Origin of the sequence: Lentilactobacillus parafarraginis DSM 18390 = JCM 14109, assembly GCF_001435895.1 — a bacterium.
Taxonomy (GTDB): Bacteria; Bacillota; Bacilli; order Lactobacillales; family Lactobacillaceae; genus Lentilactobacillus; species Lentilactobacillus parafarraginis.
The window spans coordinates 1-57,671 of the sequence record NZ_AZFZ01000011.1; the positions used below are offsets into that span (position 1 = coordinate 1).

Consider the following 57,671-nt stretch of genomic DNA (forward strand, 5'->3'; position numbering starts at 1 on the left):
CGCTTTTAGAGATCTCAAACAGTTTCTAACAAATTCGCCAACGGCACGCTCACTTTCGCCGCCCTGATAACCATCGGCAGTGTCAAAGAAATTAGCACCGTGGTCGTAAGCAGCTGCAAGGGTGTCCATGGCGTCTTTGTGGTCAAATGGGGTGCCCCATTTACCGCCGAGCTGCCAAGTACCTAACGAAACTTCACTGATTGAAAAATTGGTTTTACCAAGTGTGCGATATTTCATGAATATGATCCTCCTAAACATAGAAATAACTAACTAAATCATACCATCTTTACCAGCCGGTTTCAGATGAATCAAATTTTGGGAATGGGAGTCGTCATTGGAAAGCTCCTGGTTTAAATCCGAACAATTAAAATAATGTTACAAAACACGGCTAGTAAAGGACAAACTATACATAAACAGTTTACTTTATTAGGAATAAATTGACAAATAAAGACATAGTTTTATGACAGATCCGAACGATTGGCATTCGGTATTCTAAAACCATAAAATTACACCGTAAAACCCGAACTATCACGTTGACATTTCAATCAATGTTAAGTATTATTTAGACACTAAATAAATTCAAAGGTGAGTGATAAGGATGGCAGCAATCGTCGGCGTCGTCATGGGATCAATCTCGGATTGGCCAACAATGAAATTGGCGTGTGAACAGCTTGATAATTTAGGGATTTCCTATGAGAAGCACGTCATTTCGGCACATAGAATGCCCGATGAGCTTCAGGCTTATGGCAAATCAGCACGTAATAAAGGGTTGAAAGTTGTCATTGCCGGTGCTGGCGGCGCTGCTCATCTACCAGGGATGATTGCCGCAAATACGACGTTGCCAGTGATTGGGGTTCCGATTAAAACCCGAACATTAAACGGGGTTGATTCGTTACTCTCAATTGTCCAGATGCCATTTGGCGCGCCGGTTGCCACTGTCAGCATTGGTGAATCGGGTGCCAAGAACGCCGCCTTATTAGCCGCTCAGATTTTGGGGACTGACGATAAAGCAATCCAACAAAAACTTTCGGATTTAAAACACGAACAACGAGTGGAGGCCAAAAACAGTGAGCAGCAATTTGATTAAGACAATTTTGCCACCGGCAACCATCGGAATCGTTGGTGGCGGTCAGTTGGGTCAGATGATGGCCCTCATCGCCAAATCGATGGGCTATAAGGTTGGTATTCTTGATCCAACGCCCCATGCACCAGCTGGTCAGGTTGCTGATTTTCAAATCGTTGCCGAGTACGCCGACGTGAAGGCGCTGATGCAGCTAGCCGAAAAAAGTGATGTCTTAACATATGAGTTTGAAAATGTCGATGAGGGATCATTACTCAAGGCAAAGCAGGTGGCCGAGCTGCCCCAGGGAACCAACCTGCTGCACATAACCGGCGAACGCTTAAACGAAAAGAACTTCCTCAATGACGCCGGGATTCCAGTCACTAAATTCGCTGCCGTTAACGATGAGAAAACGATGCGGGCCGCCGTTGAAACCGTTGGCTATCCGGCAATTCTTAAGACGGTTTCCGGTGGTTACGACGGTCACGGCCAGATGGACATTAATAATTCTGCGGACGTTGCCAAAGCCGCCGAGCTATATGACAAGACCCAGTGTATTTTGGAAGCTCGCCAAAAGTTCATTGCCGAAGCCTCGGTGATGGTCACTCGGGATGTCAACGGTAAGGTAGTGACCTTTCCGTTAGTTGAAAACCGTCATAAGAACCACATTCTTCACACCACCATTGCCCCGGGCCAGTTTGCGCCGGCAATTCACCAAAAGGCGCATCAATACGCAGAAATTATTGCGAATAAGTTGAACCTTTACGGCGTCTTAGGAATTGAACTTTTCGTTCTTGATGACTCGCATTTGATGGTCAACGAACTCGCACCACGACCACATAATTCAGGTCACTACACGATTGAAGCATGTAACATCTCCCAATTTGAAGCGCACATTCGAAGTATTTGTGGTTTGCCGATTCCACCGATTGTTCAAGAAAAACCGGCGGTCATGCGGAACTTATTGGGAACTGATTTAACCCTTGCCAGAAACTTATTGAAGGATCATCCGGAATGGCACTTCCACGACTATGGAAAGGCTGAAATCCGGCCGCAACGGAAAATGGGTCACGTCACGGTTTTAGGTGACGATATCGATGAATTGTTGAAATCAACTGCCATGTTAAAGGGAGAAAACTAAAATGACTGAAATTGCCGACATTGAAAAGAAAGATTTATTGTACAAGGGTAAGGCCAAGGAAATGTTCACCACCAATGATCCTGACATTATGTGGGTTCATTACATGGATCAGGTAACCGCCTTTAACGGTAAGAAAAAAGTTCAGATGCAGGGCAAGGGCCAAACTAACTGTGAAATTTCATCACTGATTTTCACGGATTTAGCCAAGCATGGGATTGAAAACCACTTTATCAAGCAGCTTGATTCCAATAATCAGCTGGTAAAGCGCGTTAAGATCATTCCACTGGAAACCGTCGTCCGCAACTTTGCGTCAGGCAGTTTTGAAAAGCGTTACGGCGTCAAGCACCTCATGAAGTTCGAAAAGCCCGTTACCGAGTTCTTCTATAAGAGTGATGAACTTGACGATCCGTTTATCAATGACTTCGATGCCGAAGCCCTCAACATCGCAACGGAAGCCCAAATGCAGAAAATTCGGGAAATCGCATTGAAGGTTAATGATCGATTGAAAGAAATTTTTAACGATATGGACGTCGACCTGGTTGATTTCAAAGTTGAATTTGGGATCACCAATGATGGTCAGCTGCTCTTAGCTGATGAAATTTCACCCGACAGCTGCCGGTTAGTTGATCGCAAGACCAAGAAGTCACTGGATAAGGATGTCTTTAGAAAGGGCCTCGGCGCTTTAGTTCCCGTTTATAAGGAATTGTTAGGCCGCCTGGAAAAAGTGGAGGATGTCAAATAATGGCACTTGTAAAAGTCTACGTTAACTATAAGAAATCAATTTTGAACCCGGAAGCCCAAGCCATTCAAAAAGCCCTCGGTCGATTAGGCTATGACAACATTGACGACCTGAAGCTTGGCAAGTACTTTGAAATCACCGTTAAAGACGGTGTCAGCCGGGCCGACCTGGACAAAGAAATTAACGAAATTTGTGACAAGATGCTCGCCAACTACAACATGGAAAATTACCACTACGAAATTGTTGAAACGGAGGCTGCCCAATGAAATTTGCAATCCTTGCATTTCCCGGATCCAACTGTGAAATGGATCTGTACTATGCGATCCAGGATATTATGAATGAAGATGTCGAACTGGTTTCTTACAAGAATGATTCCCTAGACGGTTTTGATGCCGTCCTGATTCCTGGCGGCTTTTCTTACGGTGATTATCTTCGAAGCGGCGCAATTGCCCGCTTTTCACCAATTATTCCGGCTTTGCAGGCATTCGCCAAGAGCGGCAAGCCGGTTCTGGGAATTTGCAACGGGTTCCAAATTTTAACCGAGGCTGGTCTGCTTCCGGGAAGCCTTCAGAAAAACGTTTCCGCTAAGTTCATCTGTGACACGGAGCCATTGGTGGTTAACAACGCGGATTCAATGTTCAGTTCAGAATTTAAATTAGCCCAAATCATCAACCTGCCAATTGCTCACGGTGATGGCAATTACTATTGCGATCAAGAAACGTTAAATGACCTCATTGCCAACGATCAGATTATTTTTAAATATCGTAATAATCCCAATGGCAGTGTTGCCAACATTGCCGGGATCACCAATAAAGCTGGCAACGTCCTTGGCATGATGCCCCATCCTGAACGCGCAGTTGAAGACATCTTGGGATCCAGCGACGGCATCGGAATTTTTCAATCAATTGTCAACTATGCAAAAAGTCGAGAGGTAGTCACTCATGGATAAGGTAATGAATCAAACAGCTGAACCAACGCCAGAACAAATTCAGGACCAAAAGATGTACCAATCAATGGGCCTCTCGGATCATGAATATCATCTGATTAAGGATGACGTCCTTCACCGACTGCCTAATTACACCGAAGTTGGCTTGTTCTCCGGAATGTGGAGTGAACATTGTTCTTACAAGAACTCAAAGCCGGTCTTAAAAAAGTTTTACACCAAGGGCGAACACGTTGTGAAGGGCCCTGGTGAAGGTGCCGGTATTATTGATATTGGTGATAACCAAGGCGTTGTTTTTAAAGCCGAAAGTCATAATCATCCTTCAGCCGTTGAACCCTTCCAAGGGGCAACAACCGGCGTTGGCGGCATTCTTCGGGACATCTTCTCGATGGGTGCCCGGCCGATTGCCAGCTTGGATAGTCTAAGATTCGCTGAACCCAAGACCGATGAAGATCGATATTTTATTTCTCAGATTGTTGCTGGAATCAGTTCCTATGGTAATTGTATCGGCGTGCCAACCGTTGGTGGGGATACGGTGTTCGACGATGCTTACAAGCACAATCCGTTAGTAAACGTGATGTGTGTTGGCCTGATGGATCTCGATAAAATTGAAGTTGGTGCCGCTGCCGGCGTTGGCAATAGCATTGTCTATGTTGGTGCCAAGACTGGTCGTGATGGCATTAACGGTGCGTCGTTTGCCTCATTCCAATTTGATTCAGAGCACGAAAGTCAACGGTCCGCCGTTCAAGTTGGGGATCCGTTCACCGAAAAACTGGTCATGGAAGCCTGCCTCGACGTCATTAATAATCATGCGGCGGCCCTTGTTGGGATTCAAGACATGGGCGCTGCCGGGTTGGTGTCATCTTCCGCTGAAATGGGCTCAAAGGCCGGCGGTAACGGCATGGTCCTTGACCTTGATCTCGTTCCGCAACGGGAAGCCAACATGACACCGTTTGAATTAATGCTATCTGAATCCCAAGAAAGAATGCTTCTCTGTGTTAAAGCCGGTCATGAAGATGAAGTTCTTCAAGTCTTTGCTGACCATGGCGTTGACGCCGTGGTGATTGGCCACGTCACTGATGGCGATCATTATAAACTTCTTCACCACGGTGAAGTTGTGGCTGACGTGCCGGTTGATTCACTGGCATCACAAGCGCCGGTTTATCACCGCGAATCAGCCGTTCCGGAACATTTGAAGAACGTTGAAAAGACCCAGTACCAACCACATATTAGCAATCCAACGGAAACGTTGAAGCAGATGCTGACCCAGTTGACCATTGCGTCAAAGGAAAGTATTTACAACACATATGATACCCAAGTTCAGACCAACACCGTTGTCGCACCGGGATCTGACGCCGCCGTTGCCCGGGTTCGCCATCACGATAAGGCACTGGCCATCACAACTGATGTAAACGGTCGTTATCTCTATTTGAACCCCCGGGTTGGCGGTCAAATGGCCGTTGCCGAAGCTGCCAGAAACATCGTGGCTTCCGGTGCCGTTCCGCTGGGAATCACCGATTGTCTCAACTTTGGTAATCCGGAAAAGCCTGATCAATTTTACGAGTTGGATCAAGCAGCTATGGGGATGAGTGACGCGTGCGAAAAATTCAACGCCCCGGTTATCTCAGGAAACGTTTCCTTAAATAATGAATATGATAACGTGCCAATTTATCCGACACCGATGGTTGGCATGGTCGGGCTCATTAAGGGCTTGAAACACGTGACCACCCAAGACTTTAAGCAAGCTGGCGACTTGGTATACGTTGTCGGTAAGACGGAAGATGGCTTTAACGGGTCTCAAATCCAAAAGATGCAGACCGGTAATATTTCTGGCCAGTTATTCGACTTTGATTTGGACTACGAAGCCCAAATTCAAAAATTGATCACCGACGCAATCTATCAAGACTTGATTGCCAGCGCCCATGATATTTCAGAAGGTGGCTTAATCACGGCGATTGCCGAAGCCACATTTGGCCATCAACTAGGCGTTAACTTATCAAGTAAATTAACTGTTGATCAGTTCTTCTCAGAAAGCCAGTCCCGGTTCGTTGTCTCGGTGGCACCAGAGAACCAAGCCGCTTTTGAAAAACTTGTTGGGAATCACGCTGAACGACTTGGAAAAGTAACCGACGATAATCATTTGTTCGTATCCGCCACTAACGGGTACTTTGATATTGATGTTGACGAGGCATTTAACCTTTGGAAGGGAGCATTGCCATGCAGTCTGAAGTAAAGAGTTTAAATGAAGAGTGCGGAATTTTTGGCGTTTGGGGAACTCCGGATGCCGCAAAATTAACCTACATTGGGTTATTTGCCCTTCAACACCGTGGCCAGGAAGGCGCCGGAATTACGGTTAATGAAAATGGCCATCTTCAGACAAAACGCGGCTTTGGCTTATTGACCGATGTCTTTGATTCACCAAGTGCCGTGGATGAAATGACCGGGACCGCCGCAATCGGGCATGTTCGTTACTCAACTGCCGGCAGTAATTTGTTGGAAAATATTCAACCACTGCCATTTAACTTCAGTGATACGCAGTTTGCGCTTGCACATAACGGAAATTTGACTAATGCGATTTCGATTCGAAAGAACCTTGAGGACCGGGGTGCCATTTACCATTCAAGTTCGGATACTGAGAACCTGATGCATCTGATTCGGTTAAGTCGAGAAGACAACCTCGATGATCAGATGAAGGAAGCTTTAAATATTATCAAGGGCGGGTTTGCCTACCTGGTTATTACCAAGGATCGGTTGTACGCCGCCCTTGATCCCAACGGTTTTCGGCCATTGGTTGTGGGCCAGCTGCCAAATGGTGCTTACGTTGTCTGCAGCGAAACTTGTGCGCTGGATGCCGTTGGCGCAACGTTTAAATTTGATGTTCAGCCAGGCCAGCTGATTAAGATTGACGACTCGGGAATTGCCGTTGATCAGTACACCAACGATACCCAATTATCGATTTGCTCGATGGAATTCATTTATTTTGCCCGTCCCGATTCCGATATTTACGGGGTCAACGTTCACTCTGCTCGTAAGCGGATGGGCGCTCGCTTGGCAGCGGAACAGCCGGTTGAAAATGCGGACATTGTGACTGGGGTGCCTAATTCCTCGTTATCGGCAGCTATGGGTTATGCCGAGGCATCCGGGCTTCCTTATGAAATGGGACTTGTTAAAAATCAATATTCAGCCCGAACCTTTATCGAACCAACCCAAGAATTACGAGAACAGGGCGTTAACATGAAGCTCTCAGCCGTTAAAGGCGTTGTTCGCGGCAAAAATGTTGTTTTGGTTGATGATTCAATCGTTCGTGGCACGACCAGTCGACGGATTGTCAAACTTTTGAAGGACGCAGGCGCGGCTTCGGTTCATCTTCGGATTGCTTCCCCGCCACTTCGTTACCCATGCTTCTACGGGATTGACATTCAACACGTTCGGGAATTAATTGCCGCTAATAAGACAATTGAACAAATGCGCGAGATCTTCGGGGCTGATTCACTTGGATTCTTGAGTGTGCAGGGAGTGATCGATTCCGTCAACCTAAAGACCGATGCGCCTAACAAAGGCTTGTGTGTCGCTTACTTTGACGGTAAGTATCCTACACCGCTGTACGACTATGAAGAAGAGTACGATCGTGATCAAGCCCAACTACAACAAATGAGATGAGGTAATTTGATGGACGCCTACAAAAAGGCCGGTGTTGACATTGAGGCCGGCTACAAGTTAGTGGATGAAATTAAGAGCTTATCAAAAAATAATGCCTTGGGATCATTTGGGGGCCTCTTCCCATTAGCTTTAGGAAAGTACAAAAATCCGGTTTTGGTTTCCGGAACTGACGGGGTTGGCACCAAGTTATTAATCGCAACCCAATCAGGAATTCACAACACCATTGGGATTGATCTAGTCGCAATGTGTGTGAACGATATATTAGCTCAGGGGGCCAAACCCTTGTTTTTCCTGGATTATTTGGGAATTGGTCATCTTGATCAAGCTCAGGCCAAAGAAATTTTGACGGGAGTTGTTGACGGGGTGGATCAAGCTGATGCCAAATTAGTTGGCGGTGAGACTGCCGAAATGCCCGATATGTATGATCATGGTCACTATGACATGGCTGGCTTTGCGGTCGGAATTGCCGACGCGGACGACTTATTAAAGCCTGAAAGCCTCAAGAAAGGTGATGTGTTGCTGGGACTTGCTTCCAACGGCCTTCATTCCAACGGATTTAGCCTGGTTCGCGACATCCTGTTTAAACAAAACGATTATCAGCTGAGCGATCGTCTGCCGGGCTGTGAGCTGGACATCGCCCATGAGCTGTTGCGGCCAACCAAGATTTACGTTAAGTCAGTGTTGCCGTTGGTTGAGAAAAAGTTGATTCAAGGGATTGCTCACATTACTGGCGGCGGACTGATTGAGAACGTTGCTCGGATTCTCCCGGCTGGCTTATCGGCAGAATTTCACTTAAACAGCTGGCAGATTCCCGCAGTGATGACCGACCTTCAATCAATCGGCCATTTATCCCTTGCGGATATGGAAAACACCTTTAATTTGGGTCTCGGCATGGTATTGGCTGTTCGCCAAGAAGACGCTGCCAAGGTCAAGTCGGCACTGGAGAATGCTGGCGAGACAGTTTATCAAGTTGGCCAGTTAATTGCCGGCGATAAAAAAGTCATCATTCGAGAGGATTAGGTATGAACTCAGACGTTAAGAACATTGCAATATTTGCTTCGGGAGAGGGGACTAATTTTACGGCTCTCTGTGATTCCTTCCGAAAAGAAAAGCTGCCAATCAACGTGAAACTGTTGGTTTGTGATCATCGCAACGCCAATGTGTTAAATCGCGCGAAGAAGGAAGACGTGCCGACATTTGTCATTAACTTTAAGGATTACCCTGACAAAGCCGCCGCGGAGACGGTCATTGCCAAAAAGTTGGCTGAGACCGGCATTGACTTCATTCTGTTGGCTGGCTATATGCGGATCATTGGCCCAACCTTATTGGCTAAGTATGAGGGCAAAATCATCAACATTCATCCGGCTCTCCTACCGAAATTCCCAGGGCGTCACGGGATTGAAGACGCTTATCAGGCGGGTGTCGACGAGACGGGTGTCACCATTCACTGGGTCGATTCAGGCATCGATTCTGGCAAGGTGATTGCCCAGCGAGCCGTTCCGATTTATAAGGATGACAAATTAAGTGAACTTGAAACGCGAATTCATGCGACTGAACACAAATTATATCCAGAAGTCGTGAAGCAATTATTAGAAAGAGGAGAAATGTAATGGCTAGAAGAGCTCTGTTAAGTGTTTCTGATAAAACGAATTTGGTTGAATTTGCAAAACAATTAAAGGATCTGGATTTTGAAATTGTTTCAACTGGCGGAACCAAGAAGGCTTTGGAAGCTGGCGGCGTCGATGTTACCGGTGTTGAAGAAGTCACTGGCTTTCCCGAAATGCTGGATGGTCGGGTTAAGACCCTCCACCCAAAGATCCATGCCGGCCTATTGGCTAAGCGGGATAATCCGGATCATATGAAACAATTGAAAGATGCCGGCATTACCCCCATTGATTTGGTTGCCGTTAATTTGTATCCTTTCAAGCAAACCATTGAGAAACCAGAAACCACAGAGGCCCAAGCAATTGAGCAGATTGATATTGGTGGCCCATCGATGCTGCGGGCAGCCGCTAAGAACTTTGCCGGCGTGCTGACAGTTGTTGACCCGGCTGATTATCAACCAGTGATTGATGCCTTAAAGAACCAGACGGATGACGAGAAGTTTCGCAAGCATTTAGCAGCCAAAGTGTTCAGACACACCGCTGCTTATGATGCGATTATTTCCAATTACTTAACCGAAGAAGAATTTCCAGAAAAATTAACCCTCACATATGAGAAACAACAAAGTCTCCGTTACGGTGAAAATAGCCATCAAAAGGCCGCTTTCTACCGGAAGGCCCTCCCTTCAAAGCTCACCATCATCCCCAACCAGCTTCACGGAAAGGAACTTTCCTACAACAACATTAAGGATGCCAACGCTGCCCTGAATATGGTTGCTGAATTTGATCAACCGACCGTTATTGCCATGAAGCACATGAATCCATGTGGCGTTGGTGTGGCCGATACGATTGAAAAGGCTTGGGATGAAGCCTACGAATCAGATCCAATGTCCATCTTTGGTGGGATCATTGCCGTTAACCGGGAAATTGACGCGGCAACCGCTGAAAAGATGCACAAAATCTTCTTGGAAATCGTGATTGCCCCATCATTCTCTGATGAAGCCTTCGAGATCCTGTCTAAGAAGAAGAACATCCGCTTGCTTAAAGCTGACTTGAGCCATCGTGATCAACCAGACCGCTTTGAAGAAATCACCGTTAGTGGCGGGATGCTCATTCAGGAAAGTGACCATCAAATCGATCAGATTCCTGATTTCAAGGTCGTTACCAAAGTCCAGCCAACTGAACAGCAGCTTAAAGCTCTTCAATTTGGCCAACACGTTGTTAAGCACGTTAAGAGCAACGCCGTTGTTGTCACCACCGATAGTAAGACCTTGGGGGTTGGCATGGGTCAGCCTAACCGAATTGATTCAGCAAAGATTGCCATTCAAAAGGCCATGCCAAAGGATGGGTACGAGAATGCCATTATGGCTTCGGATGCCTTCTTCCCAATGGATGACTGTGTAGAATACGCCGCAAAGCATGACATTAAGGCGATTATCCAACCAGGTGGCAGTATCAAGGACAAGGATTCCATTGCAATGGCTGATAAATTCGGAATTGCGATGGTCATGACCGGTGTTCGTCACTTCAGACATTAAAACAACGAATTAAGCAGAGGAGGAAAATCAAAATGGCAAATGTGCTTGTGATTGGATCAGGTGCCCGGGAACACGCAATTGCGGCGACTTTTACCCGCAGTCCTCAGGTTGAAAACGTGTACTGTGTTCCTGGAAATCCAGGAATGAAAAAGGACGGCATTCAAATCGCCAACATTGGCGAGACCGACTTTAAGAAGCTTGGCGACTTTGCGTTAAGCCGCGAAGTTGACTTAGTTTTTGTGGGCCCGGAAGTCCCGTTGGCAATGGGTGCGGTTGATACGTTAACCAAGCGCGGCCTACGAGTCTTCGGCCCCGGACAGGCATCGGCTTGCCTTGAAAGTGACAAGACATTTGCCAAGCGCTTCATGAAGCGCAATGGGATTCCCACCGCTGCTTTCGGGACGTTCTCCGATTATGATGACGCGGTTGCTTATGCCGATAAAATGGCATTGCCATTGGTTGTTAAAGAAAATGGGTTGGCTGCAGGGAAGGGCGTTACCATCGTCACTGAACGAGCCGATGTAAACCCACTGATTAAGAATGAGCTGGAAAAATCTGGCGAAGTTGTCATTGAAGAATATCTGAAGGGTGAAGAATTCTCCCTAATGTTATTTGTCGGTGGTGACAAACGGGTTATTCTGCCAATTTCTCAAGATCACAAGAAAATTCATGAGGGTGAAACCGGGCCAAACACCGGTGGCATGGGCGCCTACTCACCAGTGCCCCACATTACGGATGCGGTGCTTCAAGAAACCATTAAAACGGTGGTTGATCCAACCATGAAGGGCCTCGCTAATGAAGGCTTGGAGTTTGCCGGGGTCATCTACGTTGGCTGCATGCTGACTGATGATGGCATCAAGGTTATTGAGTACAACGTTCGTTTGGGCGATCCAGAAACTCAGGTTCTGCTGCCACAATTAACCAGTGACTTCTATCAGAATGTTTCTGATTTAATTGACCATAAGCTGCCAAAGATGACTTGGCAGACCGAGGATTACTATCTGGGTGTCGTTATTGCGGCCCCAGGTTACCCGCAGGCGCCACAGCAGGAGATTCCCCTTCCTGACTTACCAGCTAACGTGTTCTACGCCGGGGTCACGAGCGAAAATCAAAAGTTATTTAGTAAGGGCGGTCGGATTTTCACGATTGTCGACCATGCGGCAACCTTACAGGCGGCTCAGGACAAGGTATACGCCGAGTTGGCGCAGATTGATTTATCAGATTTCTATTATCGAAAAGATATCGGCTTCCGCGATTTACAGAAGAGCCGGGTTTAATGATTGTTTGATAATAAAAGACAACTAAACAGGGCGATTACTCCCGATTTTTGGGAATAATTGCCCTGTTTAGTTATATATTGGGGTTCGTTAAGCCACCCCCGTCACCGGTTGATTGGATATGAGTTAACAGAATAACCGAATGGGGTGCGGATAAATTGGAAATGGTAGTTGGCTATTCAGAACCTGATAACTGACATTAAACAATAGATTGCGTGGATTTTTGTATCGCAGCAATTATTGGCTACTGAAACTGTTGACAAGGATGGCTTTGATTCATTCTTCTACTCAATTCTCTATTTCAATTTATGGTGGAACATCCTTCGAAGGTCAGACTTCTTAATAGATCCACTGGTAGTTTAACCGGTAATTATAATTGTTAAGTGATTGCAATCTCAAAATAATGAATTCGGGAGCCAACGCTGAATGATTGATTCAAATGCGATGTAATCTTTGATAGTAAGGTATTCTAAAAGGGACGTTTTAGTGTTTGCTGATTTTTGTAAGTTAGATTACCTGCTTTGATCAATTCATTGATTTGTTGGGCCCACGATTAAATAGTTCCTGTGCCGAACTCACCTCCGTTCCTTCATTTGGAATGTTTCACAAATGATTTATAAGAGAATCATAAAACATGGCGTTTCCTTTTTTAATACATATTTATTGTGAATTAGTAGCAATTCTGAAACTAGGGCGATCAATAATCCAGTGTTCTCGACGAAAATTTTCGGAAGTAGTCTCCAAAAAATGCGTGGTTGCACACTTAACGCGGTTTTAAGAATCTCCGAATCGATTTTCGAAATGTTAAATTCGATAAGTCATCCGAACAAATAAAATTAATCTTGACTTATGCGGATAAATAAAATATGATTCACATGTAAGCGTATTCTATGACGTTTTAGTGCTGCAGGCTCGATGAAAATCATCGAGAAGAAAGAGGGAAACCACTGTGGCATCTAATTCAGTTTCGGAGAAGTCAAGCTTCCGTGAGAAGGTTGGCTTCTGGGATTATCTAGGTTTTGGCGCTGGTGATATGGCGATTAACTTCACCTTTGGATCACTAGGCGTGTTCGTTGTTTACTTCTATACGAACGTTGTTGGTTTGTCTGCCGGTGTTGTTGGGACGATGATGCTGGTCTCGCGTTCGTTTGATGGGATTATTGATATGGTCATTGGTGGCTTGGTCGATCGAACTCGTAGTCGATGGGGCAAGACCAGGCCTTGGTTGCTGTTTGGCGCCATTCCATTTGCACTGTTGACGGTGATGATCTTTGCCGTTCCAGCTAATCTTGGTGGGGTTGGCAAAATTGCTTATGCGTTTATTTCGTATAATATTTTAATGATTTCGTTCTCGTCAATCGCCATTCCATTTGGAACTTTGAATTCTCTCGTGACTCGTGATCGTCACCAGCGGGAAACATTTAACATCTTCAGAATGACCGAAGCCCAAATCGGATTGATTATTGTGACGAACTTGACGATGCCACTTGTCCAAATGTTTGGTGGTAAGCAATTCGGCTGGATCCTTGCCTATGCTTGCTTGGGTGTTGGCTCAGTTGCATTACTCTGGATCGTGTTCTTTACTCAACGTGAACGGGTTAGCGCAACGGTCGACGAAAATAATCAGGTTGAGACGCTTAAAGTTGGGCAACAGTTATCATTGATTTTTAAGAATAAATATTGGATGCTTGCATTCTTGTTTGCAATTGTGTTCAGTGTCACAACCGCATTTAATCAGTCAACCATGGTTTATTTCGCCCAGTATGTTCTTCACGATAAAAACTTGGTTGGAATTATGAACGTTTTGTATTACGTTCCGACAATTTTAGGCTTCTTCGTTTCGGTTAAGTTATATGATCGATTTGGTAAGACTAAAATGATGGTGATCGGTGCTCTAATCAGTATCGTTGGTTACGCAATGCCAATCTTGATGCCAAATAGTGTCATCTATAACGAAATTGCTCAGGCGGTTAAAGGCCTTGGCCAGGCACCGTTACTTGGCGCACTTTGGGCATTGTTCCCAGATACCATCGAATATGGTCACTGGAAAACAGGTCATCGAATTGAAGGCCTCCTATACAGTGGCGGTAGTCTTGGACAAAAGCTTGGCTTAGGAATTGGAACGGCCACCGTTGGCTGGGTCCTTGGAATTGGCCACTATAATGGCGCATTAGCAAATCAACCGTTAAGTGCCATTCATGCGATTTACTGGATTTTCATTTACTTACCAGTTATTGCATTCGTTATCCAGCTAATTATTCTGCACTTCTACAAAATCGATGAAATTTATCCGCAGATTATGACTGATTTAAAGAATCATAAATTTGCTGACGGCGCTGATAAATAGGGTGGAGGAAACTAATTACCATGACAATTAATAGCATTGTTGGAACAAGTCAGAAATTCGATGAGTACCAGGGCCAACAAGTTGATAAGTTTACCTTGGTCAATTCGCACCACGTTTCAGTTTCGGTTTTAACACTCGGATCAACGCTGTATGAACTGAACGTTCCTGATGCGAATGGTCAGCCACATAATATTGTTTTAAATTATCAGCATAGCGCGGACTACCTTAAAAATCCGTTCTACGTTTGCATGGCAATCGGCCGGGTAGCCGGACGAATTGCGAACGGCAAGCTAAATATTGATGGCAAGTCGTATTCCTTGCCAACGAATGAAGGGACAACGACGCTTCATGGTGGGCCCCGAGGATTTAACACGTTCATCTGGCATGGAGAAATTGTTAATCAGCATGGGAACGATGTTATCGTGATGCACCGGATTCAAACGGAAGTCGATGATCATTTTCCTGGTGACATGGATGTGACAATTACGTACTCCCTTTCAGATGATGATACCGTGGCGATTAAATTCGACGCTAAGGCAACTGAAGATACGGTGTTCAATCCAACGCAACACACTTACTTTAATCTTGGAAACACCGATACAATTAAGCAGCACCTGATTAAAGTAAATTCATCAGAGGTCTTAGAGCTCGATGATAAGAAGATTCCGACCGCCAATCGAATTAACGTTAAGCAAACGCCGTGGGATTTCAGAATATTTCACCAGCTTGGCCGCGCTATCAAAGGGATGGATAACACGACTGAACATGGATTTGATGATGTCTTTGCGGTTGCTCCCGATAATAACCATATGATTGCGGAGCTGGAGGATCCCGAAACTAATCGAGCTGTAGCGATTGAGTCGCAGAGAAGTGGCATGATTATGTTTACGGCTAATTCGTTTACCCATGATCATATGAACTTCGTTAGAACCAATGGAATTGGGATTCCGTACTTGGGGGTGGCGCTTGAGCCGATGACGTTACCAAAACCGGGACAGGATCGGGACTTCTCCGAGATGATCCTTCGAAAGGGAGAACAACAAGAGGCCACCATTAAATACCATGTTTCCTATTAAAAGTCACTTTATTTAGATTAGAGAATGAGGAAACGTCGACGTCTTGATCATAAAATCAGCTAATAGGCATTAGAGTGGTCGTTAATCGGGAGGGTCATTAATGAAATGTTTCGTGTCTTCTACAGATATCCCCGTGATATTTAGAACTGGGGGGAAGTTTACAACCGATTCTTCATGGGAGTTCGATAAAGTCTGTGGCGATACTTACGAATTAATTATTGGGATTAAGGGGCTTCTGTTCGTCACGATCGATGGGACATCATACGCCGTTAGACCTGACAATGCCCTACTTATCCCTCCTCAGGCTGTGGTTCAGGGGTCAAGTGATGGTGGCGGCTTATCGTTTCTTTGGTTGCGCTTTTGTCCAAAAGCCCATTCAGAGTACGCTGATATTAAGCGTGGACGGGTAAAGCAGTATATGGAGAATCAAGGCTGCCATTTATTTGCGTTACCCACCTTTTCACTGGCAAAAAATATTGAGAGATTAATTGTGATGTGTCACACATTATTGACTGACTATCCCAGTGATGCGTTTCAATCCGAAGAACAAAATTTAACGATGATGTACATCCTGCTGAAAATTAGCAGTCAATTTTACGAGAAGGATCAGCAGGCGCTTCCGGGGGAAGTTCGAACCCGCCGGATTAAAACGTGGATTCTTGAGCATATGTGTGCTGACCTCTCAGTTGATGACGTTAGTACGCAGTTTGGCCTGTCGCAGCAGTATTTGTCGCGAATTTTTAGAGAGTTTGAAGGCAAAACCGTTTTTCAGTACATCAACGAGCAGCGGACGGCAGTAGCTCAATACCTCTTGTGCGAAACGCACCTGTCCGTGAAAGAAATTATTGGTTACTCCTACTTTCAAAATGAGCGCCAATTTTTACTGCAGTTCAAGAAGGTGACCGGGATGACCCCGAGTAAATTTCGAGAGGCGTTTGGTGGTATTCATCGAATGAACCCGCAAATTGATATGGGTGTTCCCTTATCAAGGAGAGCTAAAGCACTGGTGAGTCAGCTTGAGACATTGCCAGACCGAGGCTGAACTGTTGGTGAATGGTCGAAAAAGGTGCTAGTCAATTAAAACGTTCGTTTTTCATCATTGAGGATGATGGAAAGCGGACGTTTTGTTTTGATGCGATTGATTAAGTTATCTTTTGGTGGGTGTCCCCGGATCTCGATCAAAGTCCAGCTGTTGCGTGATCTTTTCCGGTATTGGCAGCACGGGATCGATCACTGGGTTATTATGGTAAATCTTGCGGTACTTTGTCCGAAAAGTGCTGGGGGTTACGCCAGTCAATTTTTTGAACTGTTTCATGAATAATTTATCGTCAGAAAAGTACGAGTAGGAGCTCACTTCTTTAATTGATAAATTCGTGCGGATAAGCAATGCCTTGGCGGTTTGAATCTTGAGGTGAACCATGTAGTGCTTCGGGGACATGCCAACGTACTTCTTGAAGAGTCTGGAAACATATTGCGGGTTAAGTTCCGTTTCATTAGCGAGGTCCTTAAGAGTTGGTGAGCGGAAAATGTTGGTCCGGATCCACTCCTTCAGCTGGCTCACCAAGGCACTGTTGCGATCTTCGTTTTCCGGAACGTTTGTTGAATTGGCTAAATTCGTTAAGATGAGTGTCATTAGCAGGTTCTGCTGCTCTTGGCCAAACGGCTGCGAGGTATCAACCGCGAGTAATTGATGAGTCAGGATAATTAAATCATTAATATCTGAGAAATGATAATGATACTGGACCGTGATTTCTTTGGGATGGGACGTGGCGCTAAGGACCTTTGTCCCCGAATCCGTTTTAATGTGATCGTTTGGCAATAGAAAGTGCAGCCAATAGAATTCAATTTTTTTCGTTGAGGGCGCAGTTCCTCTCATAAAAGTGTAGGGCGGCACAATTAACACATCATTTGTGTTCAGGACAACATGATGATCGCCAATCATTAAATTGATTGGCCCGTGGACGCAAATCATGAGTTCATAATCACCTGGATGATAACGAGCCTTGTGTTTCCATCCCGGATCGGCAGAAAAGTTGCCGCCAACCATGAATGTGACAACTTGATCGTGGTCAAATGCTAATTGTGGCATGTTAAAAATCTCCAATCTACAAAAACAAGAAAACGACGATGCATATCCAAAAAGTACACCAAATATCTCGTTTTATTAACTGCGGAATTTGCCGAGGCTTAATAACCCGGTAATTCCTGCGAATGTTGCGTTTTTTACTCAAAATTTCTTCTCAACTTGTATTTTAGCATGAATTAAATGTAAGCGCTCACTAAAATATCCTTTTTTGCCACCATATCTATTTTTTATGAGGTTTTTTTCTGGTTTTGAAATCGCTATCATTGATAATGTGATCACAAGGAATGCGAACTCAGCTGAATGATTTGTCGCATTAAATGATTTGAAGATTTGGTAGAAGGGAAGCATTAACGATGTTGAAAAAGCACAAGCAGTTTGCTTCAACGGATGTGCCGGTGGGGGCCGTTGCCGATAATACGGTTGATCCCGATGCAATTTCTCCGGAAACTGGCAAGCCCTTTTCTAAGTTAACGGTTTTTCGATTTTTAGCAGCCTTTGTTATCTATGCTGTGCTTAATAACGCCGCTTTTACAATTAACGGTGCCAATTTATTGCCCCAACATTTAAAAGATGTTGGAATGGCAAATCCGACGGCGGCATTTGGAATTATTACGTCAGTGACCTCACTGGTATCACTCTTTGCCGGGTATATCTGGGGAACAATGTCTGATCGAACCCGTTCACGATTTGGGAAACGAACCCCATGGATTTTCTGGGGGTCAATCGTTGCCGGAATTGGTCTTTATCTCCTAGGGTCGTTTCAGACAACACTCAATTTGACCTTGGCCTATTGCTTTAATACCTTAGGTCAAAACGCGATTCAAACCCCAATGTACGCTTTTATGGCTGACCGGGTACCAAAGAACGTTCGAGGCACGTTGTCAGCAGGACTGGGCGCTACGTCGATTGGATTGCCAATTGGTCAGTTCATCAGTTCTTATTTCTTAGGTCGTCCCTATCAAAACATCGGCTTCATTGTTGGTGGGGTATTAATTGCCTTATCCGGATTACTTGCCCTTGCAATTATTCCGCGTGAACGATCTTCAAAGGATGCTGAAATTCGTCAGGATAAAACCATTAAGGATGTCTTGGTAACGTTGCTGCCACCAAAGATGGCCGGGGCCCACGACTTCTACAAGTCATGTGCCGGTCGATTCCTGATTATGACGAGTTACACGATGGTGATGCAATACCTGCTTTACATCCTTGAAAACTACATTGGCCAGTCGACAATTGATGCCGCAAAGTCAATGAACCGGTTATCAATGTTTACGCTGGTGGTATCACTGGTTGGCTTGGTTATTTCCGGGCCAATGTCAGATTACATCAAGCGTCGGAAGGTCCCAGTTGTTACTGGTGGGATTTTGATGATTGTCGGGACCCTGATTCCGTTATTTGTAAAATCAACAAACGGTGTCATTGCCTACGCAATATTTGCCGGTCTTGGCTACGGTGTTTATCTCGCTGTTGATGGGGCTTTGAACATGGATGTTATTCCAGAACAAGCCAAAATCGACAAGAATACCGGTAAATACATCGGCTTTAGTAATTTGACCAACACCCTCGGGTTGACGGCCGCACCGATGGCAACTTCAATGATTGTGACCGCAACTGGTTCATACGTCCTCGCCTTCGTTGGATCAATCGCCGCAACGATTATCGGGATCTTCTTCATCTTAACCATCAAGCATGTAAAGTAGTCAGTTTACTAATCAAAAAAAGAAAGCGTGATTTTAATGGATGAATTAACAAAGTTATCAGTCAATGATGTGCAAATTACATCAACGTTTTGGAAGCGCTACCGCGATCTGATCGCAGAGGAATCTGTTCCATTTCAATGGGATATGATTAACGATAAGGGCAAAATGGATGTGACTAATGCCGCTGCTGCCGGAGGTGCCGCTGATCATAGTGGGGCCATCGAAAATTTGAAGATTGCTGCCGGCCGGGCTAAGGGTCACCACTTCGGGTACCCATTCCAAGACACGGATGTTTACAAGTGGCTGCAAACCGTTGCGTACGTTCTAAAATATCATTTTGATCAAAAGATGAAGGAAGAGGCTGATTGGACCGTTGACTTGATTGCTGACGCCCAAGACGACGATGGCTATCTGTCAACCTATTTCCAAATCGACGCCCCGCAACGTAAGTTTAAGCGGCTTCAACAATCTCACGAACTCTATTCAATGGGTCATTACATTGAAGCCGGGGTTGCCTACTATGAGTCAACGGGTAATCAAAAGGCGCTGGACATCGCCGAAAAGATGGCTGGCTGCATCAACAACCATTTTGGCCCGGAAGACGGGAAAATCCACGGGTACGATGGTCATCCGGAAATTGAATTGGCCTTGGCAAAGTTGTATGAAACCACTAAAAATAAGACATATTTGAATCTCGCTAAATACTTCATTACGGAGCGGGGCCAAGATCTTCATTTCTTTGACCGCCAGAATAAAGCCGACGGCATTGATAATGACTTCTTCCCTGAACTGCGGACAATTGGTGATCGGTATTACTTCGCCGATAAGCCAATTACGGAGCAGAAGGACGCCCACGGCCATGCCGTTCGGGTCTTATACTTCTGTACCGGTTTAGCCCACGTTGCTCGGGTTGAACATGACGACAAATTGTTAAAGGCTGCCAATACCATTTGGAACGATATTGTTAAAAAGCAGATGTATATCACTGGCAACGTTGGCCAAACGGCAACTGGTGAAGCCTTCACGTACGACTATGATTTACCAAATGACACCGATTACGGTGAAACCTGTGCATCAGTCTCAATGGCATTCTTCACGAAGCAGATGCTTGCCAATGAGTTTAACGGTCAATTTGGCGACATTATCGAAAAGGAAATCTTTAACGGTGCTCTGAGTGGGATTGCCTTGGATGGGAAGCACTACTTCTACGCCAACCCGCTAGAAGCTGATCCATTGGCAAGCAAATTGAACCCCGGCAAGAAGCACATTGCGCTTCGGCGATCATCCTGGTTTGCTTGTGCCTGCTGCCCAGCCAACATTACACGGTTGATTGCTTCGTTGGATCAATACCTGTATGAAATTCATGATGACGTCATTTTGTCTCATCAGTTCATTGCAAACGATGCGAAGTTTAATGACGGTATTGAGATTAAGCAAACGGGCAATTTCCCTTGGGATGGCAATATCGACTATGCGATTACCAATCCGAATACCAGTAAATTTACGTTCGGCATTCGAATTCCAGCTTGGAGTTTGGATAACTATTCCATTAAAGTGAACGGCAAGGAAGTTGAGCCTGACCTTAAGGAAAACGTTTTGTACATTCCGATCAATGACAAGACAACGGCTATTTCACTTGAGCTGAACATGAATGTCCACGTGGTTCGTGCAAATGCCAACGTCAGTGCCGACATCATGAAGGTGGCCGTTCAACGCGGGCCAATCGTTTACTGCCTCGAAGGTGTTGACAACGAAGAACCGCTATCACGGTATGTATTAGGTCAAAAGCCGTCGTTTGATTACAATTATCAGTCGAAATTATTGAATGGCGTGGGCGTTGTAACCACTGACGATGCATATCGGATTGCTGATGATTCTGATGATTCTGATGATAGCCTGTACACGTTTGACCGGCCAAAGGGTGTCGAAAAGGCGCACCTTGAATTTATTCCATACTATGCCTGGGCTAACCGGGACAAGAAACAGATGACGGTATGGTTGCATCAGAGTGAAATTTAAGTAAGCGAATCATTGGCCAGCAATAGTGATTACCTAACGAACAAAAAGAGATCTAATGGTTAAACAGTGTTTTACAAGATATCAATCCCAAGCGGTATTGGTTTCTGACACCAAGTAATCCCCATTCGTTAACCGTCTGGGAAACAAGCAAAGTCCCTTAAACCTAACAAAATTTAGGTAAGGGACTTTTCTTTGTTAACAGCGGCTTTTATAATAAAACCAAACTTTTCGTTTCTGTGATAGTCAAAACGATTGCCAGAAAGGAATCCCAAAAGGTGGAAGAAAGAAACTCATGAAAGTTGTTTTTGATATTGATGGCACCATTAGCTTTGATGGGCACCACATTGATGACCAAATTGTTTCACAAATTAATCAGCTGCCAATCGACCGGCATCAGTTGGTATTTGCTTCAGCCCGGCCAATTAGAGATCTGTTACCAATTGTGGGTGAATTTGCTGATACGGCGTTGATTGGTGGCAATGGTGCGATCGTCTCGCAGGGTGGCGATATCCGCGTTATTCGGCCGATTCCTACCGAAAACTTTGAACTCGTGAAACAATTGATTGCCAGATATGGGTTGGACTACGTGATCGATGACAAATGGAATTACGCTGCGCGGGTTCAACAAGAGAGCCCTATCAGAAAGCAGTTAGACCCGGGACATCTTGCTCAAAATGTTGATTTGCGGACAATAACGCAACCCATCAAAATGATTCTCCTTAACTTGAAGGAACGTCAGCTGGCCGAAATTTCGCAAGCCCTTAGAAGGCGAACGACGCTGGCAATTGTTGAACATCGTGGGGAACATAATATTGATCTGACGGCTGCAGGAATTAATAAATACACGACATTTCAAATCTTATTCCCCCACGAGAAGTTTATTGCTTTTGGGAATGACGATAACGATCGCCAGTTGTTGCAGCACGCGGAAAGAAGCGTGTGGATTGGCAGCCAAAGCAAGGCAAACCAAGCGGATATTCAAACCGATTATCGATATCCTGCCGCGGTTAGCGGGGTTTTGTCAGCGCTTCATGAGATTGACCAGTGGTTGATTTCTGAAAACTCCCAATTCTTATAGGGAATTTTTCTTGGAGAAATTAAAAATATTAGAAGCCCGTTCGATTTGTGGAAATCGTTGGTGTGCGATAGTATATCGGTAGGTGACAAGCTATTGAAGGGAAAGATCTAATCATGAACAAGAAATTTGTCAGTGTCTTCTTAACGGGATTGCTTGCTGTAACAATGGGGTTTGCAGTGCAACAGCCAAAGGTTCAGGCTAGTGGTAAATATACGATTGTTAAATCTTCGTTTCCTATTGGTGGCGGAACGATTTACCATGCCAAAAGCTTTACCAAAAATGCTTATGTGTGGAAGCATTTAAATCACAAACAAAAAATTGCCAACCTAAAAAATTATCCTAATACTAGTTGGTATCGCACCGGTATCATTACCCTCAAGCATAATGGTAAGAAATCGGTGTATTATATGGTCGACAATTTTTCGCCATTATCCAAAAAAACCTTAACTGGATTTGTCTGGCGTGGGTATCTCAAGAAGGGCTATAACCCTAATTTCTCAAAGGTGAACTCAATTTCACTCAGTCTGGCAAGTAATACAGACTACAATCGGTTCATCAAGCAATCCCCTTCTCAGAAACTCACCAGAAAGGTTTTGGCTCTATTTCCTAATAGCAAAGTAGATGTGAAGGCTTCAGAATATGCGTTGTACCGTGACCCACAGAAAAAGCCGCAAGGAACGGTATTGGAATTTAAAGACCTCGATAGATATGTAGATAACCCAAATCATAATACGGAAAGTCAACGAGTCGCAAAGATCAAATCCATCTTACTAAACAACGGGGTTGATTTAGATGGTCATTACACAATTGGGATTAGTTTGAAAAACTTTGTATTTAACCCCAATATTGATGATCAACAGCAAGGACTAGTTTTAGTTGAGCGATAATAAATGGATGAAAAAACCCATCCCATAATCAAGCACCCTCATAATTATTAGACTTACTTGTCTAACGATTGCAGGGGGCTTGATTGTGGGATGGGTTCTATTTGGTACTTATTTTTAGCAGTAAGATTTACCAAATTTCTATGATTATTCCAGCATCATTTTAAGCCATCTAAGAAATTAACATTGGATTCCCTAATCGTTCTCATTCAGCCACGTATCCAGCACCTGGATAAACTCATCGTGCTGATCCAGCAGTGCTAGATGCCGGCTATTGGCAAATAGGTGCCACTTAGCATTTGGAATATGGTCGTAAACCGACTTGGCAATCAGCGGGGTGCACAGGTCATCGGTACCGTTGGTGACTAGGACCGGCACGTGAATATTTTTAAGATCATCCGTGACGTCAAAGTCGCTGATGGTGCCGTTTTCGGTAAATTCGTTTGGCCCTTCAGCAATTAAGCTGGCCTTTTTGCCGTTAGTGGGGCGCCGCAGCGGTTCCGGCGAGTTTTCGTCCGGGTCATCCCAGCAGTAGCGTTCCATGTACCGGTCGTTGGCGGCCAAATACTTTGGCCCGGTGAAATCGCCTGTGCGTTCAGCTTCCGCAATTGCCTGCCGATCCTCGTAACTTAAGTACTTGATCAGCCGGTGCTGTTCCTGGCGCCATAGTTCAAGCGAAGCCGGCGAGCCATCGATCATGACGCTTTTAACCCCGTCCTGGCTGTAATGGGTCAGATACAGCATTTCCAGCATGCCGCCCCATGACTGGCCAAGCATATGAACTTGGTCAAGGTGCAGGTATTTCCGCAGGGCAATCAATTCTTCCGCCCAGGTTTCCTTGACGTAAACCGACTCGTCGTCTGGAATTGACGATTTGCCGCAGCCAACCTGATCGTACATAATCAATTGCCGGCCAGTGTTTGCATAGTCGTCCAATAACTCGAAATAGTTGTGTGATGATCCTGGCCCACCATGAATTAACAGGAGTGGGGCCTTGTTATCGCTGGGCTTGCCAACGATTCGGTAGTATGTTTTATATCCGTGAAACGGCATGTAACCTTCTTTAATTTCCATATGTACATCAGAATCCTTTCATTTAAAGTGCTTTGGTTAGAATCGATTATACTCGTGGCCGTTAAGTCGTAAAGCGATATTTCGAATTAGTGGATCAGACGGTCTTTGAGATCTGCCACGGATTCAAAGACATTTCCAGGATTCAATTTTTCTAAGTCGTCCTTTTTAGCATTAATTGACCAAGCGGCTGAATAGCAGGTAATGCCAGCTTCCTGACAGGCAGTAATATCAGAAGGGGCGTCACCAATGTAGGCCATTTCTGAAGCCGGAACGTTTAATTCGGCTAATACTTTTTCAAATTGGTGGGATTTATCAGCATCATTTGGGGTTCCCGCCAAAATTGGGGAGAACGCATCGTCTAAACTCAGCGCATCAAGGCTGGCTTGCAGACTCTGTTCACCCTTATGCGTGATCATGGGTGTCTTAACGTCGCGATCATGAAGAGTGCGAATTAAATCGTCAATCCCCTCAAATGGCTTCCGCAATGATAGGTGAGCCCGGCGATAGTTTTCGTGAAAACTCTTGAGGACGTCTTCCGAGTAATCGGGAATCAGTTCTTTGAGGATGCTCACCTCATTGGTTCCAAATGTTTTAAGGATGACCTGATTGCTCACCCATTTATCGGTATATTCGTGCACCGTTTTGCGGAATGAATCAAAAATAACTGGAAAGGTTTCGGCAACCGTTCCGTCTAAATCAAATGCAATCACTTTTTCCATTAATTATCTGCCCCAATCTTTCTAAGTACGTGGCAAGGATTTCCAACCGCCACAACGTTTGCCGGGATATCTTTTGTAACAACGCTGCCACCACCAATCACGGTGTTGTCGCCAATCGTAACCCCTGGCAGGATGATCGTCCCGCCGCCAATCCAACAGCGACGGCCAACTTTAACCGGGAGTGAACGGGTCATGACAAAATGCTGATTCTTGTGAAGTTCCCAGTTGGGATTCAACCGCTCAGTCGCCGCAATGGGATGGGTGCCGGTGTATATCTGAACGTTTGGCGCGACCATTGTCTCATCACCAATTGTAATCTTCCCGGAGTCCATGAAGCTGCAATTCATATTGATTGAAATCTTGGATCCTAAGTAAATGTTGTTCGCAAAGTCGCATAAAAACGGGGTGCCGACTGTGACGTAGTCGCCGACTGCGCCGAAATTGTCCTTCAATAACCGGGTCCGAATTTCCGTATCGGCATAATCGGTCTGGTTGTAGGTGTTCAAGAACCGGCTGGCAATTTCTTTTTGATTGCGAAAATAGGGGGCATGCGCGTCGTAAAGGTCACCATGCCGCCATTTTTCTACATCATTGGTCATTATGTCTCCTCCTTACAAAAGATAACTAATTCTATTATCTTCCTTTAGCTAACGATAATCTAGGGGCCAACCGGTGATTAAGTGAAAGTTTTTCACTTAATGAAAATTTATTGCTTTATTATTTTTTCGGCATTATAATCAAAACGATAAAATGCCATCAATGGGGAAACATTAAACGGGGGAATATAATATGAATGCAAAGACGATTTTGATTACCGGCGCCAATCGGGGAATCGGCCTGGAAACCGCGCGTCAATTAGCCGACGCGGGTCATCAAATTATTGTTGGGGTCCGAAATGCGGATAAGCTGCAGCCAACGATTGATCAGCTCGTTAAATTCGGCGTTGATGCCGAACGGGTATCGGGCGTTCAAATTGATTTAAATGATTCGGCATCCATTACGGCTGCTGGCAAGGCCATCGCTGATCAGCATCCGGATTTAGGCGTCTTAATTAACAATGCCGGCATTTCTGGTGACATGCAGAAACCGGCACTGGAGACGACAATTCCCGAATATCAGGAAACCTTAAACGTGAATTTATTTGGAACAATGCGGGTTACCGAGGCAATGTTACCGGTGTTGTTAAAAAATCGGGGTCAGATTGTCAATCTAACCGGTCCTTTCTCGGCAACTAAATGGTATAATCCGGCCGCTTACCGAGTTTCTAAAATTGCTTTAAACGCGTGGATCCAGACGCTGGCAGTTGACATTGAGAATCAAAAGTTACCGATTTCGATTTTGGGTATTTTTCCGGGCGGCGTGTCCACCGACATTAATAATCATCGTCAGGGACCGTACATGAAAACGACCGAAGACGCTGCCGGGTTGATTCTTCGAATTTTGAAAGATGGCAAGCGACACAATGGCGATATCATTGGGCCGGACGGAACGGTTATTTCAAAGGTTGAATAGGAATGTCGTAAAAACGACATCGCCACAAAGACTGTTTAATATCAGAAAATAGAAATGGGGCTGCGGCAAAATTCAAAGTTTTGTCGCAGCCCCATTTCTATAGTTTCCTCAGTTAAATTCCGCGCTAACAAGCGCCGCGGATCGTTCAGCGGTGCCACAGGAAGTGAATCAACAGCCGATCCACCCGTTTGTTCTGGTGAAGCCGACTGTGCTGGGCAGCTGGACCAACAATCCGTTTTTCTTGATATGACTTCACCTGGCCTTGAAGTAAGTATTTCAAGGATTTGGAAGAGGCGTTGCTTACCCGGCCATCTGAATGTGAGCCGTCATTTTTATCGCCATAAATATTGAGGACTTGCAGGGACTTTAAAGTTTTGAGGTGTCGCAGTCCCAGCAGGGTTCGATAATTGGCGTTCATCTTGGTTGGCTGCCCATCCGGCTTTAACTTCATCCGATTGGGGGCGTCGTCCATCCCTAAGATCCCGTTAAAGTGCCCGGCAATGTCAACCTGCTTTTCCAATCGGGGCAACTTTGGATTATTAGCGTTCGCCAGTAAATAATAGACGATTGCCATGTTGCCCATCGAATGACCGACCATATTCATTCGTTTGATTTGGTAACGCTGGTGGAGTTTAACGACGACATTCTTGGCCCATTGCGCGTCGGTAGGATAATTGCCATTGCGAGAGTTTACATAGTTAACCTCCACGATCGGGTGACGATCGCCTGACTTGAACTGACCAATTAAAGTCACGTGCCCGTTGGCCGCAACGTCCGCTCTGATAATTGATTTGGCGGCGCCAGCCTTCACAGCTGCTTGGGCCATGTGGTTTTCCGCACGATAACTGCCACCAAATCCGTGGAAAAACAGCGTCGGAACGGCCTTACTATCGGCAGTGGGGGCCGCATAGCTACAGCCGCCCAGCAATCCAGTCATTAGTAGTAATAACGCGCCTAGAAATACGATTTGTGTTTTTTTCATCAGCCAATTTTCCTCTAAAAACGTCCTAATCTTTGAAATGACGGGGTTGTCACCGCATTTGGATTCATCTAGCCTAACTTTTGTGACTCGATTATACAACGCTTAGCGGGGCGCACTGATTATTTGGCACCGTCTTTATTTGGTCAACTAAAAACAGCCCCGAACACACCAAGTTAACGGTGGTTCTGGGCTGTTGCCTGTTAGTTATTTGGTTAATTATTCGGTCGCGTTCGTTGTCCGCATCTTTTTTAATCCGGGCAGGGTGATCATCGTGATAAATGAGATCACGTATAAAGCGGAGAGAAAGGCCATGACAACGGTTAGTGAGTAGTGATCCATCAGAATGCCGATCACGACTGACGAGAAGCCGCCGACCGCCCGGCCAATGTTAACAATGACGTTGTTGGCGGTTGACCGGATTTCTGTCGGGTACAAACGGCTGATAACCGCGCCGTAACCGCCAAACATGCCGTTTGAGAAGAAGCCAACGATTGCGCCGATGATCAGCAGTGTCACGGTATTGTGAGCCAACGTAATGGTGAAGACCATTGCGGCTGAGGCAACCAGGAAGATGCCAAACGCCCGTCGGGGACCGAAGAAATCAAGAATGGTGCCAAACGTCATCATTCCCAGACTCATGCCGATAATGGTCGCGATCATCCACAGAGATGATCCGGAAACGTTTAGGCCCAATTGTTTCTGCACAATGATTGGCAGCCAGTTCATCAGGCCAAAGTATCCGGCAATTTGAACGGTGGTCATGATCATCAATGCGAAGCTCTGGTAAGCTAACTTGGGCGAACTGAACATGTATTTGAAGACGGCGCTGGTCGTGGATTCCTTTTCGGTCTTTTTGGCTTCAACGAATTCTTGGGTTTCCGTCAGGTGACGGCGAACAAAGTAGGTGAGAACTACTGGAACCAGGCCCAATAAGAACAGGGCGTGCCAGCCGAGATTGGGGATGATGAACGCGGCGGCAATCGCTGCCAAGATCGCCCCAATTTGGCCGCCAATTGCGGCAACCGAGGTCATTTTCCCGATTTGATTTTTGTGAAATGATTCGGCGATCAGCGAAATGCCGACGCCGTATTCCCCACCGGCACCGATACCGGCGAGAAAACGCAGGGCGTAAATCAAGGTAATGTTGTTGGCAAATGCCATTGCGGCGGTTGCGAAGGCGAAGATGAAGATGGTGTATGAGAAGGTCTTAACCCGGCCAAACCGATCACCGACAAGGCCGAAGAGCACCCCGCCAAACAGCATGCCAAGGTTGGTAATTGAGCCAATTAATCCCGCAGCCCCGCCACTCAGGTGAAGCTGGCTGATCATTGAACTCATCGCAAACGAAAGAAAAAGCACATCCATGTTTTCCAATGCGAATCCAGAACTGGTAGAAGCAATCACCCATTTCTGATTCTTGGTAAACATCCGGCTGTGCGATAGTGTTGTGTTTGTATTTTCCATTAACTCGTTCCTCCAAATGAATGCTCACTGACATTCGTTATTTTTTGCTGTTAACAGTATGCCATGGAAGCGGGGCGAATGCAAGGATGTCAGACAATCAGTGCTTGGAATTCTGCTAATTGAGAATATCGATAATGGTCTGCTTTACCTTTACAAATGATGGGGTATCCAATATGTCAATGAATTCAGAATGACGATTAGAATAGTCATACGTGTAAAATTGAAGTGGGTTAACAGATCCATGAAATCTTGGCTTGAACTGCCACCGCCAACGTGATAAAGTTATTAACAAATAAAGGAGCTTTAATTTGGTTCAGAGAGGCCAAAAGCGGACGATAAAAATAAACCAAGAGTCCGTGATTTTGCAACATGGTGGCACAGAGATGTGGCGCGGTGCGTAATTTCGGGCTCTTTTTATGTAAAAAAATCGGAGGGTAACCATGAGAGGACCATTAATTGTATCGCTTGACGTTTGGAACAGAGAAGGATTGTTCAAAATTATCGACCAATTTCCAACCGATGAGAACATGACCGTTAAAATTGGGATGGAATTGTTCTACGGTGAGGGACCGGAAATTGTTCGCAACTTGCTGGATAAAGGATTTAAAATCTTCTTGGACCTCAAGCTTCAAGACATTCCCAACACGGTTAAAATGGGGATGATGCAAATTGGCCGCATGGGGGTTACCTACACCACGGTTCATGCCTTGGGCGGATCTGAAATGATCGCCGCAGCCAAGGAAGGCTTGGAACTCGGCAGTGAAGAAGCCGGGGTGCCAACGCCGAAGCTTCTCGCGGTCACCGAGTTGACCTCGATTACTGAAGACGCCCTTAAAAACGAACAGAATTGTCGCTTGGACATGGTTGACCAGGTTGTCTCGTTGGCAAAACTAGCCAAGCAGGCTGGCGCTGATGGGGTTATTACGTCCCCATTGGAAGTCAGTTCCCTGAAAAAACAGGTTGGCGATGACTTCCTATATGTAACGCCCGGAATTCGGCCAGCCAACTTTCCGAAAGATGACCAATCACGAACCGCGACGCCGAAGCAAGCTGCTGAATACGGCAGCTCGGCCTTGGTGGTTGGCCGGCCAATTATTCGCGCCGACGATCCGGTGGCAGCTTACCATAAATTATTAGAGGAGTGGAATTATGCAAACTGATAAAATTATTCAATCGTTAATTGATAACAAAATTGTAAGTATCAACCTCAACAAACCATTTCGGTATGCCAGCGGGATCCTGTCACCAATTTATACGGATTTTCGCCTGACAATTTCCATTCCAACTTTGCGGGATATGATTGCTGACGGGTTAGCTGAACTCATCAAGGAAAAGTACCCTGAAGCCACGGTGATTGGCGGCGTTGCAACTGCCGGCATTCCTCACGCATCATGGGTTGCTGAACGGCTGAACCTCCCATTAATTTATGTGCGGGCAAAGCCAAAGGATCACGGCGCCGGTAAACAAATTGAGGGCCGAATCACAAAAGACGATAAAGTTGTCCTGATTGACGACCTGATTTCAACTGGCGGCAGTGTCCTGGGAGCTGTTAAGGCCGTTCGCAAGGAAGGCGTTAACGTTATTGGCGTGGCTTCCGTGTTTACTTACGGGTTGCCCGACGCCGACAAGAACTTTGCGGCAGCCAACACGACGCTTTATCCGCTGCTGAGTTACGCCCAACTCATTTCACAGGGCCATGAAGAAAACAAATTCTCCGATGAAGAGTATTCACGACTATCAACCTGGCACAAAGCCCCTTGGGACTGGACAAAACGGGAGGAACAGGCAAATGCTGCAAAGTAAAATTTCCTTGAAGGCCAACATTGGCAAATACGAATTTAACAACGTGATGCTCAATGCGGCCGGAATTCGCTGTGCGACAACCGATGAACTGACAAAGGTATTGAATTCTGAAGCGGGTGGCTGCGTGACGAAGAGTGCGACGCCGGAACCACGGGAAGGTAACGAAAGTCCGCGGATGAAAGCCACTCCCCTTGGGTGCATCAACTCGATGGGATTGCCAAATCACGGCTTGGACTACTACTTAAAGTTTGCTGAAGAGAACCAAGGCAAGAATGGCAAGCAGGTACTGCTGTCAATTGCTGGGTTGACCGTTGACCAAAACTTAGAAATGCTTCACAAAATTCAGGAAAGTTCGTTTGACGGCTTGGTTGAATTGAACTTATCCTGCCCGAACATTAAGGGTGAATCCCAGATTGCCTACGATTTTGAAGCTGTTCGCGACATTCTGACCAAGACGTTCAAGTTTTTCACCAAGGATCTGGGCATTAAGTTACCACCGTACTTCGATTTGCACCAGTTTGATCAGATTGCTGACGTCTTGAATGACTTCCCGATCGCCTACGTTAATTCGATCAATTCGATTGGTAACGGTCTAATCGTTAATCCGGAAACTGAATCGGTTGTTATTAAGCCGAAGGGCGGTTTCGGCGGCCTGGGTGGCGACTACGTGAAACCGACGGCTTTGGCCAATGTCCGGGCACTGCGGTTGTGGTTAAAACCAGAAATTGCAATCATCGGAACCGGCGGCATCAAGTCCGGTCGTGACGTTTTCGAGCACGTTCTCTGTGGGGCCAACGTGGTTCAAATTGGGACGGCGTTTGGCTTTGAAGACGTCAAGATTTTCAGCCGGATTAGCAAGGAACTATCAGAAATCATGGCTGAAAAGGGTTATAGCAGCCTGGATGATTTCCGGGGTAAGTTGAAGACATTGTAGACCGGTTAATGTGTTGATAAATGGGGTTTAAATTTAGCGAAAGCGATAATTTCATTTATTCTCCCAACTCAAAATAGACGCAATCAAATTTCCCATGATGAATTTGATTGCGTCTATTTTTTGAGTTCACTGGATTAATGAACGCTATGAGTTGCGCTCTAAATTGTTTAGGAAGGTTGTTAACCGCTGAATATCTGATAAACTCAGCTCACCTATTGGCTTGAATGTTGCCAATCCTTTTGGGATGCTAGTTACTGGAACGGTGTCTATCCAGGTGGGTTTATATAATCCAGCTTCTTTCCAGTCATTTATCTTAAAATATTTTCTTTGAATTTTAGAAGACTTGTTTTCAAACTTTGTTGTGAGTTTGAAAAATTCGACATTATCACCATCGTCGCTCAGAATTAAAACTGGTCGTGGCTTTCCGCTCATACCATCAGAAAAGTAAACAAATGTACTGGCAATTTCATTCTTCTTCATCTGACAACCACGCTTCTAGCTCATCTTTATTTGTAATCCGTTTGCGAGGAAGATCTTTTGTGGCCTCAGCTAAATCGATGTTCGCTTTTTCTCTTGGCGACAGTTTTAGTTCAAATGGGAGACTGCCAGTGGCAGAGATTCGACTGTATAAAGCATTGATTACGACTGTTGAGTTTAGACCCAACTTACCCAAAACCGCCTCTGTATTTTCTGCTAGATCCTTGTCGACTTGTACTTGAACCCGTTTCTTTTCTTTAGTCGTCATAATATCACCTCTTACTCATATTATATCTATATTATAGTATTAACTGGGTGAAGCAACAACATAAAAGCTCTTAGTAAACAAAGGTATGAGGCATCATGGCCCCTAATGATTGCTTAATTGGTTGAGGCTTTACCAACGTAATAGTTCAATGCTGCGCTGGGGTGGGCATCCTTGGCAGCCGATGACGTGAACCCATAGGAGCCATCATCATCTTCAAAGTCTGCTGAATAACCGGTTGGAAGCCCTTGGTAATACCCGAATTCTTGGGTGAGGTCCATGCCACTTTGTTTTTTGGATGGGGCAAACGGAACAATCACTGACCCAACCTTTTTATGGGTGGCAACATCAACGAAGTTTACCGTGATTCCCTTATCAGCCGCGGGAGTTGCCAATTTTTTGAGGCCGCTTTCCCGAATGTAGCCCATGATGTCGTTATTCAGATCGTCAACCGAATACCAAACGTCTCCTTGGCGGGTATTCTTCACGACCTTTTGGATGATAAAGATATCATTTTTATAGGGCGTCGACGTTTTCTTGTTCGGCATATTAATAAAGTTAGTAACCGTGATTGGTGCCACGTCAAATGGTAACGAATAAACTTTAGCGGTCCCATCAGAGGCGGTTCCGGGATTTGCCAGTTTGTAGAAGCTTTGCTTTTGTTCTGACGTCATTGCGACGTCGGTCATGGTGTGAAAATCCGCTACCCCACCTGCGGGATTCTTGTGTTGTTCGTCCAAGTAATAAATGAGCCCGAGTCGGTAATTGGTTGTTCTGCCGGCATAGATCCAGCCCTTAATCTTGTAGTCGAAGGATGCGACCTTAAAATAGACGGTTCCCCGATTGGTTGTTGCCGTTCGCAGCCACATAAACGAGTCCAGCCCCCGTTTTGACTCAGCAAGTTGGGTCAGCTGAGCTTTTGACTTCACTAATTTAGCCCCTTGCATGGTTGCGGCTTTGGTGTACAGCGCGTTTTTACCCGTAAACGTCATATAAGAGCTTGATTCTTTGAGATTAGTACTGATCTTCGTTATTGTGGCGTAATTTTTTGCATGAGCCGGTTTATTTGTGATGATGCCACCGACTGAAATGCCAGCCATAACTGATAACATGATGATTCCCTTTTTCAACATTGTGCTCAACTCCTTACAGAAAGCTTACGCTCGATAACGTTTTTGGGCAATCTGCCAAGCCAATCAGCAGACAAAACGGGACTGCATTATAATGGCAGTATAATGATTTTTTGAAAGGGGCAGCTTAAATGGCAGATTCAAAAACACCTGAGCAGATTCAAGTTATTGGGGGCAACGTTAATAACCTTAAAAATATCTCGGTCAACATTCCTTTACATAAATTCGTGGCGGTTTCGGGACTTTCCGGCTCTGGGAAATCCTCACTGGCGATGGGGATTTTATACGCTGAAGGGGCGCGCCGGTATTTGGACGCCCTGGCAACTTACACGCGCCGGCGGATCAGTCAAGTTGGCCGGGCAGATGTCAAAGAAGTACGGCATATTCCCTCAGCTTTAGCGCTGCGGCAACGACCAACCGTGCCCGGGGCCCGATCAACAGTGGGAACGATGACCGAAATTTTCAACGTCCTCCGGCTGATTTATTCTCGCCTGGGGTCGCCGAAATGTCCCAACGGCCATCAGGTGCCGCCAACCATTAAGATCGCGGAAGCCATGGATAAGGCCGGCGCTGACATGGGGATGATTACCTGTCCCACTTGTGGTGTGCGGTTCATGGCCTATAGTGCCGAGGACTTCGCCTTCAATTCCGACGGGGCCTGCAAGAACTGTGAGGGCTTGGGAATTACCAAACAACTGGATCCGAATATGTTAATTGGCGATACCAGCAAATCAATTCGCGACGGGGCGGTTGCCGCTTGGCGGACCCCGGGCCGTAACTTCATGCCGATTGTTGCCCAGGCAGCTGGCGTTCGAATTGACGTGCCCTATAACCAGTTAACGGACAAGGAAAAAGACATTGTTTTGCATGGAAAGCAGCGCAAGTACGCCATTGATATTCCCAGCCGCAATGGCCGGGTCTTCCACATGGATCACGCGCTTTACGAAAACGCCTATAACGCCATTGAGGACAGCATGGCCACCACGAAGAGTGAAGTGGCATTGAAACGACTGAATCGGTTTTATCGGTTCTTCACCTGCCCCGTTTGTCACGGAACCCGAATCAATCCGGATCGGCTGACCCAGTTGGTGGCAGGTAAAAACATTGCCGAGGCCAGCCAGTTGCCACTTGGTAAGTTACCGGAATTTGTGACTCAAATTAAAGCTTGGCTGCCTGACGACATGCAGGGCTTGGCAAATAACCTCACCAGCGAACTGTTGAATCAGCTTCAACCACTCCTGGATCTAGGGCTTGATTACCTGACAATGGACCGGGCGGGGGCCACCCTTTCGACTGGCGAACTCCAACGAATCCAGCTTGGACGAACGCTTCGAACCCAGACGACCGGCGTGCTGTATGTATTGGATGAACCATCGGTCGGTCTGCATCCGGACAACGTTTCCGGATTAATCAAGATATTCCATCAGCTAGTTGATCAGGGCAATTCGGTCGTTGTCGTCGATCATGAAACATCGATTATTAACGCGGCAGACTGGATCATTGAAATTGGGCCGGGTTCCGGCGTAAAGGGCGGCACAATTATCGATCAGGGAACTCCTGACCAGATTAAGGCCAGTTCGAAGTCGTTGATTGCCCCATTCTTAACCGGCAGCGGCACGTTACTGACACGAAAAACGCAGCCGATGGACGTCTTTAAAAAGGGTGCGGTCAAACTAACCGTTAGCCACCGATTTAATTTAAATGACGTCTCGGCCGCCTTCCCGATTAATCGACTGACGTCGGTGACCGGCTTTTCCGGAGCCGGGAAAACGACGTTGGTCTTGGATGGTCTGTTGCACGCGTTTGAAGCTCAATTCAATAAACGCAAGCTGCCAAGCTACATCAGCGATTTTGAACCTGGCCGAATCAAGCACATCGTCAGCGTTGACGCCACGCCGGTGGGCAAGAACGCCCGCTCCACGGTGGCCACTTACACCAATATCATGGATTATTTACGAAAATTGTACGCTGCTCAACCGGAAGCTAAAAAGCGCAAGTATACCGCCAGCAACTTTTCTTACAATAATAAGCAGGGCGGCTGCCCAACCTGTGGCGGAACCGGCGAAATTTCGCTGGATATTCAATACCTGCCGGACATGGTTGAAACCTGTCCGACCTGTGGGGGCAAGCGATTTAACAAGCAGGTTCTTGAAGTTAAGTGGCAGGGGATGTCCATCGCCGACGTTTTGGATTATGACGTCGATCAGGCGATTGACTTGTTTGGCGATGACACGGCAATCGGCTCAACACTGCGGGTTCTCCAGCAGATGGGCCTCGGTTACCTGCATCTCGGCGAGGCCACCCCGACTCTGTCAGGTGGCGAAGCCCAGCGTCTGAAATTAACGTCCCATATGCGCCGCAGTCAGGCCAATACGCTGTTCATTTTCGATGAACCATCGGTCGGCCTGCATCCGCTGGACGTGCACGTGTTACTGAAGGTGTTCTCCCAATTGATTGATCAGGGGGCAACCGTTTTGATGATCACCCACGATCTGGACTTGATGGCCAACTCGGACTACCTGATTGATATGGGGCCGCGCGGTGGTGATCAGGGCGGTAAGATAGTTGCGGTCGGTTCACCAAAAGACTTGATTAAAACACCAAGAAGTTTGACCACTAAATATCTGCGGGAACATTTCGATCAGTATCGTGGCAAATAAGCCGTAAAAGCACCTGTTTGAAGTGCACTTAAAATTGGATTTCTGGAGGATTTCCCATGACCCGAACAAATCGGAGCCGGACTGCGGTCGCGGCAATTACCCTGTTATTAGTCATTTACCTGACCGATATTAGTCTCGGTCTCCCAGACTCCCTGCTGGGATCCGGTTGGCCGGACATGCATCTGAGCCTTAATGTCCCGGCGTCCTATGCCGGCTTCATTACCATGATCATTGCCGCTAACACGATCATTTCCAGTTTGGTATCGAACCGAGTTACCCAGAAATTTGGAACTGGGTGGGTGACGTTTACAAGCATCTTACTGACGGCGGTCGCAATGTTGGGCTTTTCATTCTCCCATCGTTTTTATGCTCTCTGTCTCTGGGCAATTCCCTACGGCGTGGGGGCGGGGGCCATTGACGCTGCCACTAGTAATTTTGTTGCGCTGCACTACGATTCCCGTCAGTTAAACTGGCTGAATAGCTTCTGGGGCGTCGGTACGATTATCAGCCCGTATATCATGGGGGCCAGCTTGAATACCGCTGGTGGGTGGCATAATGGGTACTTAATTGTTGGCTCGATTCAAATGGGGATTGCTGTGACCATTTTGATCAGCCTTCCCCTCTGGAAAAGAAAGGAAGCCGCCCATCGAATCACGACGCAGGCGACTGAAAAATTATCAAATTGGCAGATGATTAAAATGCCGGGGATGCCTCAAGCGATGGTGGCGTTTTTCTCATATATTGCGATCGAACAGACCACCGCGTTGTGGGCTAGCACCTTTCTTCGGCAAACTCACCATTTACCAGTTGATACGGTTGCTCGTGCTGCCGCCCTCTTCTACATTGGCATTACCGTGGGTCGTTTTGTAGCCGGTGTGATTTCTAACCGTTCTGGTGATTATTGGCTGGTCAATGCCGGATTGGGAATCATCGCAATTGGAATTGGGATGATATTAATCCCGACCAGCAGCTACCACTTTGTGATGGCCGGCTTAGTTGTCATTGGCTTAGGCTGTGCGCCAATTTGGCCGGCACTTCTGCACGCGACGCCAAATAATTTTGGCGCGGCGCATTCTCAGATTGCGATGGGAATTCAGATTGCCGCAGCATACGTTGGGACAACGACCATGCCGCCGTTGTTTGGACTGCTGGCAAGCTGGGTGGGAATTGAATTATTCCCGGGATTCCTGCTTTTCTTTCTGGTTGTGTGCGGGGTCGCGGTGATGAGATTGAAGCAGAAAGCGGCAGTACAAAAGGGAGACTGAGTGTTATTTCAGTCTCCAAGCAGGGCACCGTTATCTTAGACTAATAACTGATCATCATTAAATTAAACCCGATGAAATGGTTGGTCGCCCTTTGCAATATCTAAGGCCCACTGGGGCATTGGTTGATTTTGACGATAGAAGTTATGATCAATTTGTCCGAGTTTTCGGATAGCTTTTGCGGGATCCCCATAAGCTAAGACGTTGGCCGGAATGTCCTTGGTAACAACCGATCCGGCACCAATGACGCTGTTTTCTCCAATTGTCACTCCGGGAGTCACCGTAACATTGGCTCCAAGCCACACATTATTCCCGATGGTTACCGGAAGTCCGAATTCCGCGCCGGTTTTACGCCGAACTTGTGGATCCAGTGCGTGGCCGGCAGTGTAAATGCCAACGTTTGGGGCAATCAACACATCGTTGCCAATGGTTACGGGTGCGGCATCGAGAATTGTTAAATTATTATTGGCAAAAAAATTCTCTCCAAGCGTTGTGTTGATACCATAGTCGATATGGAAGGGGATTTCGACGAAGCAGTGGTGACCGATGTGCTTAAAAATTTTACTTAGTAATTGCTTTCGTCCTGATAAATCACGGTAATTTAAGCGATTGTATTGGTACAGCAGATCCCTTACTTTGAATCTTAATTCAAGTAATTCAGGGGTTTGGTAATAAAGATCGCCGTTAGCCATGTGTTTGAGTTCCTGTTCAAGTGTCATGTACAAAGAGCCTCCAATTATTTTGACAGTCTAAAATTCGGATAAATATGAAGAGGTTGAGACAATGATATTTTTGTCTCAACCTTTTTAAAAGTTTCATAAATGACGCATTATTTTGCGGATTCAGTTGCTTTAGAATCAGCCATTCGGGTTCGTAAGGTTCCCTCGATATCTTCCAAGGATCGGTTACGCGTTTCAAATACCTTAGCGTGAACGAACCAGATAGCGGCAAAGCACAAGACACCATAACCGATGAATAAGCTTCCAGTGCCGAAGAAATCAAGCAACGGTGGGAAGGTCAACGATACCACCATGTTGGCCGACCAGTTAATCACACTTGAGAACGAATTCCCAAGGCCCCGAATGTTAAGTGGGAAGACCTCACCAATCATGACCCACATAACTGGACCCCAGGTTGCGGAGAAGAAGGCGATGTAGATGGTCAAGGCAATCACACAGATAATTGCGGCGGCGTGACTTTGCCCGGAAAACTTCATCGCGAAGCTCATGACGAACAAGGAGACCCCCATGCCAATGGCGCCGCCAATTAACATGGTTTTACGATCGATTTTATCCATGATCATTACGGCAACCGCTGTGACGATGACGTTAAAAATGCCGATCCCGATGTGGGCGATTAATGCGGCGGAAACACCGAAGCCAACGTCGGTGAAGATGGTGGGCGCGTAATAGAGAACGGTGTTACAGCCCATGACTTGTTGGAAAATTGCCAGGCCAACCCCGATGATCAGTGATGGCCGAACTAATTTTCCAAATAATTCTGACCAACCACCACTCTTAATAGCGGCTTGTTCCTTAATGTCGGAGAGTTCTTTGTCGACGACGCTGGTATTATGTTTGTTCATAATTTCCAGAATCTGGCGGGCTTCCGCCACTTTATTTTCTTTGACCAAGAAGCGGGGACTTTCTGGCAGAACCAACGCCCCGAAGAACAATAGGGCAGCTGGAATGGCCGCAAATCCGAGCATCCAGCGCCAGCCGGTGTAGAAGCCGGAGAAGGAATAGTTGGTCACATAGGCGATAAAGATTCCGGTCATGACCATTAGTTGGAACAGACTAGACATTGATCCCCGTTTGTCGGCAGGTGATAATTCAGCCAAGTAAGTTGGAATCAGGGCTGAAGCGGCCCCAACGGCCATTCCTAAGATAATTCGGGAAACAATTAAGGTCCAAAATTCTGGTGAAAAAGCTGATCCGATTGCCCCAATAAAGAAAATAATGCCTGATAATAGGACGAGTTTTCGCCGGCCATAGCGGTCTGACATTGGGCCAATCACCGCGGAGCCAAGGATGGCCCCTAATAGAACGGCACTGACGACCCAGCCCTGCTGCCATGAATCAAGGTGGAGCTGTTTTTCAATGAATAAAATGGCCCCGGAGATAACGCCGGTATCGTAACCGAAGAGTAGACCACCGAGAGCACCGAAGAAGTAAACAAATGCCGATGAAACTTTGTGAACTTTGGGTGTTGATTGGATGTTATTTTGCATATATGGACACCTCATATTGTTAAAAAAGTCGAGTAACAAACAATTTGTAAGTAGGTTGGTTGAATGAACTTTCTAACTGAAACGAATTTTAACACCTTTGATTTTAAAATGCAATCGCTTACAACGAAAAAAGTGACCGCACTTTGTCATTTTATGATCAGCAACGATTTGCAATTTACTAAAAATCAACCAAATTATTTTCATATGGTCATGGCTCTGATATGATAGTGCTAATATGGACTTATCAGAACGATTGAGGGTTGGCAAAATGAAAGCAATTACCAATAAGGACTTGATGCGGCGGGCAAACACCAAACTGGTTCTGCAAGAAATTTTTAATAATGAATATACAACTCGAGCCGCCATATCGCGGGAACTTGGGTTAAATAAATCGACGGTGTCTTCGATTTACGATGACTTAAAGGAAAAGCAGCTCGTTGAAGAGGTTGGCGAGGGCGAAGCTTCCCATTCCGGGGGCCGAAAGCCGACTAAGATTCGGATTTACGACCAATATGGTTTCACCCTAAGCTTTGATATCTCGTTTCATAACCTTCACTTCATGGCAAATTACGTGAACGGCACGGTTATTGAGCGGAATGAAATCAATATTGACGGCAAGGACATTCATGAAATTGTTGAACTGATTCAATCAACGGCGGACCGCTTTGTGCGGACGGTGGTTTCCGTAAACGGTTTGCTGGGAATCTGCTTATCGATCCATGGAATTGTTGACGAACAGCAAAAGATCAGTTATTCACCGTTCATTGATTACGACGGCGTTTCACTGAATAACCTTCTCAGTGCCGCCTATCACGTACCGGTCATCCTGGAAAATGAGTCCAACTTGACGGCGGTTTACGTCCGTGATTTTGTGATGCATTACGACAGTAAAAATTTGATTGCTATCAGTATCCACAAAGGAATTGGCTCGGGGATTATTGTAAATAACCAACTATTTCGCGGCTTTAACGGGCGGGCCGGTGAAGTTGGCCGCACCCTTACTAAGAACGAAGATGGCCAGCTCACTCCAATCGAACAAATCTGTTCTGAGGATGCGATTATCGGCCGGCTAAACCAGAAGCTGGGCGTCTGCAATTTGAACCGGTACAGCGTTGTTGACGGCTATCGCCAGGGTGATCCGGTGGTTGTTTCCGTGATTAATGAATTCATCGAGGAAATTGCCAGCCTAATTTATAATTCCGCGATGTACTTTGATACGAATGCGATTTATTTAGGGTCACCGTTGATGGAAGCGGCGCCAGAAATATTTGATCAAATATTGAAAACGGTCCAGCAGCTGAACACCAACTCTATCGAATTGGCACAACTCCAAGATTCTGATAAGGCAACCCTGCTGGGAGCCTGCTCGGTTGCGACCCATCACGTTCTGGATTTGGTTGGCTATCCACTGAGCTTTGCAGATGAGCACGCCTGACGGTTACGGTTAGAGTTGATTAATTTCGTAAATTCGAAGTGATTGCATGCAAGAAACCACCGATCTTTGGGGGGACTTTCCCTTAAAGATCAGTGGTTTCTTTTAGTATATCTATATATCTATATATCTATTTTGAAACAACCGTTATTCCGCATTTGCCGAAACCAAACTCCGTTGATGCAGGTATGTCACCCCACCGAAGACGACGGTCCAAATGATGGCACCGACAGCTCCGATAATGTCCTGCGGAATGAAGAACAGGGTTATAAAGATAATTGCGAAGAACGCAATGGTCAGGGGACTTGTTACCTGGTACAGCGGCATCTTAAAGCCGTTTGGCAGAAAGTCGCTGGATTCACGGTACTTCCGGTGGGCCATCATGGCCAATGCATACACGATAATGTACATATCATTCGATGAGCCAGCCACAATGGTGAAGACGGAGGCCGTTGCGCTTGTGAGACTCATCAGCGGCGTGATGAGCAAGAACAGAGCGGAGAGACCGATAGCGGCAGCTGGAACGCCATTCTTGGAAATTTTAGCGACGTGGCGGTTGAGCCAGCTGGTTTCTGGAACCTCAGTGGCGATTTGATAGAGGTGGCGACCAGCTGAGAAGATAAAGCTGTTCAGGGAAGAAGAGGCCGAGGTCAGCACGACAAAGTTAATGATCGCAGCGGCGGCCGGGAAACCGGCGAGCTTAAACACCTGAACAAAGGGGCTGCTTGCGGCGTTCAAATGCGTCCACGGAATAATGCCCATGATGACGATAAGGGCGCCAAAGTAAAAGATCAAAATCTTAAGTAACGTTTCGTTAACGGCCTTCTTGATAATCTTATGGGGTGTCGTTGCTTCACCAATTGTGATGCTGACGAATTCGATTCCTTGAAAGGCAAAGAAGACCATTGGGAAAGCTGAAATAAAGCTGAGACCACCATGGGGAAACATGGTGAAATTATGGAAAATGTTTTCGAAGGACGCGTGGCCAACTGGCGTTGCGGCGTGACTGGTCATCATAAAAATCCCGGTAACGATCAGGGCGACGATTGCGACAATTTTAATCAGCGCGAACCAGAACTCAGCCTCGCCAAATAATTTAGCGGCAATCAGGTTGACCAGGGCCAACGTTCCCAGAAAGGTCACTTGAATCACCCACGACGGGATGTTAGGAAACCAAAATTGGACGTACGTGGAGATGGCCGTAATTTCGGCCATGGCACAAAAACTCAGTCCCAGCCAGTAGGTCCAGCCGGTGAAGTGGCCAACAGTCGGGCCAAGATATCGGGTGATAAAGGCAACGAATGTATGCTGTGATGGGTCTGAATAGAGCATTTCGCCGATTGCCCGCATCATCAAGAAGAAAAAGATGCCAAGTACTAAGTAGACTAATAGAATTGACGGCCCGGTTTTACTGATGGTGGTTCCTGATCCTAAGAATAATCCGGTCCCAATCGTCCCGCCAATGGCAATCATCTGGACATTTCGATTGCTGAGAGAACGGCGGGTTCCATCTGCGTTCTCTGTAACGTTTGATTTTTGCATAAACAACTTCCTCCTCACTTGGAGTTGACCGATTGGGACAACTTCAACAACTCGTTCATGAAAATTTTTAAATTAGAGGCCCTCTAATTAAGCTGAAGTTATTCTACCATGTGAACGGCAAAAAGCCGACATTTCAAGGGGAAGACGTTAGATGATTTTGTGAAATAAACTAATTTTTGATGAAAGAAAGGCAAAAGTTGGTGTCTACCTATGAAAATAAACTTGGTTTTTCATAGGTGACCAAGCGGTGAAAATTTTGACGGTGCCATATTTGGCGAACCAAAAAAGGGATGAAGACTGTGCGCAACTTGTCTTCACCCCTTATTGGGTCAACGTTAAATTGGTTAAATTCAATTAGTCAGGTTCATCCTCGTCTGGCAGTTTTAACGGTCGCGGCCCGATGTTTGTCGTAAATGCCACCGTGGTGTGAGTATTTCCGAACTCTTTGAGCGAGGCGTTGAAGCGGTTCAGCTCGGTCATGTTTTTATAAAAAACCTTCAGCTGAACGGCAGCGTCCCCGGTGATGTAATTACATTCCACCACGTTGGGGACCTTCGAGACGAACTCAACGAATCGCGGAAGTTCTTTATAGCTCACGTCAAGACGGACAAACGCCTTGATCAGGTAGCCCAACTTTTCATAATTGACGTTGGCCGTGTACCCGTTGATAAAGCCGTGTTCTTCCAAATGCTGCAGGCGAACCGATGCCGATGGCGCAGAAATAAAACACTTCTCCGCAATGCTTTTAATTGAGGCTCGGCCGTCTTCTTGAATGATGTTGAGAATTTTGCGATCTAATTTATCCATTGGCGAACGCTCTTTTCTTCTTGAAATATTAACCTTCATTATACTATTACAATCGCAAATGAACGAAATTGACGGCTTAGCTAACTTGCTTGGCCGCTGGTAGGAATCTTAGGCACGGGAGACGTCGGCTTTTGATGGTGGTTAATCGCCCTGATCAGCATAAACAGCAAGACAAGCGCGACCGCTGCGTAAATTGCGGCACCAATACTAATTTTGTCGAGGCCAACGACGCCAACCATGACCGATGCAGTCGCTGATCCCAGCGAAATGCCGAAGTTAAAGAAAATTGAGCTCAACGATGAAGCCAGTACTAAGGATTGGGGATAGTCATCCTCAGCGGTATTAAGGAAGTGCAGCTGAATTGGTGAGTTAAGGACGGTGACAATCAACGTTAACAGCAAAATGATGGCCATCCCGGAAAATTGATTCATGAGGCCGACCGGCAGTAAGAGGAGTAACACAATGTCGGCGACATAGTACTTCGGAATTTGCCGCAATGAATGGGGTTTCTCAGCGATGGCTCCGGAAAGCCGGTTGCTGGCAATGCTCATAATACCGATGATGAACAACAGCCAGTTCAGGGCCTGATCGCTGAAACCCATTGAAGTGGTTAACAGCGGCCGGATGTAGGTGTAGTACGCGTACATCGTGGCAGCGGTAAATAGCACCAGAAAAATGGCAATGTAGATGCGGGAATCCAGCAGGAGCGTCAGCTGATTTTTAATGGAGCTTTTAGTTTGTGGGACTTTTTTCGGAAGGAGGAACACCAACAAAATAAACGTGAGGATGGTAATCGCAGAGATCCCGAAAAATGCCCAGCGCCAGTTATAACTGGTGGAAATGGCAACGCCGATTGGAACGCCGAACACTGATGCGATGCTGAATCCGGCAAAAATCCACGAGACTAAGCTTGCTCGTTTGTTTCGCGGCGCAATGGTGCTGGCAAACGTCATGACCAGAGAAATAATCGACCCGGCAGTGAACGCCGTAATCACCCGAGATATGACCATGAACCAGTAGCTGGTCGCAACGCCGCTCAAGGTGTTGCCGATCAAAAAGACCAGCATCAGTGCTAGTAGCGTTTTGTAGCGACTGTAACGACTGGTCAGAATCGTCACGAAAGGCGTGCTAATGGCATAAACCGTCGCGAAAATGGTGACTAAATATCCCATTGTTGAGATTGGGGTCGCAAAGTCCTTTGATAGGTCCGACAGAATTCCAACAACGATGAATTCATTACAGCCCAGCATGAATGCGACTAATACAAATAAAATGGCTTGCAGTTTAAATTTGGTCATGTCCTCACGCGCCTCCAAGTTCGCTTATATTCTTAGTATAGTTGTTCTAATCGATAACAGCAGCCTTATTAGCATAGCATATTTTTGAGTGAATCTCCTCAATACGGAAACAAAAGGGATCAAAAAAAAGTCGAGAAAGTCATTGAAAGGGCTTGCAATAATCTGAAGTCGTTGTAAAATGATATTTGTAAGTTGGTTGTGTGAACAAACTAAATAAAAAGATTATTTGGAGGACTTCTTCTATGAGTTATTGGAACGTTGATAAAATCAAATACGTTGGCACTAAAGATAAAAAATCCGGGTTAGGATTCCAATATTACAACCCCGATGAAGTGATTGGCGGCAAAAAGATGCGTGACTGGCTGCGATTTGCCGTTGCCTACTGGCACACTTTTGACCAGCGGTTAGTTGATCCATTTGGTGATGGGACTGCGCTTCGGCCATACGACAAGTACACTGATCCAATGGACCAAGCGTTGGCGAAAGTGGATGCAGCGTTTGAATTTTACGATAAGCTGGGCGTTGATTTTCTTTGCTTCCACGATCGTGATTTGGCGCCTGAAGGGGATACGCTTCGGGAGACGAACAAAAATTTAGACAAAGTTGTGGATAAGATCGTTGAGAATCAAAAGACGTCCGGTATGAAGGTTCTTTGGAATACGTCTAACCTATTTACGAATCCCCGCTTTGTGGCCGGAGCTGGGACGTCACCATACGCCGACATTTTTGCCTACTCAGCCGCGCAATTAAAGCACAGCCTTGAAATCGGCAAGCGCGTCGGCTCTGAAAACTATGTCTTTTGGGGTGGTCGTGAAGGCTACGAATCACTTTGGAACACGGATATGAAGCGTGAACAGGAACACGCCGCAAAGCTCTTCCACATGGCAAAGGACTACGCCAACGAGATTGGCTTCGATGCCCAGATGCTGCTTGAGCCAAAGCCAAAGGAGCCAACCACTCATCAATACGATTTTGATGCCGCAACGACCATTGCCTTCATGAAGGAATACGGGTTGGACAAGGACTTCAAACTGAATTTGGAAGGCAACCACGCCAACTTGGCCGGGCACACTTATCAGCATGAAATTCGGGTTGCCCGTGAAGCCGGCTTGTTGGGATCGCTTGACGCTAACCAGGGTGACAAACTCATTGGCTGGGATATTGACGAATATCCGTCAAATCTATACGAAACAACCGCCGCAATGACTGAAGTTGTTGAAAACGGCAGCATTGGCCCCCGTGGTGGATTGAACTTTGACGCCAAGCCACGCCGGTCATCATTTGAACCGGAAGACCTCTTCTATGGTCACATTGTCGGCATGGATAGCTTTGCTGCCGGCCTCCGGGTTGCCGTTGCAATGAAGCAGGACGGCGTTCTTGATAACATCGTCAAGAATCGTTACAGTTCATTTGACTCAGGAATCGGTGCTGACATTGAATCTGGCAAGGCAAGCATGGCTGACCTTGAAACCTACTCATTGGATAAGACCCAAAAGCAGCTCCGGGACGCAACCCATTCCGATCATTTGGAAGAAATTAAGGATACGATCAATCATTACATCATCCAGACTTTGAAGTAGTGATCGATTGGGGATGACCCCATTCATCCTTTCATCAATAAACGATATAATGTGTTAAAAGGAATGGAACTAACCTGCCATTCCTTTTTTCGAAGAGGAGGAGCGATTCAATATGACTGATTGTGTACTGGGCGTTGATCTTGGAACCAGCGCCGTCAAGGTGTCAGCCGTCACCAAAACTGGTGAGATTATTGCCCAGGAGGGGATGGACTTTCCCCTTCGCCAGCCCAAGCCCGGATACGCCGAGCAGGATCCGGAAGACTGGGTAAGCGCAACGACGGTGGCGATTGTCCGCTTAATCTTAAATGACCAATTAAAACCTGAACAGATTAAGGGCATCAGTTATTCCGGCCAGATGCACGGCCTGGTGCTGCTAGACGCGGATAACCAAGTTCTGCGCCCGGCGATGTTGTGGAACGATACCCGCTCGACCAAGCAGCGCGAAGAAATTATGGCGAAAATGGGGGACCGATTCATTGAAATCACCCATAATCAACCATTGGAGGGCTTTACCCTGCCCAAGCTGCTGTGGGTCAAGGAAAACCAGCCGGAAATTTTCGCGAAGGCCAAAACCATGCTGCTGCCGAAAGATTACCTGCGTTTTCGAATGACCGGGAACCTGGCCATTGACTATTCTGACGCCACTGGAACCGTGATGCTCGACGTTGACAAGCAGGTTTGGAGCCAAGAGATCCTGGATGCATTTGATATTCCGGCCAGTCTCTGCCCGCCGTTGGTTCGATCAATTGATAATACGGGGCACATCGATGACTGGTATGCTCAGTATTCGGGCCTGTCAACCGAGACGGTGACGTTTGGTGGCGGGGCCGACAATGCCTGCGGCGCAGTCGGGGCTGGGATTGATAGCCCAACCAAAGTGCTATCGAGCATTGGGACCTCCGGGGTGATCTTAAAATATGAACCACAAAAGGAAACTAACTATAATGGTGTCCTTCAATATGAAGATCACGCCATTCCCGACGCCTTTTATTCGATGGGGGTGACCCTGGCCGCTGGTTTTTCTCTGAGCTGGTTTAAGAAAACCTTTGCGGCTGACGAAGACTTCACGGCCGTTGTGGAAAGTGCGGCCCAGTCGACGGTTGGGGCCAACGGGCTACTGTTTGCGCCCTATATCGTTGGCGAACGGGCCCCGTATGCCGACGCTGACATTCGTGGCAGTTTTATTGGCATCGATGGCATTCATCAGCGCCACGACTTTGTCCGCGCCGTTCTTGAAGGCATCATCTTCTCGTTTCGGGATTTAATGGACGAATACGAGGCGAAGGGCAGCCGGTTTGACACGGTTGTCTCGATTGGCGGCGGCGCTAAAAGTCCGCTTTGGCAGCAGATTCAGGCCAACATTTTTAACACGAAAGTGGTCTCGCTGAAAAATGAACAGGGCCCCGGACTGGGGGCCGCAATGCTGGCAGCCGTGGGTCTCGGTTGGTTTAAGAGCGTGTCGGAATGCACAAAAGTTTTCGTGAAATTCAAGGACGTGTTCTTGCCACGAGCCAATGACGTTGCTAAGTACCGCAAACTCCATGACATTTATAAACAAATTTATCCAAGTACCAAGGAAATTACCCATGAACTGGTGGCTTATCGCCGGGAAAATGGGGAGGAATAATCTCGTAAGGGCAGACGGAAATGATGGTCTGTCTTTTTTTCACTTTTAAATGGTTGTTTTACCCAAATAACCATTTAAAAGTGAAAATCGCGTTGTTAAACGATCAAACCCCCACTTTTGCTCATTTATAATCGGAATTAATCTTTATAAGTGAGCAAAAGTGGGGTTTTGACAGTTTATGATTCAAAATGCCACCAAACAATCATCACGAGATTGGCCAATCCATAACCAACGATACCGAATCCAAATATCAGCATAAAACTGGCGAAAGATTATCAAGTTTTGGGACTTAGGTCTCATCATTCCTCCATATCCAAATTGCAACCCACAGGGTTTATCGCTATAATAATTTGTATGCAATTAATTCGACACTCTTGTAATGATAGTAAGGATCTGGATAATGATGGGGAAATCTAAGACACCTCAATGGAAGAAAAACTTATGGGCCCTGTGGTTTGGTAACTTTGCCACCGGTGCCGGTGCCAGTATGGCGCTGCCTTTCTTACCATTATTTATTAATGAACTTGGGAACTTTCCCAAATGGCAGTTGACGTTATATGCCGGCTTGGCGTTTTCCAGCGTGTTTCTCAGTCAGGCGATTGTCTCGCCGATGTGGGGGAACTTGGCTGATCGAACCGGTCGAAAACCAATGCTGCTGCGAGCCTCGATTGGGATGACAATCAGCGCCACTTTGTGTGGGTTGTCCCCAAACGTTTTCGTTCTAATTTTGATTCGGTTTATTCAGGGGACCTTTTCCGGTTACATCAACAATGCCTACGCGCTAATGGCCAGTGAAGTCCCTCAAGAAGAGAGCGGCCATGTGATGGGGATGCTGACGACTGGAAACGTTGGCGGTAACCTGATCGGCCCGATTATTGGTGGGTACTTATCCGGCGTATTTGGTTACCGGCTGCCATTTTACATGTTTGGGTTTATGATGCTGCTGGCCTCAATCTCCACCTGGCTGTTTGTGAAGGAAGACTTCAAGCCGGTGAAGAAGAGTGCCAAATTAGGCATTCGTGATGCCTTTTCCGGAATTCAGAAGAAGTGGGTTGTGGGGGCCATGATTGTGTCTTCCATGCTGATCATGGCAGCCACCATGTCAATCAACCCAATTATCAGTTTGTTTGTCAAAGAGCTGATGCATAATCACGGGAACATTGCCTTCACCAGTGGGGTCATCGCGGCCTTGCCGGGGATTGCCACCATTATGGCGGCCCCCTATCTCGGAAAATTAGGGGACCACATTGGACCGGAGAAGATCCTGATGGCCGGATTGGTTTTCTCGGCGGTCGTCTTCTTCCCGATGACTTTCGTCACAACCGTCCTATTATTAGGGGTTCTACGGTTCTTGATCGGAATTGCCAACGCGGCGTTGATGCCGATTACCCAAACGGTGATGACGTTGGAAACGCCGGCCAATGCGGTTAGTCGAATCTTTAGTTACAATCAGTCAGCTCAAGCGGTCGGGGCAGTGATTGGCCCAATGTTAGCATCGGGGGTTGCCGGAATATTTGACTACCGGTACGTTTTTCTAATGACAACCGTTCTGGTGCTCATTAATATTGTGGTTGTCCGCATTGCTTATCATAAGGATGAGGATAAGCAACGGGTTTCCATTGATTAAAAATGGTGCCTGAAATGGACAAATCTTATTAAGAATCTGAAAAGCGGCGGACAATTTTAGCGTCCCCGCTTTTTTGCGCTCTGAATCAACGATCTTTAAAGAATCTTAATATTTACCCTATCAACTGTTCATTGCGTTTGGTGTCGTTTTCATGAAAACGGTCTCTGACTGAATTAGTAAAAAAGGCTGGTTTGAAGCGGTTAACGACTGTATAATCGATGAAATCAGATGGGCGACCCGTATTTTGATGAAAGCGACGAAATGATTTTCATTAGGTGAGTGAATGTCCATTCTGAGGCGATTAACGGTCATCGTTAACGCAATACATATGACATTGGAGGCAATTGGCATGACAATATTTTTGAAGATAACCGATTTTTTGACGCTGTATGTCCTGATCTCACTGTGGGTTGGCGACTTCTTCTCCATGCGGATGCAGGGAAGGTCGTCGAAGTACGTTGCCCGCCTTCTTCAGCGGGATGCGACACCGTTAAAAATGGCCATTGAAAATCCTGTCAAAATGGGCCCAGAAACGTTGGCCTTCATCACCAAGAAGCTTAATTCAATTAACCGGTGGTTCTGGCTGGCGAACAAGAATGGCGCAATGCTGGTGGTTTTGGCACTGCAGGAATGGTTAGTGTTCACGGCTAAGCAAAATTGGGGATTAGTCACGATTGAACTGCTGATGCTCTTTATTTGTGGGATCATTTTGGCTGCTGACCTGCGCGTTAATCACGTTCGGATTGAGCTTGAGAAAAAGCTAAAACCCTATGAAGATCGGCTATGGTTTGAGTATCATCTGAAAAAGGGTTAGGTCAACTGTAGTTGGTTCAAACGAATTAAAATGGCGGCAATCCGAAACTGGACTTGCCACCATTTTTATTTGGCCTGACGACTTTTCAATGCTCGTTGTTGAATGGCAAAAGCTACTATAAAATTCTCATTAAGTTCACCGAATTATTAACCAATTAAGTATCGGAGACTACCAATAAATTCCTGTTATACCGCCATTTTGGTACGGACAAATGTTTCAAGCATATTCTTACTAAAATCTCAGGATTCGCGATATACTTTGGGTGATTAGACAGGTATTTTACAACGCATTGGGGGATGCCGTTGAAATTGACAGTCCAGTTATGTTGGCTAACGGCCAGAATTTAAGACGATGCCGAATTGGAGGGGAGAACATGAATGACATTTTAAAACTATCAGACTTTGTACTGATTTATATTTTGATCGGATTGTGGCTTGGCGACTTCTTCTCGATGAGAAACATTGGCAAGTCCTCCGAGACCGTGTCGGAATTACTTAAGAAAGATGCCCGGGGACTCAAGGTTGCCCTTGAGGGAACCGCCAACTTAACGGCGGAAACGCAAAAGTTGGTGACCAAAAAAGTGAAAACCATCAACCGCTGGTATTTTCTGGCAAGCAAAACCGGCAGCATGATCGCGATGCTGATCATCCAACAGTGGCTGGTTGTTACCGCTAAACAGAATTGGGGCTTGGTAGCCATCGAAATTTCCCTGCTGGTCATTTGCGGCGTGATTCTTGCAGCTGATATGCGGGTGAATATTGTGCGCGCCCAGCTTGAGAAGGCATTGAAGCCGTACGAGGATCGGTTGTGGTTTGAATACAAACTAAAGAGCTAGAATGAGACAGGTCAGTTGATTGGCCCCCATTTTATCAATTTAAAAGCGGCGAAAATGAAGTCGGAACGTGAGGGGATTAAAAAACGTTCCGACTTCTTTTTTGACCAGTTTTTCATCGACTGACTAAAGAGAAGTGAATAATTAAGAATTCCTTCAAAATGGCTGGTTTATCCAAATCTAAGGCCTTAAACACGCTTTGTATGTAAATTAAAGCTGTGGTCAAATTGGTCACAAAATAGATATGGGGGCAACAATATGAAATTTGATGCGAAAAAATCATTATATGTGGGGATTGCGGCATTATCGTTAGTTGCAGCAACTGGGGCTGCGACCACCAACGCAAGTGCTAAGTCATACGCAACGGCGACTTCCAATGCGCAACTATCCTCAGATCCAACGACGCGTAACGTGACAACGACCGGGACCAGCGCTTTATACACGAAAGCCGGTACGCTGCGTGGTGCCCGGGTGATTGCCGGCAAGGCAACGTTGTCAGCCTATGGCAGTTCTAATAGTTCCCAACAGTATTTCCGGGCTTACCGGGTCGCTACGACCAACCGTGGTTCGGTTTACTACAAAGTCGTTTCGTTTAACGGCAACCTGCGCGGCTGGATCTATGGCGGCAGGAGCACCACGTCGTTTGGTGGGGGAATTGCTTCTGCCAACACAATGACTAACGCAAGTTTACCGACGACTACAACGGGATACACGCTAACCAATCCGGCGAAGAACGGCCTCTGGGTGAACCCAAAGTGGTCGCAATATAAGGCCCAACAGGCTGACATGAGCGGCTACAAGTCCGGGGATACATTTACGGTTATCGGAGCCGCTACCAAGACTCGGGAAGGCTGGCTGTATTATCAGGTTCGGGATGACAATAATGCTTCGGTTACCGGCTGGGTATTTGCCGGCGGCTTAACGGCGAAGACGACGCCAACGCCAACGCCAAATCCAACCACCCCAACCAAAGACAACAGTGTTCAAATCAACTATATTAACGCTTCCGGCCAACAGGTTGGGTCCGCATATAACTGGATTATCCAGCAATCTGATCTGATGAGTGGCGCCAAGCTGGTGAACGGCGCGAAACTGAATGAAATTTTGGCGAACTCGTCAGAATTGCAGACGGTGATTAATAAGAACGTGCCAACCGGCTACACGGTCAGTGGTACTCAGGATCCAAGTCATCCATTAGCTAATACCACTGTGGGCAGTTCGATCGCGGTCTATGTCACCGCAACGCCAACCGTCCAGCAATATGCTTCCAAGCTGAGCTATTACGATGCCAAAACGGGTAATCAGATTCCGACAAACTACTTGAAGGACAACACTTATCCGCAATTGACGACAGCCCAACAGGCAATATTTAGCAGTCCAACCCAAACGACAATCAATGCATCGTTGTTTGATAACGCGATTTTCCAAGCCGGCAATCCATTGTATTCACTGGCTGGCAGTCCCCAGTATGCTGGTGGAAATTACTTCACGCCCGCCTACACGTTTGATGCTGCCCGAACCAAGACGGAAAATGCCAACGCTAAGTATGGCGATACCATCAAATTATTCTATGATGAATTCAATATGTAAATTGGTAACCAGAATGCCTGGTTAACCAACAGAAAAGACCGCTCATCCTTAAAAATTGGGATGAGCGGTCTTTTCGATTGAGTGATTGGCTAGCTGAATTAATTAACCGCCTTCACAATAAATAGTTGGGAAACGAAGTCCTTGGAATTCTGACCGTCTGCCAAAATCGTTGGGACAAAGTAGCCGGCGTTCATCAATTCATCGCCGTAATAAGTTTCTTGGTCGTCATTAACCCGGTACTGTTTATCCGGATCCAACCCAGTGAAATAAAAGCGGGTGTATGGGGCGTTTGGATGATTCAACAACTGGAAGCGGCTGGCGATTGCCTGATCCTGATGGGGATCGACAACCTCCCAGCTGATGATATTCCCCTGACCCTCAAAGGGACTGCTGAGACGATAAAGTTTGCCAAACTGAAAGAGGTGGCGGTACTGCTTATAAAAGGCGACTTGATCCTTCACCTGAGCCAGTTCTTCGGCGGTCATTTTAGTGACGTCCAGTTCATAACCAAACGCACCGTAGAAGGCGACCTCACCGCGGGTCTTCAATGACGTGATGCGACCGGTTTGGTCATTTGGAACCGCCGAAACGTGGGCGCCCATCATTGATTGCGGATAACCGTAAGAAGTTCCATATTGGATTAACATCCGTTCGGCTGCATCGGTATCGTCGCTGGTCCAGGCTTGAGGAGCATAATACATCATCCCCAGGTCGAAGCGACCGCCGCCGGAAGCGCAGGATTCAAACAAGACGTTTGGATAAGCGGTTGTTAACCGTTGGTAAAGCTTGTAAACGCCTAAGATGTACCGGTGAGGCATTTCTAGCTGCTCATCGCTGGCCAGCTGAGAACCAAACATTTCGGTGATGTGACGGTTCATGTCCCATTTAATATAGTCTAAGTCCGCGGATTCAATCATGTGGCTCATGTGATCGTAGAGGTAGTCGATCACTTCCGGCCGAGTCATATCAAGCACAAATTGGTGCCGGCCAGGCGTTGGCGTTGATTTGGGTGCGTGAATCATCCAATCGGGATGGGTCCGGTAAAGGTCACTGTCGATTGAGATCATCTCCGGTTCAAACCAGAGGCCAAATTTCATGCCCAAATTGTGAACCTGCTCGGCAAAGTGTTCGATGCCGTTTGGAAATTTCTTCTTGTCGACAAACCAGTCACCCAGGGACGTGTGATCGTCGTCACGATGACCAAACCACCCGTCATCGAGGACAAACATTTCAATGCCTAATTCATGAGCTTGATTGACAATCTTCATGAGTTTGGGCTCATCAAAATCAAAGTAGGTTGCTTCCCAATTATTAATGAGGATTGGCCGATCCTGTTCGGTGTACTTTGGGTTAACCAAATGGTGCATGTAGAAGGCGCCCATTTGCTGGGAAAGCTGGTTCATACCGGCGGTGGTGTAACTCAAAATGGCTTCAGGCGTTTGGAAAGTGGCTTGCGGGGCTAACTGCCAGGCAAACTCGTCCGGGTTGATTCCCGTTAAAACGCGAGTGGTATCGTACTGGTCAACTTCGACTGAATCCAAGAAGTTGCCAGAGTAGACGAGATTAAAGCCGAAGACCGCGCCCGCCTGATTCGTTGTATTGGGCCGGGCCAGCATCATAAACGGATTGTGCTGAGGACTTGAAGACGTCCGCAAACTGCTGACACTTTGAATTCCCGGCCGCAGATGATTGCGGAAAAGATGCCGTTCGCGGGCCCAGGCACCAGAGAATTGGATCAAATCGTAATTGGAATCTGGTAGGTCCAGCTGCGCGCTTAATGCCCGGTTGATGACAATGGTGTTATCGCCGGCGTTAACGAAGGTTGCGCTTTTCACAATCACGTCCTGATGGGGGAAAATACTGTAGTTGAGGTGCAGGGTGGCACCGCTAATTTGGTCAACAAAGGCGATCACTAAGGTTTCAGCATCGTCGCCTGTATCATCAAAGGTTGATGGTAGGTAACTGAGGCGTTTTTTGCCGGCAATGATTTGGTAATGATCATAGTGAAATTCACTGATCCGGGCGCCGTTTTCCGTTGTCAGTTGAAAGGCCGGGTAGCGAAAATCACCCTTCCCAAGACTGCTGTATTCTGATTTGATTGTCGAGGTCTGAAAGTTGGGATCTTCTTCGCTGAGTGATGGGTTATCGGTGCGCCACTCCCGTGAAGTGAGGTTCGGGTAAGCTGATTGAACGTGAATTCGGTTACCGTAGTAAATTTGGCCGGCCTCACCATTTTCCATGATTCGAAAAATGTAACTGGTGTGATCAGTTTGCAAGTGAAACGTGCTGCTTGTTTCATTAACGTGAATCGTCATTGAAATCATCCTTTCAAAGTGAAGTGAGTTTCTATCTATAATGTAACCGGTTACAGAAATAAACACAACCCACCGGCTCTTCTTTAATGGCCAGGAATGCCAATTCCTAGCGTTTTCAACGATTAAGCGCCATAATAGGATTACCAAAGACCAATACGAGGAGGCATTCGAATGTCAATTCTGACTGAAACATATCAATTAAATAATGGAAATGAAATCCCTAAGGTGGGGTTTGGCACCTGGCAGATTCCCGGCGGCCAGCAGACCTATGCAGCCGTCAGTGCAGCGTTAAAAGCAGGCTATCGCCACATTGATACCGCTAAGGCCTATCACAATGAAGAAAGCGTTGGCCAGGCGATTTTTGACTCCGATGTCGACCGGGAGAACGTCTTCGTGACATCAAAACTCCCCGCCGAAACCAAGAGTTACGATGGGGTGATCAACGACTTTCGGTCGACGATGAAGGCCTTGGACTTTTCTTACCTGGACCTTTACCTGATCCATGCACCGTGGCCATGGGGTGAACGCGGTTCAACTAATTATGATGAAGCCAACGTTGAAGTTTGGCAGGCGATGCAGGATATTTATGCCAGTGGTGAAGTCAAGGCCATCGGCGTCTCGAACTTCAATACCCACGACTTGCAGAATATTTTGGATCACGCTGACGTAAAGCCAGCCGTCAACCAAATTCGTTACTTTGCCGGCTACACGGAGCCGGAGATTACCAAATTCACCAAGGATCACGGGATTTTGGTTGAGGCCTATTCGCCGTTGGCCACCGGCGCGATTTTTGAAAATCAGGATGTTATTAAGATGGCGGATAAGTATCACGTCAGCGTTGCCCAATTAGCAATTAAATTTGTTCTTCAAAACGACATTTTGCCGCTTCCAAAGGCGACGGATCCGGCCCACATTGAAAACAATACCAAGTTGGACTTTCAAATTGCCGCTGAAGATATGAAAAAGTTAGCTACTTTAAACGACAGCGATTTTGGCTAAGTGTTTGGCGACTGCTTCGCTAACTTTTCTGAGGGTTGGTAGGCTTTGATGCGGTTGGTCCTCAAAAGAAGCCCATTGATCCCGTCATCAAGAAAGTAGCGCAGATGGGCAACTTCTTGGCTTAGCGGCAGGGGATCAGCGGCCGTTAAAAATCGTTTAAGCTCACTCAGAAGGGTGCGACTTAACAAACTTTGGAGAAATGAGCAGTAGTCGGTTGTTACCGGCAGCTGCTCTTTTTTGCTGAGATCATTGAAGATGTTGCCAACCATGTTGCTAATGTGGTTGGCGATCACCTTTTCCGGGGCGTTTTGCTCGTCAATGGCGATTACTTTCCTGTAGAAGGCCCGATTATCTTGGAAGTAGGTCATCATTTTGAGCAGCGTTTGCGGCCAGTACCGATAAGAATTGCAGTATTTGACCGCTTCGTTGATCTCGGTGGTATAAATCCAGTCCAGGACATCATATTTATCATGAAAATAGTCATAGAAACTCTGGCGCCGTAAATGAGCGGTCGCCATAATCGCTGTGACTGAGATTTGATCGAAAGGTTGGGTGACCACCAAAGTCTTCGTGGCTTGGGTGATTTCTGATTTGGTTCTTGAACTTGAGATGGGAATGCCCCCTTAGCAGGATGAATGGACAGTTTTCACGTATTGTCCGTGGTGGATGGTGAAATAAGTGACTATCATAGACTTATCAAGTTAAAAAGGAGTCGATGACAATGACAACTGTCTTAATTTTAGGGGCCAATGGCAAAATTGCCAAGTTGGCGGAAGCAGAATTACTGGCGCAGACGGCGGATCAGTTAAAGCTGTTTTTACGAAATGCTGATCGCCTCACCGTAACGGATGCCAGCCGGCAGCAGGTGATTGAAGGCGATGCTACCGATCCGGCTGCGCTGGTCAGTGCCATGGATCACGTCGATGTTGTCTACGCAAACCTTGCCGGCAAAAACATTGAGCAGCAGGCCAAAAGTGTTGTGACCGCAATGAATCAGGCCGGGGTTCAGCGGCTAATCTGGATTTCGACGTTAGGCATCTATGATGAGGTGCCAGGAAACTTTGGTAAATGGAACCATAAGATGCTGGATGGCGGCTATTTGGAAACCTATGCCGCAGCGGCAAAGATCATCGAACAGTCGAACTTAAACTATACGATCGTCCGGCCAGCCTGGTTATCCAATCGGGACATTGTGAGTTATGAAACGACGCGTAAGGGTGAGCCGTTTAAGGGGACCGAAGTTTCCCGAAAGAGCATTGCGGACTTTGTCGTGCAGCTGATTGCGGATCCCAATAAGGCTTCACGTCAGTCAATCGGGGTGAACCAACCAGGTACTGATGGGGATAAGCCGTCATTTTATTGATTGCCAATAATTGAGAAAACCGTTACCTTAAACCATTTTAAGCTTGGTTTAAGGTAACTATTTTATTCTATGAGCATCAAATGTTCAGGGTGTTAAACATGATGATTTTTTCTGATACCCCTACTCCAAACGAAAATGTATTTGAAGATGCTAACCCTAATACCCCCACTCTGGACATTTCGGG

50 protein-coding genes are annotated in these 57,671 nt (G+C 46.4%); 33 read left to right on the top strand and 17 right to left on the bottom strand.

What is annotated here, in order from left to right:
• The coding region (locus FD47_RS04105) for an aldo/keto reductase (RefSeq protein WP_162260755.1) at positions 1-237 on the bottom strand (237 nt) is incomplete at its 3' end.
• A gap of 361 nt (positions 238-598) precedes the next feature.
• Here FD47_RS04105 and purE point away from each other — a divergent pair.
• From purE to FD47_RS04175, 14 genes are all read left to right on the top strand, one after another.
• A complete protein-coding gene (gene purE / locus FD47_RS04110; protein ID WP_056980080.1) occupies positions 599-1,087 on the top strand; it encodes a 5-(carboxyamino)imidazole ribonucleotide mutase in 489 nt (162 codons plus the stop codon).
• Positions 1,068-2,201, top strand: coding sequence for a 5-(carboxyamino)imidazole ribonucleotide synthase (gene purK / locus FD47_RS04115; protein ID WP_054733313.1), 1,134 nt, complete (start codon positions 1,068-1,070; stop codon positions 2,199-2,201). The genes purE and purK overlap by 20 nt, the downstream gene beginning before the upstream one ends.
• 1 nt (position 2,202) lies before the next feature.
• Positions 2,203-2,943: a phosphoribosylaminoimidazolesuccinocarboxamide synthase gene (gene purC, locus FD47_RS04120; RefSeq protein WP_008215498.1), complete on the top strand. Its 741-nt coding sequence runs from the start codon at positions 2,203-2,205 to the stop codon at positions 2,941-2,943.
• Positions 2,943-3,206, top strand: a complete 264-nt coding sequence (purS, locus tag FD47_RS04125) for a phosphoribosylformylglycinamidine synthase subunit PurS (RefSeq protein WP_008215500.1) — start codon at positions 2,943-2,945, stop codon at positions 3,204-3,206. The genes purC and purS overlap by 1 nt, the downstream gene beginning before the upstream one ends.
• A complete protein-coding gene (gene purQ / locus FD47_RS04130; RefSeq protein ID WP_054733315.1) occupies positions 3,203-3,889 on the top strand; it encodes a phosphoribosylformylglycinamidine synthase subunit PurQ in 687 nt (228 codons plus the stop codon). Before purS ends, purQ begins: the two co-directional genes overlap by 4 nt.
• Complete coding sequence (gene purL / locus FD47_RS04135; RefSeq protein WP_056980081.1) at positions 3,882-6,116, top strand: phosphoribosylformylglycinamidine synthase subunit PurL; 2,235 nt, start codon at positions 3,882-3,884, stop codon at positions 6,114-6,116. Before purQ ends, purL begins: the two co-directional genes overlap by 8 nt.
• Positions 6,101-7,543, top strand: a complete 1,443-nt coding sequence (gene purF, locus FD47_RS04140; RefSeq protein ID WP_054733317.1) for an amidophosphoribosyltransferase — start codon at positions 6,101-6,103, stop codon at positions 7,541-7,543. The genes purL and purF overlap by 16 nt, the downstream gene beginning before the upstream one ends.
• 9 nt (positions 7,544-7,552) lie before the next feature.
• Positions 7,553-8,563 (top strand): phosphoribosylformylglycinamidine cyclo-ligase, encoded by a 1,011-nt coding sequence (gene purM / locus FD47_RS04145; RefSeq protein WP_054733320.1) that lies wholly within the window; start codon positions 7,553-7,555, stop codon positions 8,561-8,563.
• A gap of 2 nt (positions 8,564-8,565) precedes the next feature.
• Positions 8,566-9,153, top strand: coding sequence for a phosphoribosylglycinamide formyltransferase (gene purN / locus FD47_RS04150; protein ID WP_054733321.1), 588 nt, complete (start codon positions 8,566-8,568; stop codon positions 9,151-9,153).
• On the top strand, positions 9,153-10,682 hold the full coding sequence (gene purH / locus FD47_RS04155) for a bifunctional phosphoribosylaminoimidazolecarboxamide formyltransferase/IMP cyclohydrolase (RefSeq protein WP_008215507.1): 1,530 nt from the start codon (positions 9,153-9,155) through the stop codon (positions 10,680-10,682). Before purN ends, purH begins: the two co-directional genes overlap by 1 nt.
• A gap of 32 nt (positions 10,683-10,714) precedes the next feature.
• Positions 10,715-11,959, top strand: coding sequence for a phosphoribosylamine--glycine ligase (gene purD / locus FD47_RS04160; protein ID WP_054733323.1), 1,245 nt, complete (start codon positions 10,715-10,717; stop codon positions 11,957-11,959).
• Positions 11,960-12,908: 949 nt separating this feature from the next.
• The gene (locus FD47_RS04165; RefSeq protein WP_056980082.1) at positions 12,909-14,306 is read left to right on the top strand and encodes an MFS transporter; all 1,398 of its coding nucleotides are present in this window, start codon (positions 12,909-12,911) and stop codon (positions 14,304-14,306) included.
• A gap of 20 nt (positions 14,307-14,326) precedes the next feature.
• Positions 14,327-15,382 (top strand): aldose epimerase family protein, encoded by a 1,056-nt coding sequence (locus tag FD47_RS04170; RefSeq protein WP_054733331.1) that lies wholly within the window; start codon positions 14,327-14,329, stop codon positions 15,380-15,382.
• Between the two features lie 100 nt (positions 15,383-15,482).
• Entirely contained in the window at positions 15,483-16,424 is a 942-nt protein-coding gene (locus FD47_RS04175) for a helix-turn-helix domain-containing protein (protein WP_056980083.1), read from the top strand.
• Between the two features lie 105 nt (positions 16,425-16,529).
• On the opposite strand, the gene FD47_RS04180 is transcribed toward FD47_RS04175, so the two are convergent.
• A complete protein-coding gene (locus tag FD47_RS04180; RefSeq protein WP_054733339.1) occupies positions 16,530-17,471 on the bottom strand; it encodes a helix-turn-helix domain-containing protein in 942 nt (313 codons plus the stop codon).
• Positions 17,472-17,821: 350 nt separating this feature from the next.
• Between FD47_RS04180 and FD47_RS04185 the strand changes: the two genes are divergently transcribed.
• The 4 genes from FD47_RS04185 to FD47_RS04200 all read left to right on the top strand — a co-directional run bounded on the left by FD47_RS04185 (position 17,822) and on the right by FD47_RS04200 (position 23,152).
• A complete protein-coding gene (locus tag FD47_RS04185) occupies positions 17,822-19,168 on the top strand; it encodes an MFS transporter (protein ID WP_054733342.1) in 1,347 nt (448 codons plus the stop codon).
• 36 nt (positions 19,169-19,204) lie between these two features.
• Positions 19,205-21,187, top strand: a complete 1,983-nt coding sequence (locus FD47_RS04190) for a glycoside hydrolase family 127 protein (protein ID WP_054733344.1) — start codon at positions 19,205-19,207, stop codon at positions 21,185-21,187.
• Between the two features lie 292 nt (positions 21,188-21,479).
• Positions 21,480-22,265: an HAD-IIB family hydrolase gene (locus FD47_RS04195; protein ID WP_054733346.1), complete on the top strand. Its 786-nt coding sequence runs from the start codon at positions 21,480-21,482 to the stop codon at positions 22,263-22,265.
• Between the two features lie 113 nt (positions 22,266-22,378).
• Entirely contained in the window at positions 22,379-23,152 is a 774-nt protein-coding gene (locus FD47_RS04200; RefSeq protein ID WP_054733349.1) for a hypothetical protein, read from the top strand.
• 192 nt (positions 23,153-23,344) lie between these two features.
• Here the strand turns inward: FD47_RS04200 and pepI are convergent, their stop codons facing one another.
• From pepI to FD47_RS04215, 3 genes are all read right to left on the bottom strand, one after another.
• Positions 23,345-24,223: a proline iminopeptidase gene (gene pepI, locus FD47_RS04205; protein WP_054733352.1), complete on the bottom strand. Its 879-nt coding sequence runs from the start codon at positions 24,221-24,223 to the stop codon at positions 23,345-23,347.
• An 86-nt stretch (positions 24,224-24,309) separates the two neighbouring features.
• A complete protein-coding gene (locus FD47_RS04210; protein WP_054733354.1) occupies positions 24,310-24,942 on the bottom strand; it encodes an HAD family hydrolase in 633 nt (210 codons plus the stop codon).
• Positions 24,942-25,541 carry a sugar O-acetyltransferase gene (locus FD47_RS04215; protein WP_054733357.1) on the bottom strand — a complete coding sequence of 200 codons (600 nt, stop codon included), beginning with the start codon at positions 25,539-25,541 and terminating at the stop codon, positions 24,942-24,944. Before FD47_RS04215 ends, FD47_RS04210 begins: the two co-directional genes overlap by 1 nt.
• A 190-nt stretch (positions 25,542-25,731) precedes the next feature.
• Between FD47_RS04215 and FD47_RS04220 the strand changes: the two genes are divergently transcribed.
• Positions 25,732-26,454, top strand: coding sequence for an SDR family NAD(P)-dependent oxidoreductase (locus FD47_RS04220; protein ID WP_054733360.1), 723 nt, complete (start codon positions 25,732-25,734; stop codon positions 26,452-26,454).
• 145 nt (positions 26,455-26,599) lie between these two features.
• Here FD47_RS04220 and FD47_RS04225 read toward each other — a convergent pair whose 3' ends face one another.
• A complete protein-coding gene (locus FD47_RS04225) occupies positions 26,600-27,436 on the bottom strand; it encodes an alpha/beta hydrolase (RefSeq protein ID WP_054733364.1) in 837 nt (278 codons plus the stop codon).
• 216 nt (positions 27,437-27,652) lie between these two features.
• On the bottom strand, positions 27,653-28,900 hold the full coding sequence (locus FD47_RS04230) for an MFS transporter (protein ID WP_056980084.1): 1,248 nt from the start codon (positions 28,898-28,900) through the stop codon (positions 27,653-27,655).
• A 440-nt stretch (positions 28,901-29,340) separates the two neighbouring features.
• Between FD47_RS04230 and pyrF the strand changes: the two genes are divergently transcribed.
• The 3 genes from pyrF to FD47_RS04245 are packed head-to-tail and all read left to right on the top strand — an operon-like array spanning position 29,341 to position 31,637.
• Positions 29,341-30,060, top strand: coding sequence for an orotidine-5'-phosphate decarboxylase (pyrF, locus tag FD47_RS04235; RefSeq protein WP_008215539.1), 720 nt, complete (start codon positions 29,341-29,343; stop codon positions 30,058-30,060).
• Positions 30,050-30,703: an orotate phosphoribosyltransferase gene (gene pyrE / locus FD47_RS04240; protein WP_054733371.1), complete on the top strand. Its 654-nt coding sequence runs from the start codon at positions 30,050-30,052 to the stop codon at positions 30,701-30,703. The genes pyrF and pyrE overlap by 11 nt, the downstream gene beginning before the upstream one ends.
• Positions 30,690-31,637: a dihydroorotate oxidase gene (locus FD47_RS04245; protein WP_056980085.1), complete on the top strand. Its 948-nt coding sequence runs from the start codon at positions 30,690-30,692 to the stop codon at positions 31,635-31,637. The genes pyrE and FD47_RS04245 overlap by 14 nt, the downstream gene beginning before the upstream one ends.
• A 144-nt stretch (positions 31,638-31,781) precedes the next feature.
• On the opposite strand, the gene FD47_RS04250 is transcribed toward FD47_RS04245, so the two are convergent.
• The 3 genes from FD47_RS04250 to FD47_RS04260 form a co-directional block, all read right to left on the bottom strand.
• The gene (locus tag FD47_RS04250; RefSeq protein WP_054733373.1) at positions 31,782-32,117 is read right to left on the bottom strand and encodes a hypothetical protein; all 336 of its coding nucleotides are present in this window, start codon (positions 32,115-32,117) and stop codon (positions 31,782-31,784) included.
• Positions 32,104-32,382, bottom strand: coding sequence for a type II toxin-antitoxin system RelB/DinJ family antitoxin (locus tag FD47_RS04255; protein ID WP_054733376.1), 279 nt, complete (start codon positions 32,380-32,382; stop codon positions 32,104-32,106). The genes FD47_RS04250 and FD47_RS04255 overlap by 14 nt, the downstream gene beginning before the upstream one ends.
• A gap of 113 nt (positions 32,383-32,495) precedes the next feature.
• On the bottom strand, positions 32,496-33,512 hold the full coding sequence (locus FD47_RS04260; protein ID WP_054733379.1) for a hypothetical protein: 1,017 nt from the start codon (positions 33,510-33,512) through the stop codon (positions 32,496-32,498).
• Positions 33,513-33,640: 128 nt separating this feature from the next.
• Between FD47_RS04260 and FD47_RS04265 the strand changes: the two genes are divergently transcribed.
• Together FD47_RS04265 and FD47_RS04270 are read left to right on the top strand one after the other, a co-directional pair.
• A complete protein-coding gene (locus FD47_RS04265) occupies positions 33,641-36,169 on the top strand; it encodes an excinuclease ABC subunit UvrA (RefSeq protein ID WP_056980086.1) in 2,529 nt (842 codons plus the stop codon).
• A 56-nt stretch (positions 36,170-36,225) separates the two neighbouring features.
• Positions 36,226-37,434, top strand: coding sequence for an MFS transporter (locus FD47_RS04270; protein WP_082620177.1), 1,209 nt, complete (start codon positions 36,226-36,228; stop codon positions 37,432-37,434).
• A 62-nt stretch (positions 37,435-37,496) separates the two neighbouring features.
• On the opposite strand, the gene FD47_RS04275 is transcribed toward FD47_RS04270, so the two are convergent.
• Together FD47_RS04275 and FD47_RS04280 are read right to left on the bottom strand one after the other, a co-directional pair.
• A complete protein-coding gene (locus FD47_RS04275) occupies positions 37,497-38,150 on the bottom strand; it encodes a sugar O-acetyltransferase (RefSeq protein ID WP_054733382.1) in 654 nt (217 codons plus the stop codon).
• Positions 38,151-38,260: 110 nt separating this feature from the next.
• Positions 38,261-39,661: a sugar porter family MFS transporter gene (locus FD47_RS04280; protein ID WP_056980087.1), complete on the bottom strand. Its 1,401-nt coding sequence runs from the start codon at positions 39,659-39,661 to the stop codon at positions 38,261-38,263.
• A 268-nt stretch (positions 39,662-39,929) separates the two neighbouring features.
• Between FD47_RS04280 and FD47_RS04285 the strand changes: the two genes are divergently transcribed.
• Positions 39,930-41,096: an ROK family transcriptional regulator gene (locus FD47_RS04285; protein ID WP_054733386.1), complete on the top strand. Its 1,167-nt coding sequence runs from the start codon at positions 39,930-39,932 to the stop codon at positions 41,094-41,096.
• A gap of 144 nt (positions 41,097-41,240) precedes the next feature.
• On the opposite strand, the gene FD47_RS04290 is transcribed toward FD47_RS04285, so the two are convergent.
• The 3 genes from FD47_RS04290 to FD47_RS04300 form a co-directional block, all read right to left on the bottom strand.
• Positions 41,241-42,635: an amino acid permease gene (locus FD47_RS04290; RefSeq protein ID WP_054733388.1), complete on the bottom strand. Its 1,395-nt coding sequence runs from the start codon at positions 42,633-42,635 to the stop codon at positions 41,241-41,243.
• Positions 42,636-42,989: 354 nt separating this feature from the next.
• Complete coding sequence (locus FD47_RS04295; RefSeq protein ID WP_040538136.1) at positions 42,990-43,442, bottom strand: Lrp/AsnC family transcriptional regulator; 453 nt, start codon at positions 43,440-43,442, stop codon at positions 42,990-42,992.
• Between the two features lie 80 nt (positions 43,443-43,522).
• Positions 43,523-44,740, bottom strand: a complete 1,218-nt coding sequence (locus FD47_RS04300) for an MFS transporter (protein WP_056980088.1) — start codon at positions 44,738-44,740, stop codon at positions 43,523-43,525.
• Between the two features lie 242 nt (positions 44,741-44,982).
• Between FD47_RS04300 and xylA the strand changes: the two genes are divergently transcribed.
• The 6 genes from xylA to FD47_RS04330 all read left to right on the top strand — a co-directional run bounded on the left by xylA (position 44,983) and on the right by FD47_RS04330 (position 52,810).
• Positions 44,983-46,320 (top strand): xylose isomerase, encoded by a 1,338-nt coding sequence (gene xylA, locus FD47_RS04305; RefSeq protein ID WP_054733394.1) that lies wholly within the window; start codon positions 44,983-44,985, stop codon positions 46,318-46,320.
• Between the two features lie 112 nt (positions 46,321-46,432).
• Complete coding sequence (gene xylB, locus FD47_RS04310) at positions 46,433-47,947, top strand: xylulokinase (protein WP_056980089.1); 1,515 nt, start codon at positions 46,433-46,435, stop codon at positions 47,945-47,947.
• A 403-nt stretch (positions 47,948-48,350) separates the two neighbouring features.
• Positions 48,351-49,574: an MFS transporter gene (locus FD47_RS04315; RefSeq protein WP_054733397.1), complete on the top strand. Its 1,224-nt coding sequence runs from the start codon at positions 48,351-48,353 to the stop codon at positions 49,572-49,574.
• Positions 49,575-49,923: 349 nt separating this feature from the next.
• Positions 49,924-50,388, top strand: a complete 465-nt coding sequence (locus tag FD47_RS04320; RefSeq protein WP_056980090.1) for a hypothetical protein — start codon at positions 49,924-49,926, stop codon at positions 50,386-50,388.
• A 373-nt stretch (positions 50,389-50,761) separates the two neighbouring features.
• Entirely contained in the window at positions 50,762-51,223 is a 462-nt protein-coding gene (locus FD47_RS04325; RefSeq protein ID WP_056980091.1) for a hypothetical protein, read from the top strand.
• Positions 51,224-51,478: 255 nt separating this feature from the next.
• Positions 51,479-52,810, top strand: coding sequence for a hypothetical protein (locus FD47_RS04330; RefSeq protein WP_054733400.1), 1,332 nt, complete (start codon positions 51,479-51,481; stop codon positions 52,808-52,810).
• A 98-nt stretch (positions 52,811-52,908) separates the two neighbouring features.
• Here FD47_RS04330 and FD47_RS04335 read toward each other — a convergent pair whose 3' ends face one another.
• Positions 52,909-55,125 (bottom strand): alpha-galactosidase, encoded by a 2,217-nt coding sequence (locus FD47_RS04335; RefSeq protein WP_054733403.1) that lies wholly within the window; start codon positions 55,123-55,125, stop codon positions 52,909-52,911.
• A gap of 171 nt (positions 55,126-55,296) precedes the next feature.
• Between FD47_RS04335 and FD47_RS04340 the strand changes: the two genes are divergently transcribed.
• Entirely contained in the window at positions 55,297-56,124 is an 828-nt protein-coding gene (locus tag FD47_RS04340; RefSeq protein WP_054733407.1) for an aldo/keto reductase, read from the top strand.
• Here the strand turns inward: FD47_RS04340 and dhaS are convergent.
• Positions 56,121-56,741, bottom strand: a complete 621-nt coding sequence (dhaS, locus tag FD47_RS04345) for a dihydroxyacetone kinase transcriptional activator DhaS (RefSeq protein ID WP_338043330.1) — start codon at positions 56,739-56,741, stop codon at positions 56,121-56,123. The two genes, FD47_RS04340 and dhaS, sit on opposite strands and share 4 nt — an antisense overlap.
• A gap of 104 nt (positions 56,742-56,845) precedes the next feature.
• On the opposite strand from dhaS, the gene FD47_RS04350 reads away from it, so the two are divergent.
• Positions 56,846-57,487 (top strand): SDR family oxidoreductase, encoded by a 642-nt coding sequence (locus tag FD47_RS04350; RefSeq protein ID WP_054733419.1) that lies wholly within the window; start codon positions 56,846-56,848, stop codon positions 57,485-57,487.
• Positions 57,488-57,671: the final 184 nt, after the last annotated feature.

What these genes read in the sequence shown, in the direction of transcription:
- FD47_RS04200 (WP_054733349.1), top strand. Translation starts at nt 22,379, where the DNA reads ATGAACAAGAAATTTGTCAGTGTCTTCTTAACGGGATTGCTTGCTGTA.
- FD47_RS04280 (WP_056980087.1), bottom strand. Translation starts at nt 39,661, where the DNA reads ATGCAAAATAACATCCAATCAACACCCAAAGTTCACAAAGTTTCATCG.
- purS (WP_008215500.1), top strand. Translation starts at nt 2,943, where the DNA reads ATGGCACTTGTAAAAGTCTACGTTAACTATAAGAAATCAATTTTGAAC.
- FD47_RS04340 (WP_054733407.1), top strand. Translation starts at nt 55,297, where the DNA reads ATGTCAATTCTGACTGAAACATATCAATTAAATAATGGAAATGAAATC.
- FD47_RS04215 (WP_054733357.1), bottom strand. Translation starts at nt 25,541, where the DNA reads ATGACCAATGATGTAGAAAAATGGCGGCATGGTGACCTTTACGACGCG.
- xylB (WP_056980089.1), top strand. Translation starts at nt 46,433, where the DNA reads ATGACTGATTGTGTACTGGGCGTTGATCTTGGAACCAGCGCCGTCAAG.
- FD47_RS04265 (WP_056980086.1), top strand. Translation starts at nt 33,641, where the DNA reads ATGGCAGATTCAAAAACACCTGAGCAGATTCAAGTTATTGGGGGCAAC.
- FD47_RS04180 (WP_054733339.1), bottom strand. Translation starts at nt 17,471, where the DNA reads ATGCCACAATTAGCATTTGACCACGATCAAGTTGTCACATTCATGGTT.
- purH (WP_008215507.1), top strand. Translation starts at nt 9,153, where the DNA reads ATGGCTAGAAGAGCTCTGTTAAGTGTTTCTGATAAAACGAATTTGGTT.
- FD47_RS04330 (WP_054733400.1), top strand. Translation starts at nt 51,479, where the DNA reads ATGAAATTTGATGCGAAAAAATCATTATATGTGGGGATTGCGGCATTA.
- purQ (WP_054733315.1), top strand. Translation starts at nt 3,203, where the DNA reads ATGAAATTTGCAATCCTTGCATTTCCCGGATCCAACTGTGAAATGGAT.
- FD47_RS04195 (WP_054733346.1), top strand. Translation starts at nt 21,480, where the DNA reads ATGAAAGTTGTTTTTGATATTGATGGCACCATTAGCTTTGATGGGCAC.
- FD47_RS04320 (WP_056980090.1), top strand. Translation starts at nt 49,924, where the DNA reads ATGACAATATTTTTGAAGATAACCGATTTTTTGACGCTGTATGTCCTG.
- FD47_RS04175 (WP_056980083.1), top strand. Translation starts at nt 15,483, where the DNA reads ATGAAATGTTTCGTGTCTTCTACAGATATCCCCGTGATATTTAGAACT.
- pyrE (WP_054733371.1), top strand. Translation starts at nt 30,050, where the DNA reads ATGCAAACTGATAAAATTATTCAATCGTTAATTGATAACAAAATTGTA.
- FD47_RS04295 (WP_040538136.1), bottom strand. Translation starts at nt 43,442, where the DNA reads ATGGATAAATTAGATCGCAAAATTCTCAACATCATTCAAGAAGACGGC.
- purC (WP_008215498.1), top strand. Translation starts at nt 2,203, where the DNA reads ATGACTGAAATTGCCGACATTGAAAAGAAAGATTTATTGTACAAGGGT.
- FD47_RS04225 (WP_054733364.1), bottom strand. Translation starts at nt 27,436, where the DNA reads ATGAAAAAAACACAAATCGTATTTCTAGGCGCGTTATTACTACTAATG.
- xylA (WP_054733394.1), top strand. Translation starts at nt 44,983, where the DNA reads ATGAGTTATTGGAACGTTGATAAAATCAAATACGTTGGCACTAAAGAT.
- FD47_RS04285 (WP_054733386.1), top strand. Translation starts at nt 39,930, where the DNA reads ATGAAAGCAATTACCAATAAGGACTTGATGCGGCGGGCAAACACCAAA.
- FD47_RS04210 (WP_054733354.1), bottom strand. Translation starts at nt 24,942, where the DNA reads ATGGAAAAAGTGATTGCATTTGATTTAGACGGAACGGTTGCCGAAACC.
- FD47_RS04255 (WP_054733376.1), bottom strand. Translation starts at nt 32,382, where the DNA reads ATGACGACTAAAGAAAAGAAACGGGTTCAAGTACAAGTCGACAAGGAT.
- pyrF (WP_008215539.1), top strand. Translation starts at nt 29,341, where the DNA reads ATGAGAGGACCATTAATTGTATCGCTTGACGTTTGGAACAGAGAAGGA.
- FD47_RS04230 (WP_056980084.1), bottom strand. Translation starts at nt 28,900, where the DNA reads ATGGAAAATACAAACACAACACTATCGCACAGCCGGATGTTTACCAAG.
- purD (WP_054733323.1), top strand. Translation starts at nt 10,715, where the DNA reads ATGGCAAATGTGCTTGTGATTGGATCAGGTGCCCGGGAACACGCAATT.
- FD47_RS04250 (WP_054733373.1), bottom strand. Translation starts at nt 32,117, where the DNA reads ATGAAGAAGAATGAAATTGCCAGTACATTTGTTTACTTTTCTGATGGT.
- purF (WP_054733317.1), top strand. Translation starts at nt 6,101, where the DNA reads ATGCAGTCTGAAGTAAAGAGTTTAAATGAAGAGTGCGGAATTTTTGGC.
- FD47_RS04260 (WP_054733379.1), bottom strand. Translation starts at nt 33,512, where the DNA reads ATGTTGAAAAAGGGAATCATCATGTTATCAGTTATGGCTGGCATTTCA.
- purM (WP_054733320.1), top strand. Translation starts at nt 7,553, where the DNA reads ATGGACGCCTACAAAAAGGCCGGTGTTGACATTGAGGCCGGCTACAAG.
- FD47_RS04220 (WP_054733360.1), top strand. Translation starts at nt 25,732, where the DNA reads ATGAATGCAAAGACGATTTTGATTACCGGCGCCAATCGGGGAATCGGC.
- FD47_RS04270 (WP_082620177.1), top strand. Translation starts at nt 36,226, where the DNA reads ATGACCCGAACAAATCGGAGCCGGACTGCGGTCGCGGCAATTACCCTG.
- FD47_RS04325 (WP_056980091.1), top strand. Translation starts at nt 50,762, where the DNA reads ATGAATGACATTTTAAAACTATCAGACTTTGTACTGATTTATATTTTG.
- purN (WP_054733321.1), top strand. Translation starts at nt 8,566, where the DNA reads ATGAACTCAGACGTTAAGAACATTGCAATATTTGCTTCGGGAGAGGGG.
- pepI (WP_054733352.1), bottom strand. Translation starts at nt 24,223, where the DNA reads ATGGAAATTAAAGAAGGTTACATGCCGTTTCACGGATATAAAACATAC.
- FD47_RS04170 (WP_054733331.1), top strand. Translation starts at nt 14,327, where the DNA reads ATGACAATTAATAGCATTGTTGGAACAAGTCAGAAATTCGATGAGTAC.
- FD47_RS04245 (WP_056980085.1), top strand. Translation starts at nt 30,690, where the DNA reads ATGCTGCAAAGTAAAATTTCCTTGAAGGCCAACATTGGCAAATACGAA.
- FD47_RS04315 (WP_054733397.1), top strand. Translation starts at nt 48,351, where the DNA reads ATGGGGAAATCTAAGACACCTCAATGGAAGAAAAACTTATGGGCCCTG.
- FD47_RS04350 (WP_054733419.1), top strand. Translation starts at nt 56,846, where the DNA reads ATGACAACTGTCTTAATTTTAGGGGCCAATGGCAAAATTGCCAAGTTG.
- FD47_RS04275 (WP_054733382.1), bottom strand. Translation starts at nt 38,150, where the DNA reads ATGACACTTGAACAGGAACTCAAACACATGGCTAACGGCGATCTTTAT.
- purL (WP_056980081.1), top strand. Translation starts at nt 3,882, where the DNA reads ATGGATAAGGTAATGAATCAAACAGCTGAACCAACGCCAGAACAAATT.
- FD47_RS04290 (WP_054733388.1), bottom strand. Translation starts at nt 42,635, where the DNA reads ATGCAAAAATCAAACGTTACAGAGAACGCAGATGGAACCCGCCGTTCT.
- FD47_RS04335 (WP_054733403.1), bottom strand. Translation starts at nt 55,125, where the DNA reads ATGACGATTCACGTTAATGAAACAAGCAGCACGTTTCACTTGCAAACT.
- FD47_RS04300 (WP_056980088.1), bottom strand. Translation starts at nt 44,740, where the DNA reads ATGACCAAATTTAAACTGCAAGCCATTTTATTTGTATTAGTCGCATTC.
- purE (WP_056980080.1), top strand. Translation starts at nt 599, where the DNA reads ATGGCAGCAATCGTCGGCGTCGTCATGGGATCAATCTCGGATTGGCCA.
- FD47_RS04185 (WP_054733342.1), top strand. Translation starts at nt 17,822, where the DNA reads ATGTTGAAAAAGCACAAGCAGTTTGCTTCAACGGATGTGCCGGTGGGG.
- FD47_RS04190 (WP_054733344.1), top strand. Translation starts at nt 19,205, where the DNA reads ATGGATGAATTAACAAAGTTATCAGTCAATGATGTGCAAATTACATCA.